Source organism: Nocardioides furvisabuli, from assembly GCF_021083185.1.
In the GTDB taxonomy this organism is placed as follows: domain Bacteria; phylum Actinomycetota; class Actinomycetes; order Propionibacteriales; family Nocardioidaceae; genus Nocardioides; species Nocardioides furvisabuli.
On the sequence record NZ_JAIGQB010000010.1, the window covers coordinates 56,391 to 113,087 of the forward strand.

Sequence of the window (56,697 nt, forward strand, 5' to 3'; positions counted from 1 at the left end):
GAGGGATCCCCGGATGGCCGGGGATCCCAAGAGCGGCCAAGCGGTGGCTCGTGCAGCGCGACGACGCCGCTCAGTCGACCGTACGGTTCTCGTACGGCGTCGAGAGCACGATCGTCGTCCGCGTCGAGACGCTGGCAGCGCCGCGGATGCGGGCGAGCAGCTCCTCGAGCGCGAGGGGCGTGGCGACGCGGATCTTGAGGATGTAGGACTCCTCCCCCGCGACCGACCAGCAGGACTCGATCTCCTTGATGCCCACCAGCCGCTCGGGGTAGTCGTCGGGCTGCGAGGGGTCGATCGGCGTGATCGAGATGAAGGCGGTGAGGGGGCGCCCGAGCTGGTCGTGGTCGACGGTCGCGCCGTAGCCCTTGATCAGCCCGCGCTGCTCGAGGCGCTTGACGCGCTGGTGCACCGCCGAGGTGGACAGGTCGGTCGCCTTGCCGAGGTCGGTGTACGACATGCGGCCGTCAGCGGCCAGCAGGGCCAGGATCTGACGGTCCTTGGACTCGACCTCAGGAGAGCTCACGCCGCTCACCCTAGTGCGAGCCGGACAGGGCCTCCACCAGGCGCACGGCTGACGAGCCGAGCCCCCAGCGCTCGTCCAGCGCCACCAGCGCTGCGTGGTCGACCGGGGTGCGCGGGCGGGTGAGGTCAGGCGACCCGAGGTCGAGGTCGCGGCGTACGGCGACCACCTCGGGTGCCACGGCCAGGTAGTCGGCGGCGGCCTTGATCTTGCCGCGCGGACCGGGGCCCATGTCGGAGTCGGGGTCGTGCGCGGCCGCGACGATCGACGCGACGTCGCCGAAGCGTCCCAGCAAGGTGGCAGCGGTCTTGTCCCCCACGCCGGCCACCCCCGGGAGCCCGTCGGAGGCATCGCCGCGCAGGGTGGCGAGGTCGGCGTACTGGTGGGCGTCGACGCCGTACTTGGCACGCACCCACGCGTTGTCGACGCGCTCGTGCTTGCTGACCCCGCGGGCGACGTAGAGCACGCGGACCCCGGCGTCGTCGTCGACGAGCTGGAAGAGGTCGCGGTCACCGGTGACGATGTCGACCGCCATCCCCGCGTCGGTGGCGAGGGTGCCGATCACGTCGTCGGCCTCCATCTCGGGGTGCCCCACGACCGGGATGCCGTAGGCCTCCAGGACCGAGATGATGATCGGGATCTGCGTCTCGAGGGGGTCGGGCACCTCCTCGACGTCGGGCCTCGGACCGGGCACCTCGGCCACGACGCGGTGGGCCTTGTAGGACGGGATGAGGTCGACGCGCCACTGCGGGCGCCAGTCGTCGTCCCAGCAGCACGCCAGGTGCGTGGGGTCGTACTCCCCCACCAGCCGGCTGATGAAGTCCATCAGGCCGCGCACGGCGTTCACCGGCGTGCCGTCAGGCGCCTTCACCGAGTCCGGCACCCCGAAGAACGCTCGGAAGTAGAGCGAGGCGGTGTCGAGGAGCAGGAGGCGGTCGGTCATGGGATCACCCTGTCACTCCGCGAGGACCGAGTAGGCGATGACGCCGCGCTTGAGCAGCCTCGCCGTCGCCCGGGCCGTGGCGCGCAGGTCGGTGTCCCCGGCCGCGTCGGCGACCTGGCCGCAGAGGTCGAGCAGCTGCTTCATCCATCGGACGAAGTCGCCCGCAGAGAGGCCGGTGACCTTCAGGACGTCGTCGAGGTCGTCGCCCTCGGCCCACCGCCACGCCGCCCACGCGAACCCGATGTCGGGCTCGCGGAGGAAGTCGAGCTTGTGGTCGCGCTCGAGTGCGTCGAGCTGGCCCCAGAGCCGTACGACCTCGGCCAGCACCGGACGCACCTGGCCGCCCGGCATCTTCGGCGACGTGGCGTCGTCGGCCCGGCGTGCCTCGAAGACCAGTGACGACAGCACCGCGGCGAGCTCGGAGGGCGCGAGCTCGTCGAGCACCCCCGCCCGGATGGCCTCGGCGGCGACGAGGTCCATGTCGGTGTAGATCCGGCGCAGGTGCGAGCCCCGCTCGGTCACCTTGTCGCCGTCGAGGTAGCCCAGTGCGGTGAGCACGTCGCAGACGCGGTCGAAGGTCCGCGCGACGGTGTTGGTGCGGTTGTCCACGCGGCGCTTGAGGGTCTCGGTGTCGCGCTCGAGCTTGAAGTAGCGCTCGGCCCACCGCGAGTGGTCCTCGCGCTCAGGGCACTGGTGGCACGGGTGTGACTTCAGCTCGGCGCGCAGCCGTCCGATCTCGCGGTCGGTGGGGGTGTCGCTGAAGGAGTCCTGCTTCGGACGCCTCGGGCCGGGCGCGTCGAAGGAGTCGGCGCGCGAGCGCAGCGCGTTGGCGAGCTCGCGACGCTGGCCAGGGTTGCGGCCGTTGAACGACTTGGGGATCCGGAGCCGGCCGATCGACTGCACCGGAACCGGGAAGTCCATCATCGCCAGCCGACGCGCCTGCCGGTCGGCGGTGACGACGTAGGGCCGCGGCTCGTCGCCGGAGGTCCCGGGGTCGACCACGACGGCGAGCCCGCTGAACTTGCCGGCGGGCACCTGGATCACGTCGCCGGGCCGCAGCTTGCCCAGGGACGCGGCCGCCTCGCCGCGGCGGTCCTGCCGGCGCTCGCGGGAGGCTCCCTTCTCGAGCTCGGAGATGCGGCGGCGCAGGTCGGCGTACTCCATGAAGTCGCCGACGTGGCACGTCGCCGCCTCGCGATAGCCCTCGAGCGCCTCCTCCGCCTTGTGCACCTGCCGCGCCAGCCCGACGACCGCCTTGTCGGCCTGGAACTGGGCGAAGGACTGCTCCAGCAGCTCGCGCGAGCGCGCCCGGCCGAACTGGTGCACGAGGTTGACGGCCATGTTATAGGACGGCCGGAACGACGAGCGGAGCGGATACGTACGTGTGGAGGCGAGGCCGGCGACCTCGCCCGGGTTCATGCCGGGCTGGTAGAGCACGACGCCGTGGCCCTCGATGTCGAGTCCGCGCCGCCCGGCACGCCCGGTGAGCTGCGTGTACTCCCCCGGAGTCAGGTTGGCGTGGCTCTCGCCGTTCCATTTCGACAGCTTCTCGATGACGACCGTGCGGGCGGGCATGTTGATGCCGAGCGCGAGGGTCTCGGTGGCGAACACCACCTTGACCAGGCCCTCCTGGAACAGCTCCTCCACCACCTGCTTGAAGGCCGGCAACAGGCCGGCATGGTGGGCGGCGATGCCGCGCGTGAGGCCGTCGAGGAACTCGTGGTAGCCCAGGACGTGGAGGTCCTCCTCGGGCAGCGAGCGCGAGGCCTCCTCCACCCGGGCGAAGATCTCGTCGCGCTCGGCGGCCGTGGTGAGCCGTGTGTTGGCCTGCACGAGCTGGCTCACCGATGCGTCGCACCCGGCTCGGCTGAAGATGAACACGATCGCCGGGAGCAGCCCCTCGCGGTCGAGCCGCTCGACGACGTCCACCCGGCTCGGGATCCACACCCGACGGCCGTTGCCGACCGACCGCGGGTTCTTCGACGAGCCCGGCTTGCCCTTGCGCGGCGAGCGGCGATCGCGCATGAGGCGGGTGCTGGCCCAGTCGTCACGCGCGATGCGGGTGAGCTCCTCGTTGACCGGGGCGCCCTCCTTGACGAAGCCGGCGCTCGCGTCGACGTCGGAGGAGGCGAAGAGGTCGAGCAGCCGACGTCCCACCATGACGTGCTGGAACAGCGGCACCGGCCGCTTCTCCTCCAGGATCGTCGTGGTCTCGCCGCGCACGGTGGCCAGCCACTCGCCGAACTCCTCGGCGTTGGACACCGTCGCCGACAGCGACACCAGGGTCACCGACTCCGGGAGGTGGATGATGACCTCCTCCCAGACCGCGCCGCGCATGCGGTCGGCGAGGTAGTGCACCTCGTCCATCACGACGTAGCCCAGGCCCAGCAGGGTGCGGGAGCTCGCGTAGAGCATGTTGCGCAGCACCTCGGTGGTCATCACGACCACGGGCGCCTCGCCGTTGATGACGTTGTCGCCGGTCAGCAGGCCCACGTTGTCGGCGCCGTAGCGCTTGACCAGGTCGTGGTACTTCTGGTTGGACAGCGCCTTGATCGGGGTGGTGTAGAACGCCTTGCGGCCGGTCTGCAGGGCGAGGTGGATGGCGAACTCGCCGACGATGGTCTTGCCGGAGCCGGTGGGTGCCGCGACCAGCACCCCGCGGCCCTGCTCGATCTCCTGGCAGGCCCGCACCTGGAAGTCGTCGAGCTCGAAGCCGTAGAGGCCGGAGAAGTCCTTCACCATCGGGAAGGACTGCTCGCGCCGGAACGCTGCGTAGCGCTCGGCGGGCGTCTGCTCGTCCTCGGGCGGGGTGCTCATGCGATGACCTCCAGGGCGCCGGGGACGCACTCGACGGTGAGGGGCAGCGGGCCGAAGCGCTCGCCGTCGGCGTACGACACGATGCCGGGCGCGGCGACGGTGACCGAGCGGACCCGCCGGTGGACGTACTCCGCGACGCCGTCGATGCGACCGGTGAACAGGCGCGGATAGGACCTGACCAGCTTGGACTTGCTCATCTGGGTGATGACCACGACGTCCAGCATGCCGTCGTCGAGCAACGCGCCCTCTGTGATCCGCAGGCCGCCGCCGAAGGACGGGCCGTTGCCGACCGCCACGAGCATGGCGTCGTGCTCGACGGTCTCGCCGTCGAGCTGGAGGACGTAGTGGATCGGTCGGAAGGTGCGCAGCTCGGCCAGCGTGGCGAGGTTGTAGCGCATCTGGCCGTGCGGCCACGTCATGGCGTTGGCGCGCTCGTTGACGATGGCGTCGAAGCCCGCTGCCAGCACGGTGACGAACCAGCGGTCACCGCTGCGGGCGAGGTCGATGGTGCGCGTGCGCGACGCGATGACCCGGTCGGCGGCGGCCACGGGGTCGGTGCGCGGGAGGTCGAGGTAGCGCGCGACGTCGTTGCCGGTGCCGCTGGGGATCAGACCGAGGGGTACGCCGGTCCCGGCGACCGCCTGGACGCCGAGGTGCACCAGCCCGTCGCCGCCGCACACCACGAGCGCCTCGACCCCGTCGGCCACGCAGCCGGCCGCAAGGTCGGCCGCTTCGTCGGCGTCGCGGCCCTGGAGGTTGCGCACGACGAACCCGCTCTCCCGCAGGCGGGCGAGCGCGACGTCACGGTGCCGGGCGCCCCTGCCCCGACCCGACGTGGGGTTCGTCAGCAACGCGATCTCGCGGCCCCGGACCGAGTCGGGTGCTGAGGGGTCGTGCATGAGCGCGACCCTATCCCCCGGTGCTAGGCGCCGAGCCGCAGCAGGGCTGCGTAGCGCTCGGCGTGTGCGCCCACGGCGCGGGCCAGGCGCCCGAGTGCGTCCAGGACCAGCTCGGGCCCGAAGCGGGTCCCGGGGACCGCGAGGACGAGCCGGGCGTCGACCTCACCGATGACGACCTGTCCGTGCCGCCAGGCCTGGTGCACGCGCAGCCGGCCCGCGTCGTCGACCACGGGCTCGGGGTAGGCCTCGTCGACCGCCAGCAGGTCGCAGGTGATCCCGAGCGCGTCGTCGCCCTCGGCCGTCAGGCGGCCGCGGACCAGGTGACCGGTGCGCAGGCCCTGGTCGGCGCGCCACACCACGTCATGGGTGCCCAGCCAGTCGGGCAGGTCGAACGGGTCGACGTCGGTGATCACGGCCTGCATGGGTCCAGCCTCTCAGAGCCGGATCAGATGGCAGACAGCTCGTCGGGGCCGAGCCCGGCGTTGGGGGCCTTGCGGGCGCGCCGACGGTCGTTGAACCGGGCGATCGCTTCAGAGAGGAAGAACAGCAGCACCATCGGCACGGCCATCAGGGTCATCGTGAACGGATCCGCGGACGGCGTCGCCACCGCAGCGAAGATGAAGGTGCCGATGATGATCCAGGGCCTGTACGCCTTGAGCGACGCGCCCCTCACCACCCCGGCGAAGTTGAGCAGCACGACGAAGACCGGGATGTTGAAGGCCAGGCCGAAGACGAACAACGTCCGGGTGAAGAACTGCAGGTAGTCGTTGAAGTCGATGAGGTTGGTGACGTTGTCCGGGTTGAACCCGATCAGCACCTCCAGCGCGACCTGCAGCGTGACGTAGCCGAGGACCACGCCCGAGATGAAGAGCGGGCCGGCGACTCCCGCGAAGATGCGGCTCATCCGGCGCTCCTGGGCGTACAGCCCGGGCAGCACGAACGCCCAGATCTGGTAGAGCCAGTAGGGCGCTGTCACGATGCCGGCGGCGAAGCCGCACAGCGTGAGCCAGAGCAACAGCCCGCCTCCCGCTCCACGGGTGGTGGCATTGGTGGTGCCCTCCGGGAGGGTGGCCTGCGCCGCCTCGTAGGGGCCGACCACGAGGTCGAGCAGGGCGTTGCGGAACACGAGGGCGACCACGAGCGCGACCACGAAGACCAGCAGGACCCGCAGCAGGCGCGCGCGGAACTCGCGGAAGTGGTCCGAGAGCGCCATCCGACCGTCGGGGCCGACGGCCTCTGGCGACGGTCCCTTGAAGAGACCGAGGAGGCCGGAGATCCTCACCCGGGTCAGGCGGTCGTGTCGTCGCGCCGCTCGCGCAGCACCTCGCCCGAGGCCTCGTTGTGCGCCGGGGCCTGCGTCTGGTCACGGCTGTCGATCTCGAGCTGCTCGGGCGTCTTCTGCTCGTCGACGTCGTCCTCGTCGTCGCGCAGGCCCTTGGTCTCGGTCTTGAAGATGCGCAGCGCCTGACCGGAGCTGCGGGCGAGGTCGGGAAGCTTCGCCGCGCCGAAGACGAGCACGACGATCGCGAGGATCACCAGCCACTCCAGACCCTGCGGCATGCCGACCATGGGGTTCATCATGAGGTCACTCCGTCGTTCTCGGGGTCGTTCTCGGTCTCGTGCGGACGCATCGTAGCCACGTCAGGAGAAGTCTACGCCGTCCGCCTGATAGTGACGGAGCGCCGCACGCGCGGACGCCGAGAATGCTTCCGCGTGCTCGGTGGGGGCCAGCACGGTGGCGTGGGGAGCCAGGCGCAGGAGCAGCGACCGCACCCACTGCTCGCTCGCGACCTCGAGGTCGACGTCGACCGTGTCGTCGGGACCGGGGCGCTGCGCGCGCACCTGGTGGTACTCCATGACCCACCGCGCGGGCGGGGCCAGGCGCAGCGTGACCGTCGTGGTCTCGGCGTCGCTGAACCAGCCGCCGGTCAGGTCCCGCGGGCGGGCGCCGGGGTCGGCGACAGGAGTGTCGAGCTCGGTGGCGGCGAGGATCCGGTCGACCCGGAAGGCTCGGTCCCCCTGCGCGGTGTGGCACCACGCGTCGAGGTAGAGCAGGTCCTCGACGCGGGCGAGCCCGCGGGGGTCGACGACGCGCCGTGACTCCTCGTCGCGGGAGGGGACGTGGTAGGTGATCTCGACCTGTCGGCCGTGGCGCACGGCGGACTCGAGCACCGGCACGACCGCGCTGGTCTCCAGCGGTGTCGGGGCGACGTGGAGCCGGAGCAGCTCCTCACCGTCCTGGCCCGCGGCCTGCTCGAGCTTGGCGAGCGTGCGCTCGATGACGTCGCGGGCCTCGTCGGGTGCCGCCTCGACCATCGTGCGCAGCGCCACCACGAGTGCGGTGGCCTCGGCCGGCGAGAACCGCACCGGACGAGCGAGGTAGTCGGCGTTGTCGACACGGATGACCCGGTCGCCCTCCAGCGCATCGAGGTCGACCTCGATGAGGTCGCCGGGAAGCCCCGGCGAGAGGCCGGTCATGAAGAGCAGCCGCAGGTCGCGCTCGATCTGGTCGGCGTCGGTGCCGAAGTGGGCGGCGGCGTCGTCGAGGCGCACCTCGCCGCGCGCGAGCAGGTAGGGCACCAGGGCGAGCAGGCGGGCGACCTGGTCGGGCGCGGTGTCGCCGGGCTGGAGGGTCACCGGACCTCCCCCGCGACGGCGCGCAGGCGGGCCACGACGTCGTCGCGCAGCGCCTCGGGAGATTCGACCACGACGTCGGCACCGTAGGTCAGCACCTCGTCCGAGAGCTCGTGCACCGGACCCTCCACCACCAGCAGGTCCCACCCGGGACGGTCGGCCATCGCCGTCGCGCTCTCCGCGCGCCGCCGCAGGCCCACCCCGGTGCCCTGCCGGACCCGGACCTGGGCCCGCACGGAGGGGAACGACGGTGAGAGCCGCCGCGCGAGGGCGCGTACGTCGGTGCCGGCGGGGACGTCGTACGCCCCGGACTTGCCGGTGGCGCGGACCGGACCCACGATGCGCGAGAGGCGGAAGACCCGCTCGGCCCCGCGGTCGACGTCGAGGCCGACGACGTACCAGCGTCCCGAGGAGCGCGCGAGTCCCCACGGCTGGATCCGGCGGGTGGTCGGCTCGGTCTCGTCGGCGCGCTGGTAGGGGAAGCTGACCTGGCGGCGCTTGCCGACCGCGTCCCACAGCGGCTCGAACGCCGGCTCGTCGGCGGTGATCGCCGGAGCCACCACCTCGAGACGGGACGGATCGATCTCCACGCCCTGACCCTTGAGCTTGGCCAGCGCGCGCCCCGTCGCCTTGGCGAGGGTGGCCTGCTGCCAGACCTGCGCCGCCAGCCCCAGCACGGCGGCCTCGTCGGACTCGAAGCGGATCTCGGGCAGCGAGGTCTGCTCGGTCGGGATGCGGTAGCCGATCTCGTCGTCGAAGAAGGCGTCGGCACTGCCGACCTCGATCACCGCCCCGATCTGCCGCAGGGCGTCCTTGTCGCGCTCGAAGGCCCGCTCGAACGCCTCGTCACCGGCCGGTCCGCGGGCGTGCTCGGGATAGCACGCCTCGCGGATCGCGTCCTTGCTGATGAACCGTCGAGCGCCCAGCAGCAGGATGTGCAGGTTCATCAAGCGCTCGGCTCGAGGCTGCGCCATCCGCTGCTCCCCCTCTGTCCGCTGGCGGTGTGTCGACCCGGAGTCGGGTCAGGAGACGCCGAGGATGTCGACGACGAAGAACAACGTGTCGGTCTTCTCGATGCCCGCGTCGGGGTTGCCCTCGGGGTAGCCCTTGGCCGGCGGGATCTCGAGGATCACCCGTGAGCCGACGGTGCGCCCGACCAGCCGCTCGTCCCAGCCGGCGATCACCTGGCCGACCCCGATCGGGAACTCGGCGGGCTGGGCGCTGTAGGACTCGTCGAAGGGCTCGTCGGCGTTGTAGACCTGGCCGAGGTAGTCGACGGTGAGGGTGTCGCCGGACTTGACCTTGGCGCCGTCGCCCTTGACGAGGGTGGTGGCGATGAGCTCGCCGGTCGGCTTGTGTGCGGTGCTGAAGTCGAGGCCGGTGACGACACCGTCCTCCTCGATGAGCGTGGGCGCCCACCCGGCGGGCTTCTTCTCCTCGCCCTGCGGGCCGTCGAGCGCCGGCTCGGGCGGCACGGTCTTGGAGCGACCGAGGATGTCGACCACGGCGAGGACGGAGTCCTTGTTGCCGATGCCGATGCTGGGGTTGCCGAGCTCGCCGAACGCCTGCTCGGCGGAGGTGAGCAGCACGATGCGGTCACCGACGGTGCTGCCGATCATCGTCTCGCGCAGGAAGGGCAGCACGTCCTCGGAGAGCTCGACCTCCTGGGTGCCCTGCTCGAAGGTGTTCTGCGCCTCCTCCTCGGTGAAGCCGTTGCCGACCCACCAGTTGGCCTCGACGGTGTCGCCGTCGGCCACGGTCTCGCCGTCGCCCTGGATGAGGACGTCCTTCTCCTCCTCGGAGCCGTCGAGGCGTCCGTCGAAGGTCACCTTCGGGGCCTCTCCCTGCTTGCCCTCGATGGTCACCGAGCTCAGCGGGGCGCCTCCCTCCTCGGCGTCGCTGGAGTCGGAGCCGCACGCGGCGAGGCCGAGCATGCTGAGGACGAGGACACCGTTGACGGCAGCGGAACGTACACGAGACACAGGTTCACCTAATCGATCGGTCGGCGTTGCCCGGACACCCTATCCAGCAGGTCCCACGCGCGACGTCGCCGCACCGCGCCTGTGCACGACGGGTGCAGGTCACATCCCGTCGATGAGCCTCTGGACCCGCTCGTCGTACGCCTTGAAAGGGTCCTTGCACAGGACGGTGCGCTGCGCCTGGTCGTTGAGCTTGAGGTGCACCCAGTCGACGGTGAAGTCGCGACGGCGCTCCTGCGCCTTGCGGATGAACTCGCCGCGCAGACGGGCGCGAGTGTTCTGCGGCGGCACGCTCTTGGCCTCGAAGACCTTGAGGTCGGTGGTCACCCGGGCGACCGCCCCACGCTTCTCGAGCAGGTAGTAGAGGCCCCGCCCGCGGTGGATGTCGTGGTAGGCGAGGTCGAGCTGCGCGATCCGCGCGTCACCGAGCGACAGCCCGTGCTTGGCGCGGTAGCGCTCGATCAGCTTGTACTTGATCACCCAGTCGATCTCGCGGTCCACCAGACCGAGGTCGTCGGACTCCACGGCCTTGAGCCCGCGCTCCCACAGGTCGAGGGCCCGCTCGATGGTGGGCGTGGAGATCTGGCGCCGGTCGACGAAGTCGCGCGCCTTGCCGAGGTACTCGGCCTGGATCTCGAGGGCACTCGCCTCGCGACCGTTGGCCAGGCGCACCTTGCGCCGCCCGGTCGGGTCGTGGCTGATCTCGCGGATGGCGCGAATCGGGTTCTCCATCGTGAGGTCGCGCATCACCACGCCCTCCTCGATCATCCGCAGCACCAGGTCGCACGAGGCGACCTTGAGCATCGTGGTCGTCTCGCTCATGTTCGAGTCGCCGACGATCACGTGGAGCCGGCGGAACCGTTCGGCATCGGCGTGCGGCTCGTCGCGGGTGTTGATGATGGGCCGGCTGCGCGTGGTGGCGCTGCTGACGCCCTCCCAGATGTGCTCGGCGCGCTGGCTCACGCTGTACGACGCCCCGCGCGGGGTCATCACGACCTTGCCCGCCCCGACGACGATCTGCCGGGTGACGAGGAACGGGATGAGGATGTCGGCGAGGCGGCTGAACTCCCCCGCGCGGCCGACGAGGTAGTTCTCGTGGCAGCCGTAGGAGTTGCCGGCGGAGTCGGTGTTGTTCTTGAACAGGTAGATGTCGCCGGCGATGCCTTCCTCGTGCAGCCGGTTCTCGGCGTCGAGCAGCAGGCCCTCGAGGATGCGCTCCCCGGCCTTGTCGTGGGTGACGAGGTCGACGATGTCGTCGCACTCGGGGGTGGCGTACTCGGGGTGGCTGCCGACGTCGAGGTAGAGCCGTGCCCCGTTGCGCAGGAAGACGTTGGACGAGCGGCCCCAGCTGACGACCTTGCGGAAGAGGTAGCGCGCGACCTCGTCGGGGCTCAGCCGGCGCTGCCCCTTGAACGTGCACGTGACGCCGTACTCGTTCTCGATGCCGAAGATGCGCCGGTCCATGGGCCCACCCTAGGACCGCGCACCACGTCCGGTGCGGCATCCGGCGCCGAATCCCACCCGGCGAGCCGCCGTGGCGCCGACCGCCCAGGTCGCGGGCAGGGGCCAGGGACCTTGACTCGGCGGCCCCGACCGGGTGAGCGTTCCCCCATGGGACCCCGCCACCTCGTCGCGACCGTCCTGGTCGAACCGGGCACGGTCGCGGACCTCGAGCTCCGGGTCATGACCGACGACCTGTGGCTGTGGCCGGTGCGGACCGCGCCGGTGGTCGTCGACGGTGCGAGGCTGGAGAGCCAGGTCCGTCGCCGCATGGTCGAGCAGCGCCGCGGGGAGTGGGACGACGCAGCCGGCTGGACCCCGGCGTGGGTCGGCTTCGGTCCCGCGTGGCACGAGTTCGGACCGCACGGCGACGTACGTCCGCCGGGCCCGCTCCCCTGGGCGGCGCACCAGCGGTTGTGGAGCGCCCTGGAGGAGTTCGGGTCGCTCGTGCGCTACCGGCGACGGCTCAGCGGGATCCCGACCGTCGCGACGACCGAGTGGCCGGGGCTCTACCTGCGTTGAGACGAGCCCCGGCTCGGGTGGGTCCCGGTCAGACCTGGCCCGGCCCCGTCGGCGGGGTGCCCGTCGAGGGCGGCGTGCCCGGACCGTCGGGCGGGACCCCCGGCGGCGCCACGGGAGGCGCCACCGGGGGCTCGCCGGTCACCGGGTCCTCGAGCGGCGGTGTCGCCCCCGAGACCTGGTCGGTCGGGTCGGCGGGGTCGTCGTGTCCGGAGTGGCGCGGTCCGGACCCGGCCAGCGCGTCCTCGGGCGCGGCCGCGTCGGGCTCCTCGACGCCGCGACGTCCGAGGACCTCGACGAGACGGGTCTCGCGCAGCCGCAGGAACTTGCGCGGCTGGGTGCGGGTGCGGTCGAGGACGGCCACCTCGAGGTCGCCGGTCGGGATCACGCGATCGTCGCTCTCGCTGTGGCCGAGGGCGGCCACGGCGACCCGGATGGCGTCGTCGAGCGAGGCGCCGGCGGAGTAGTGCTCCTCCAGGTGGTCGGCGACCACGTCGGCCGCACCGCCCATCACCGCGAAGCCGTGCTCGTCGGCGACCTGGCCGTCGTAGGTGAGGCGGTAGAGCTGGTCGTCGGCCGCGGTGTCACCGATCTCGGCGACGAAGATCTCCACCTCGTAGGGCTTCTCCCCGCCGGAGGAGAAGATCGTGCCGAGCGTCTGGGCGTAGGCGTTGGCCAGGCCGCGCCCGGTCACGTCACGCCGGTCGTAGGCGTAGCCGCGCATGTCGGCGAGGCGGACACCGGCGATGCGGAGGTTCTCGAACTCGTTGTAGCGACCGACCGCCGCGAAGGCGATGCGGTCGTAGATCTCGCTGACCTTGTGCAGCGCCTGCGACGGGTTCTCCGAGACGAACAGCACGCCGTCGGCGTACTGGAGGGCGACGACCGAGCGCCCGCGGGCGATGCCCTTGCGGGCGAAGTCGGCGCGGTCCTTCATCATCTGCTCGGGCGAGACGTAGAACGGCATGCTCATGAAGGGTGACTCCTACGTCGTCTCAGGTCAGCGCCGCGGCGGGGCCGTCGGGGCGCTGCATGCGGGAGGCCAGGATGCGATCGGCGATCACGGACACCTCGTCGTCGGGCATCCGGCGCCCGCCGTCGGGGGTGATCACGTGGACGACCGGGAAGATCCGGCGCGTGATGTCGGGTCCGCCGGTGGCGGAGTCGTCGTCGGCGGCGTCGTAGAGCGCCTGGATGACCGCGGTCACGGCCTCCTCGGCGTCGAAGTCGTCGCGGTAGAGCTTCTTGAGCGAGCCGCGCGCGAACAGCGATCCCGAGCCGACGGAGTGGAAGGCGGTCTCCTCGTAGCGGCCGCCGGTCACGTCGTAGCTGAAGATGCGGCCCTGGTCGGCGGCGAGGTCGTAGCCGGCGAAGAGCGGCACGACGGCGAGGCCCTGCATCGCCATGCCGAGGTTGGCCCGGATGAGGGCGGCCAGACGGTTGGCCTTGCCGTCCATCGACAGCGTGCTGCCCTCGATCTTCTCGTAGTGCTCGAGCTCGGTCTGGAACAGCCGCACCATCTCGACCGCGAGCCCGGCCGTGCCCGCGATGCCGACCACGGAGTACTCGTCGGCGGGGAAGACCTTCTGGATGTCGCGCTGGGCGATGATGTTGCCCATCGTGGCCCGGCGGTCGCCCGCCATCACCACGCCGTCGTCGAAGGTCGCGGCCACGATCGTGGTGCCGTGGGGGGCCAGGTCGGCGGCGTTGCCGGCCGGGACGGCGCGGCGTGACGGCAGGAGGTCGGGGGCCTCGACGCCGAGGAAGTCGGCGAAGCTCGAGGTGCCCGGGGTCATGAAGGACGCGGGCAGGCGGGAGTCGCTCACTGGCCGCCCTTCTGGATGAACGACTTCACGAAGTCCTCGGCGTTGGACTCCAGGACCTCGTCGATCTCGTCGAGGATCGCGTCGACGTCCTCGTCGATCATCTCCTTGCGCTCGGCGACGTCCGTCTCGGCGACCTCCTCGGTGGTCGTCTCGTCCTGGGAGGACCTGCGCGGTTGCTTCTGCTCCTGGGCCATGGCTCGACCCTATCCACTCGCACCGACGCCACAAGGACGTTCGCCCTCGGCGGACCTGCGCGAGTCGCTCGCGCCGTCCCGGCAGCCCTCAGCGGGTGATCGCCGCGACCAGCGCCTGCGCGGAGTCGCTGCGGTCGATCAGCTCGCCGACGTGGGCGCGGGTACCGCGGAGCGGGTCGATGGTCGGCACCCGCTGGAGCGACTCGCGCCCCGGGAGGTCGAAGATGACCGAGTCCCACGACGCCGCGGCCACCGAGTCGGCGTACTTGTCCAGGCAGCGGCCACGGAAGTAGGCGCGGGTGTCGACCGGCGGGTCGTGCATGGCGGCCTCGATCGTCGCGTCGTCGAGCAGGCGCCGGATGCGCCCCGAGGCCGCGAGGCGGTGGTAGAGCCCCTTGTCGGGACGTACGTCGGCGTACTGCAGGTCGATGAGGTGCAGCTTGGCGTCGTCCCAGTCGAGGTGGTCGCGGTCGCGGTACTGCTGGAGCAGCTTGAGCTTGGCCACCCAGTCGAGCTCCTCCGCGCACTCCATCGGGTCGCGCTCGAGGCGGTCCAGCACCGACTCCCAGCGCGCCAGCACGTCGACGGTCTGGTCGTCGGCGTCCACGCCGTAGCGGTCCTCGACGTACTTGCGGGCCAGCTCGAGGTACTCCATCTGCAGCTGCACGGCGGTGAGTCGCCGACCGTCGCGCAGCGTGAGGAGGTGCTTCAGCGTCGGGTCGTGGGACACCTCCCGCAGGGAGCGGACCGCGCCCTCGACGCTGAGGTCGCGGTCGATGAACCCGTCCTCGATCATCGCCAGGACCAGCGAGGTGGTGCCGACCTTGAGGTAGATCGAGATCTCGGCGAGGTTGGCATCACCGAGGATGACGTGCAGCCGACGGTAGACCGCGGGGTCGGCGTGGGGCTCGTCGCGGGTGTTGATGATGGGCCGCTTCAGCGTGGTCTCGAGCCCGACCTCGACCTCGAAGTAGTCCGAGCGCTGGCTGATCTGGAAGCCGTGCTCCGGCGTCGCGTCGCGGCCGTCCTGTCCGATGCCGACGCGGCCCGCTCCGGTCACGACCTGGCGGGTGACGAAGAAGGGCGTCAGGTGCCGCACGATCTCGGCGAAGTGCGTCGAGCGCCGCATGAGGTAGTTCTCGTGGGCACCGTAGGAGGCGCCCTTGTTGTCGGTGTTGTTCTTGTAGAGCAGGATCGGCGCGGTGCCGGGGACCTGGGCCGCCATCCGGGAGGCGTCCAGCATCACCTGCTCCCCCGCCTTCTCCCAGCGCACCACGTCGAGCGGCGTGGTCACCTCGGGCGAGGAGTACTCGGGGTGCGCGTGGTCGACGTAGAGGCGCGCACCGTTGGTCAGGATGACGTTGGCCAGCCCGAGGTCCTCGTCGGTCAGCTGCGTGGGGTCGGCGACCTGGCGGGCCATGTCGAAGCCGCGGGCGTCGCGCAGCGGCGACTCCTCCTCGAAGTCCCAGCGGGCCCGGCGCGCCTTCGCCGTCGAGCTGGCGTAGGCGTTGACGACCTGCGAGGAGGCCACCATCGGATTGGCCGTAGGCTGGCCCTGGACCGAGATGCCGTACTCGACCTCCGTGCCCATCACGCGTCGTACGCTCATGACATGAGCCTACGGGTCTGGGACGAGCGTGTGGTGCCGCGGCTGACCGACTGGAGCCTGCGCGGCCACGAGGTCGGCGAGCTTCGCGAGGTCGCCTGCGCGGGCCTGTCGGGGCGTGTCCTGGAGCTCGGCTTCGGGAGCGGTCTCAACATCCGGTACTACCCGCCGGAGGTCACGTCGGTCACGGCCGTCGAGCCGTCCGACGTGGGCTGGGAGATCTCCGCGCGACGACGCGGCCGCACGGACGTGCGGATCGAGCGTGGCGGCCTCGACGGGCAGCACCTCGACCTCGCGGACGACTCGCACGACGACGCGCTCGTCACGTTCAGCCTGTGCACGATCCCGGACCCGCTGCTCGCCCTGCGGGAAGCGCGTCGAGTCGTGCGACCCGGTGGCCGGCTCCACGCGCTCGAGCACGGCCTGGCTCCGGAGGGGTCCGTACGCCGCTGGCAGCGCCGGCTGGAACCGTTGCAGCGTGCGGTGGCCGGTGGATGCCACCTGACGCGCGACATCCCGGCCCTCGTGGAGGATGCTGGCTGGCGCGTGGAAGAGGTGGACCAGGCGTACCTGCCCGGACCGGGCGTGTCCCGGCCGTGGGCCTACGGCTACCGGCTGCTCGCGGGCTGAGCCCGGCCCGGGCCCGGTGGTGCCGGGTGGTCAGCGACCGCGTCGCAGGTAGCCGGCGAGGAAGAGGACGATGAGGACGACGACGACGATGATCAGAATGGTTCGCATCCGGCCAACCTAGCGCCAGGGCAGCCTGCGGCACCCCCTCCCGAGGGGTGTCGGCGCGGCGTGTCGCGGCGTCAGTGGCGCTCCGGTCGCCGGCCGGTCACGGCCGATGCGTGCGCGGCGTTGACCGCAGCGATGCCCAGCCACGCGACCACGACGGCGGGAAGGCCGTTGTCGGTCGCGACCATCGGCACGATCGTCACCGGCACGCCGACCCCGAGCGAGATGACCCCGAGGACGAACTGCCGCAGCCGGCCGCCCTCCGCACCCACCGTGTGCCGCTGGCGCAGCGCGACCTCCTCGGACACGCGCCGCTCGACCGCCCGCTCGATGCGCTCGGCGAAGCCGTCGACGAGCTCGGCGTCGTAGCGGGCGCCGAGCTCGCGGCGGGTGGCCAGGGCTGCCTCGATGTCGCGGTGGCCGAGGTCGTCCTCGCGGTTCACCGAGAACTCACAGGTACTGGCCGGTGTTGGCGACCGTGTCGATCGACCGCCCCGGCTCGGTGCCCTGCTTGCCGGTGATCAGCGTGCGGATGAAGACGATGCGCTCGCCCTTCTTGCCCGAGATCCGCGCCCAGTCGTCGGGGTTGGTCGTGTTCGGGAGGTCCTCGTTTTCCTTGAACTCGTCCACGCACGCCTGGAGCATGTGCTGGACCCGCAGGCCCCGCTGGGCGGGGTTGAGGTCGCTGTCGAGGAAGTCCTTGATCGCCATCTTCTTGGCGCGGTCGACGATGTTCTGGATCATCGCGCCCGAGTTGAAGTCCTTGAAGTAGAGGACCTCCTTGTCGCCGTTGGCGTAGGTGACCTCGAGGAAGCGGTTCTCGTCGGTCTCGGTGTACATGCGCTCCACCGTCGCGCGGATCATCGCATTGACGGTGGCGCTGCGGTCCTGGCCGAACTCCGCGAGGTCGTCGGCGTGCAGCGGCAGCGTCGGGGTGAGGTACTTGGAGAAGATGTCGCGCGCCGACTCGGCGTCCGGACGCTCGATCTTGATCTTCACGTCGAGCCGGCCCGGGCGCAGGATCGCGGGGTCGATCATGTCCTCACGGTTGGAGGCCCCGATCACCAGCACGTTCTCCAGCGCCTCGACACCGTCGATCTCGCTCAGCAGCTGCGGGACGATCGTGTTCTCCACGTCGGAGGACACGCCCGAGCCGCGGGTGCGGAAGAGCGAGTCCATCTCGTCGAAGAACACGATCACCGGCGTGCCGAGCGACGCCTTCTCACGCGCCCGCTGGAACACCAGCCGGATGTGACGCTCGGTCTCGCCGACGTACTTGTTGAGCAGCTCGGGGCCCTTGATGTTGAGGAAGTAGGACTTGCCCGACGCTCCCGTGCGCTCGGCGACCTTCTTGGCCAGCGAGTTGGCCACCGCCTTGGCGATCAGCGTCTTGCCGCAGCCGGGCGGGCCGTAGAGCAGCACGCCCTTCGGCGGCTTCAGCTCATGGTCCTTGAAGAGCTCGGGGTGCAGGTAGGGCAGCTCGACGGCGTCGCGGATCGCGTCGATCTGGGCGGTGAGGCCACCGATCTGGGTGTAGTCGATGTCGGGCACCTCCTCGAGCACCAGCTCCTCGACCTCCGACTTCGGCACGACCTCGTAGACGTAGCCCGCACGGGTGTCGAGCAGCAGCGAGTCGCCGGCCCGGATGGTGACGTCCTCGGCGCGCAGCGGCTCGGCGAGGCGGACGACCCGCTCCTCGTCAGCGTTGGCGATGACCAGCGCACGCTCGCCGTCGGCGAGGATCTCCTTGAGCATCACGACCTCGCCGACCTGCTCGAAGTCGAGCGCGGCGACGACGTTGAGCGCCTCGTTGAGCATGACCTCCTGGCCACGCACGAGGCCGTCGAGCTCCACGGCCGGGCTGACGCTGACGCGCAGCTTGCGGCCACCGGTGAAGACGTCGACGGAGTCGTCGTCGTTGCGGCCGAGGAAGGTGCCGAAGCCCGCCGGCGGCTGCGCCAGGCGGTCGACCTCCTCCTTCAGCGTGGTGATCTGGTCACGGGCGTCGCGCAGCGTCTGCGCGAGGCGCTCGTTCTGGCCGGACACCGCGGCGAGGGACCGTTGCGCGTCGGCCAGGCGGCTCTCGAGGCCGCGCGACTGCCCTGGTGCGTCCTCGACGCGACGGCGCAGGTCCATGACCTCGGCCTCCAGGTATCGCACCTGCGTGGCCAGCTGCTCTCGGGTGGGCTCGGACATCTCGCACCTCCTGTCCAGTGACACTACCCACTGACCGGAGGGACGGAAGTGAATGTCTCGCCGTGTTGTCCGCCGGTTTGCCAGGGAAGGCCAGGCCACCGCGGCTCAAGCCCCGTTGAGCCGCCGGATCGCGAGGAGCTCCTCGTCGCTGAAGCGCCCCGAGGCGGCGAGCACCTGCTGCAGGACGGCCGACTTGCCGGCGATGTAGGTGTCGATGTCGATGTCCGGGTCCGCGGCCAGCGCGAGCTTCACGGCGGCGTACGCCTCCCGCAGGTCTGGCCGCGAGCGCAGCACGTCGCGCACGGCGAGGTGGTTGCGCACGTTCGCCGAGCCGGCGGTGCAGACGTAGACGTTGCGTCGCGGCGGTCCCGGGGCGTGGAACGCCTCGCGGCCGGACACGCCGAGGTCACCGCGGTGGACGTAGCCGACGGACCCCAGGGCGACGACGGCGCCATCCACGTCGGTCGGGTCCACGATCACGTCGACGTCGAGGACCGGCTTGGCAGCCAGGCCCGGGACCGACGTCGACCCGACGTGCTCGACGACGGCGGACCGGACGTCGGTCAGCGCCTCGCGCAGGACGGCGGCGACCTCCTCGAAGTCCTCCGCCCACCGGAGCGAGTGCTCGACGACCTCGACCCCGCTCACGCGTCGGTGGCGGGGCTGACCTCGACCGGCGGGATGTCGGCCGGGCGCGGGCCGGTGTAGTCAGGGCCGTACGCCCCGGGCGCGGGCCGGCGGGTCTTGCGCGGGGGGCGCTCCCCCGGCGCCATCCGCCGCGCGGTGACCAGGAAGGCGGTGTGGCCGATCATCTTGTGGCCCGGTCGCACCGCGAGGCCCTCGACGTGCCAGTCGCGCACGAGCGACTCCCACGGTTGCGGCTCGGTGAAGCCGCCGTGCACCCGCAGGGTCTCGACCACCCGGGAGAGCTGGGTGGTGGTGGCGACGTAGGCGCACACGATTCCGCCCGGCACGAGGGCGTCGGCCACGGCGTCGACGCAGTTCCACGGGTCGAGCATGTCCAGGATGATCCGGTCGACCTGGGTGCCGAGCGCGGGGAGGCCCTCCTTGAGGTCCCCGAGGCGCAGGTCCCACGCAGGGTGGCTCTGGCCGTCCGGGGCGGAGAAGAACTGGTCGACGTTGCGCCGGGCGACGTCGGCGAACTCCTCGCGCAGCTCGAAGGACGTCACCCGCCCCCAGGGGCCGACGGCACGCAGGAGCGAGCAGGTGAGGGCGCCCGACCCGGCACCGGCCTCGACGACGCGCGCACCGGGGTAGATGTCGGCGAGCGCGATGATCTGCGCGGCGTCCTTGGGGTAGACCACGGCTGCACCGCGCGGCATGGAGACGACGAACTCGTTGAGGAGCGGGCGGAAGACGAGGTACTGCCCTCCGGCCGACGACGTGAGGGTGAAGCCCTCGTCGCGCCCGATCATCTCGTCGTGGTCGAGGTGGCCCTTGTTGGAGAAGAAGCGCTTGCCGGCGACCAGCTCGAAGTTGTGCTTGCGCCCCTTCTGGTCGGTCAGCCGCACCCACTCCCCCTCGCGCAGGGGGCCGCGGTGGACGCCGGACCAGGCCTCGGCGGGGACGTCGGGAGAGGTCTCGGGCATGGCGCGCAGACTAGTGCGCCCCGGCCCGATCCACCCACCCGGCGGCGTCGTGCACGTCCCGGGCTCAGCGGCGGGCGTTCTCGCGGAAGGCACGGTCCACGTCGGCGGTCGAGAGCACGCCGTAGATGTGCCCGTCCTCCTCGACGAGGAGGTACTCCTCGGCCGGACGCCGACTGATGGCGAGGATCAGGTCCTCGCCCGCGACGGTGGCGGGGAGCGCGAGTCCGTCCTCGAGGGCCCGCGCGACGGTCGAGACCGGGACCCACGGCCGGCGGTCCTCCGGCATGGCCGTCACGGCGGCCTCGCTCACGATGCCGATCGGGCTCCCGTCGGTGCCGACCGTGACGATGCTGCCGGCCTGCGCGTCCTGCGCGCGGCGCACGGCCTCGGCGAGCGGGAGGTCGGCGGGGACGGTGAGCGTGCGCCGGGCGAGCGGGCGCGCGACGAGGGCCGGCAGGCGCTCGCGGAGCCGGGCGTGCGCCATGGCGGCGGTGGCGCCGGTCCAGAGGAAGAGGCCGAGGATGAAGACCAGGACGACGTCGAGGATGGTGGGCTGCTCGCCGGTGAGCGGCTCCATCACGACCGGCCAGGCGAGCAGGGCCAGCGCGGTGAGGCGACCGCCCCAACCGGCGACGATCGTGGCGCGGTGCTGGTTGCCCGACGCACCCCAGACCGCCGCCTTCAGGACCCGGCCACCGTCGAGCGGGAGCCCGGGGACGAGGTTGAGGACGCCGATGATCAGGTTGGCGCCGGCCAGGCCCTGCACCGCGGCGCGGACCAGTCCGTCAGGGACCACGAACCACAGGGCCGCGGCGGCGATCCCGACCCCGATGGACGTGAGCGGGCCCACCACGGCGATCCAGAACTCATGGCGGGGCCGGCGCGACTGCCCGTCGATCTCGGTCATGCCGCCGAGGAAGTGCAGGGTGATGGAGTTGACGCCGTAGCCCAGCCGCTTGGCGACGACCGCGTGGGAGGCCTCGTGGAGCAGGACGGAGAGATAGAGCACGACGGCGAAGACGAAGCCGGCGACGTACTTCCAGAAGCCCAGGCCCGGCTGCACCTGCTCGATGCGTGGGGCGAAGGCCAGCGAGATCAGCAGCCCGACGACGAGCCACGACCTCGTGATGAGCACGTCGATGCCCACGATCGACCCGATCCGCCACGTGCCCGGAGGGCGCGGTGCGGGGCGGGACGGCCCCTGGGTCGGGGCCTGATCAGTCGGTTCGGGCACACCACGACCCTAGCCAACGCCGCCCACGGCGGTACGCGCGGCGGCAGGGGTGTCGTACGCCTCGCCTAGGGTGAGCCGCGCCATGACGATCCCCGCCGCAGACTCCCCCGCCGAGCGCGTCTCCACCCCCGTGGACGGCGTCGAGGTCCTCGGGGCGCTGTCGCCCAGCAGGGCCGGCGACTTCATGGCCTGCCCCCTGATGTACCGCTTCCGCACCATCGACCGCCTCCCCGAGGAGCCCTCGCCGGACGCGGTGCGCGGCACGGTGGTCCACAAGGTGCTCGAGGACCTCTTCGACCTGCCGGCTGCCGGCCGGACCCCCGAGGCGGCCGCCGACATGCTCGAGCCGACGTGGGAGGCGGTGCTCGAGGCGGAGCCGGCGCTCGCGGGGATGTTCGGTGACGACGGCCCGGAGCTCGCGGCGTGGATCGCGTCGTGCCGCACCGTCCTCGGCCGCTACTTCGACCTCGAGGACCCACGACGGCTGGAGCCGGCCGATCGCGAGCTCTACGTCGAGGCGCTCCTCGACTCGCGGCTGCTGCTGCGCGGGTTCGTCGACCGGGTCGACGTCGCGCCCGACGGCCGGATCCGCATCACCGACTACAAGTCGGGACGCTCCCCGGGGGTGGGCTACGAGGCCAGGGCCCTGTTCCAGATGAAGTTCTACGCCCTGGTCATCTGGCGCCTGCGCGGCGTCGTGCCGTCGGTGCTCCAGCTGGTCTATCTCGGCAACGGCGAGATCCTGCGCTACGAGCCCGACGAGGACGACCTGCGCGCCACCGAGCGCAAGGTCGAGGCGCTGTGGACCGCGATCCAGCTCGCCCACGAGACCGGCGACTGGCGGCCCAGCCCGTCACGACTGTGCGACTGGTGCTCCTTCCACCAGTTCTGCCCGACCAAGGGCGGCACCATCCCGCCGCTGCCCGAGCGCGTGAACGGGCTCGCGGACGCCTCGACGGACGAGTCGGCCGACTGACGCGGCCGGGTCAGGGCACCGGCGGACCGTCCGGCGCCAGGAAGGGCGAGCCGTCGTCGCGCGGCCCGCCCCACGACGGCTCCTCCGCCGTCTGCGGTGCCACTTCGTGAGGCTCGATCTCGCCGGACGCGATCTGCTCGGCGAAGTGGCACGCGACCCGGTGTCCCTCCGACGCGCCGTCGACCTCCACCACCCTCAGCTCGGGCCGCTCGGTGTCGCACCGCGTCTCCTGGCGCCAGGGGCAGCGGGTGTGGAAGCGGCACCCGGTGGGCGGGTTCGCCGGCGAGGGCAGGTCGCCGGTGAGCAGGATCTGCTGGCGGGTGTCCTCGAGGGTCGGGTCGGGCACCGGGACCGCGGACATGAGGGCGCGCGTGTAGGGATGGAGCGGCACGTCGTAGAGCTCGCCCGCCTCGGACTCCTCGACCAGGCCGCCGAGGTACATCACGCCGATCCGGTCGCTGATGTGGCGCACCACGGCGAGGTCGTGGGCGACGACGAGATAGGTGAGCCCGAGCTCGTCCTGCAGGTCCTGCAGCAGGTTGATCACCTGCGCCTGGATCGAGACGTCGAGGGCGCTGACGGGCTCGTCAGCGACGATCAGGTCGGGACCGACGGAGAGTGCGCGTGCGATGCCGATGCGTTGACGCTGGCCGCCGGAGAACTCGTGCGGGTACTTCTTCAGGCCCGCAGGAGGGAGCCCGACCGCCGACATGAGCTCGCGGAGCCGGGCGTGCGTGGCGGACTTGTCGGTGTCGAGGCCGTGGGCGCGCATGCCCTCCAGGAGGAGCGCCTCCACCGTCTGCCGGGGGTCCAGGCTCGACATCGGGTCCTGGAAGACCATCTGGAACCGCTTGCGCTCGGTGCGGAGGTCCTCGCCCCTGAGGGAGGCGATGTCCACCCCGTCGAAGACCACCGAGCCCGCCGTCGGCGGCTCGAGGTTGAGGATCGCCTTGCCCAGCGTGGACTTGCCGCAGCCGGACTCCCCCACCAGTCCGTAGGTCTCGCCGCGCCGGATGGTGAGGTCGACACCGTCCACGGCGCGGACGTGGCCCACTGTGCGGTCGAAGATGATGCCGCTCTTGATCGGGAAGTGGACCTCGAGACCGCTCACCTCGACCAGCACCTCGCCGGGGGCGGCCGTACGCCGTGCCCGGGCCGTGTCGACACCTGTCGAGCCGGTCATCGAGACACCCCCATCGGGTTGAAGCAGCGCAGGCCGACCACGTCGTCCCCTTCCCACGCGGGTGTCTTCTCGACGCACACGTCGAGCGCGTTGGAGCAGCGTGGGGCGAACGCGCACGCGGAGTCCCACGGCAGGTTGTCGGCCACGGACCCGGGGATGGGCGAGAGCGCCTCGCCACGCGGCGCGTCCAGGCGCGGGATGGAGTCGAGCAGGCCGACTGTGTAGGGGTGGCGCGGTCGTGCGAACAACCCGTGGCGGGTGCCGCGCTCGACGATCTTCCCGCCGTAGAGCACGTTGACCTCGTCGCAGAGGCCGGCCACGACGCCCAGGTCGTGGGTGATCATCACCATGGCCGTGCCGGTCTCGACCACGAGGTCCTTGAGCAGGGCGAGGATCTGCGCCTGGATGGTCACGTCGAGGGCGGTGGTGGGCTCGTCGGCGATCAGCAGCCGCGGCTGGCAGGCCAGCGCCATGGCGATGAGAGCTCGCTGGCGCATCCCGCCGCTGAGCTGGTGGGGGTAGTTGGCCAGCCGGGCCCGTGGGTCCGGGATGCCGACCCGCTCCAGGAGCTCGGCGGCCTTGGGCATCGCCTCCTTGCGGCTGAGGCCCTGGTGGCGCTCCATCACCTCGGTGACCTGCCGACCGATTTGGATGACCGGGTTCAGCGAGGACAGCGGGTCCTGGAAGATCATCGCGATGTCGGCGCCTCGCCGGTCGCGCATCTGCTGGGCCGACAGCGACAGCAGGTCCTCGCCGTCGAAGACAGCGGTGCCCTCGACGGTGTTGCCCCGCGTCGGCAGCAGGCCCATGATCGCGAGCGAGGTCACGGACTTGCCGCACCCCGACTCCCCCACCAGGCCGACGGTCTGCCCGGGACGGACGTCGAAGCTGACGCCGTCGACGGCGCGGAAGGGTTCCTCGCCACGACGGCCGAACGTGACGCGCAGGTCGCGCACCGCGAGCAGCGGCTCGCCGTGTCGCACGGCGGGCTGGATCGGTTGCGTGCTCACCGCACTCACCTCCGGGTCTTGGGGTCGAGGGCTTCGCGCAGCGACTCGCCCATCAGCGTGAACCCCAGCGCCACCACGATGATGCAGGCGGCCGGGTAGAAGGCCAGGTGCGGCTCCTGGCCGAGGTAGGGCTGCGCTGCTCCCAGCATCTGGCCCCACTCCGGTCGGCGGTCGTCGGGGTTGCCCAGTCCGAGGAAGGACAGGGCGGCCGCGTCGATGATGGCCACCGCGAGCACCAGCGTGGCCTGCACGATGACCGGGCCGAGGGCGTTGGGGAGCATGTGGCGGAAGACGATCGCGTGCGGCTTCACCCCGAGCGACCTGGCCGCGAGGACGTGGTCGCTGGCGCGCTGGCCCAGCATCGAGCCGCGCAGCAGGCGGGCGAAGATCGGCACCTGGACGGTCGCGATGGCGATGATCAGCGTCCACTGGCTCGGTCTGCTCGCCAGCGCGGCGATCGTGAACGCGAGCAGCAGGGACGGGATGGACAGCATCACGTCGACCACGCGCATCACCAACGAGTCGACCCAGCCGGCGAACGCGCCCGCGACGGTGCCGAGCGTGACGCCGCCGAGGAGGCCGAAGAGGGTCGCGAGGACTCCCACCATCAGGGTCTGCTGGCTGCCCACGAGGAGCCGCGAGAGGAGGTCGCGACCCTTGTCGTCGCCGCCGAGCGGGTGGCCGGGCTCAGGCCCGGGCACGGGGTTGGTCTGGGGCCGGATGTCGTCCAGGAGCGGACGTGCCGCCGGGTCGTAGGGCGCGAGCCAGGGGGCGATGACGGCCAGCACCACGAAGGTGATCGTGATCGCCAGGCCCACGAGGAAGACCGGGTTGCGACGCAACCTCCGCCAGGCGCTGACGATGAGGGAGACACCGCCCTCCTCGTCCGCCGACGCGCGGGCCAGGGCGTCTAGGCGCTGCTTGCGCCGGTCGGCGTACGACGTGCGCGCGGGAGTCTGCTGCGGGGACTGGTCACTCATGGCGTCACCTCGTCCTGATCCGGGGGTCGATGAGCGCGTAGGTGATGTCCACGAGCAGGTTGACGAGCACGTAGATCGCGGCGGCGGCCATGATGAGGACCTGCAGCACCGGGTAGTCCTTCTGCAGGAAGCCCTCGGCCAGGGCTTGCCCGACACCGCGCCAGGAGAACACCGTCTCGGTGAGGACCGCCCCGGACAGAAGCGCGCCGACCTGTAGGCCCACGGTGGTGACCACCGGGAGCATCGCGTTGCGCAGGACGTGCCGCCCGCGGATCACCTTCGCGGTGAGGCCCTTGGCCTCCGCGGTGCGGACGTAGTCCTCGTCCAGCACGTCGAGCACCGACGCCCGCGTGATGCGGAAGACCACGGCGAACGGGATGGTGGCCAGGGCCAGCGAGGGCAGCACCAGGTGCTTGAGGGCGTCCCACGCCGCGTCCCACTCCCGCGTCAGGATCCCGTCGAGGACGAAGAGCCCGGTCACGCGGGTGGCGTCCAGCCCGATGCTCTGCCGGCCGGAGACGGGGAGCAGGTTCCACTCCACCGCGAAGAAGTACTTCAGCAGGAACGCCGTGAAGAACACCGGGACGGCCACCCCGACGAGCGAGAAGATCACCGACGTGGTGTCGAGCGCGGTGCCCTTGCGGCGGGCAGCGAGGTAGCCGAGGGGGATGCCGAGGGCGATCGCGATCACGAGGGCGAAGAACGACAGCTCGAGCGTCGCCGGGAGGCGGCTCAGGAAGATGTCCAGCGCGTCCTCGCCGGGGAGCACCTGCGTGGACACCCCGAAGTCCCCCTGGAACGCGCGCTGCATGAACCGCACGTATTGCACGGGAAGGGGCTGGTCGAGGCCGAGCGCGCGCTCCAGCGCCTCGCGACGCGCCTCGGTCTGGCGCTCGCCCAGCAGGGCGGACACCGGACCGCCCGGCAGGGAGCGCAGCCAGACGAAGACGAGCAGCGACAGGACCAGCAGGACGCCCACCATCTGCAGCAGACGTCGTACGACGAAACGAAGCATGGTTCTCCTCAGCCACCGGCGTTCAGGGGGTCGTCCGGACCGGACGACCCCCTGACTCACACCTCATGTCTCACAGGGCGATGAGTGCCTCACTCACCGCCGACGGTGACGGTGTCGAACTCCTCGGCCGTCAGCGGGCTGGGGACCAGGCCGTCCACGCCGGGGCCGACCACGAGAGCAGGCGGCGAGTGGCTGATCGGCAGGCCCGGGAGGTACTCCTCCATGATCTGCCTGTTGATCTCCTCGAAGGCTGCGCCGCGCTCGTCCTCGTCCACGACGGCGTCGGCGGCCTTGAGGTCGTCGGCCAGCTGCTTGCCCCACGGCATGACGTCGGTGGCGAAGTCGTTGTCCTTCAGGTTGCCGAAGAACGTGCCGATGAAGTTGTAGGCCGAGTCGTAGTCACCGGTCCAGCCGAGGATGTAGGCGTCGTACTTGCCCGGCTCACCGGACACGTTGTCGAGGTAGCCGCCGTTCCAGGCCGCCGTCGACACCTTCACGTTGATCCCCACGGCCTCGAGGTCGGTGCGCAGGGCCTCGTAGATCTTCTGCGGGTCCGGCATGTAGGGGCGCGAGACCTCGGTCGGGTAGGCGAAGTTGAGCGTCATGCCCTCGGCGCCGGCCTCGGCCAGCAGTCGCTTGGCCTCGTCCGGGTCGTAGGCGTACGGCTCGAGCTCGGTGTTGTAGCCGCTGACCGTGTCGGGCATGAACTGCGTGGCGACCGCGGCGCCCTCGGGCAGCTGCGTCTGCACGAGCTGCTCACGGTTGAGCGCGTGGTAGATCGCCTGCCGGACCTTGAGGTCCTTGAGCTTCGGGTTCGCCTCGGGGTTCAGCCCGAGGTAGAGGATGTTGAACGCGTCGCGGATCTCGACGGTGTTGCCGTCGTCGGTCAGACCGGCCCAGTCGACGGGGTTGGGGAAGTCGTAGCCGTTGATGCTGCCGGCCTCGAGCTCCTGGCGTCGGGTGCTCTCGTCCGGGATCACGCGGAAGACGAGCTCGCTGACGCCGGCCTGCTCGCCGTAGTAGTCGTCGTAGCGCTCGAGGGTGATCGAGCCGTTGGCCTCGTCGTACTCGCCAAAGGCGAACGGACCGGTTCCGACCGGGTTGTCGGCGTAGGCCGGGAAGCTGAAGCCCTCCCCCTCGGCGGCGATGCCGTTGGCGTCACCCTCCTCCATCGCGGTGGGCGACTGCATCGCCAGCGAGGCCAGCGAGAGCATGGTGGGGAAGCCCGAGGTCGGACCGCTGATCGAGATGACCGCCTCGAACTCGTCAGTCGCCTCGCAGCCCTGGTAGAGCGAGTTCTCGGCGTCGTTGGAGAACGCGCCCATCACGTAGCCCCAGTACTCGCCGGCGGTCTGGCCGGCCTCGTTCTGGTCGAACATCCGCTCGAAGTTGTAGCAGACGGCGTCGGCGTTGAAGGGTTCACCGTCGTGGAACGTGACGTCGTCGCGCAGCGCGAAGGTCCACTCCGTGCCGTCGTCGTTGGGAGTCCACTCCGTGGCCAGCTCCGGCACGACCTCGGCGGTGCCGGGCTCGATGCCGATGAGCCCCTCGAACATCTGGCGAGTGATGCGGAACGTCTCGCCGTCGGTGGCGTAGAAGGGGTCGAACATCTCGGGAGCACCGGCGGCGCCGAAGACGAAGGTCCCGTCGTCACCGCCTCCTCCGCTGCCCTCGTCGCGGTCGCTCTCCGCACAGCTCGCGAGGGTGGCGGCTGCGACGAGCGCAGCGGTGAGTGATGCCACGGTGCGTTTCGGGGACATCCGAGATCCTTCCGTCCGATATGCGTTCTGGGGATGCCCCGCACCCTAGACCGCCGGACGTGACCCGGGCCACACCGCCACGGTCACGGTCGTGTCACGGACGCCTTCACGCGCTGGCGGGCCACGGCGGCGAGCGAGTCGGTGTCCAGCCCGCTGAGCGTCTCGACGAAGACCCGGCGGTCCCCCTCCTGGATCGGGACGTGGTTGGGCACGCACACGACGGTGCATCCGGCCGCCGCAGCGGACGTGGCACCGGTGTTGGAGTCCTCGATCGCCAGGCAGTCGCCGGGATCCAGGCCCAGATCGGCCGCAGCCGTGAGGTAGGGCTCGGGGTGCGGCTTGCCGTGCTCCACCCGGTCGCCCGTCACCACGCTGGCGAAGGTGTCCGCGGGAAGCTGCGCCAGGATCGGGTCGACGAAGCGCTGCCACGACATCGTGACGAGAGCGCACGGGACGCCGCGTCGGACGAGGTCGGCGAGCAGCTCCTGGCCCCCGGGACGCCACGGCACGCTCTCCTCGACCCGCGCGACGACGCCGTCGAGGAGCTCCTCGACGATCTGCTCGCGGGTCCGGTCGATGCCCATGTGCTCACGGATGTAGTCCGCCGAGTCGAGCAGGGCGTTGCCGACGAGGTTCATCGCGTGCTCGTGCGACCAGGTGCCGCCGTACTTCTCGGCCATCGCGAACTCGGTCGCGACCCAGTAGGGCTCGGTGTCGACGAGGGTCCCGTCCATGTCCCAGAGCACGGCTGCGGGCGGGTGCACGTCCCCGTAGGGACGCTCGTCCGACGGCGAGGGTGACTTGGCGGTGCTCAGGATGTCCTCCGAGGAAGTGCGTGGCGGTCGTGCCGGGAGTCACTCTAGATCGCGGCGGCGGACCTCGGGGCGTCGCCGGCCCGACGTGGGCCCGCTCGGGGCGCTCGACCCGCTGCGCAGGGGCACTCGCCATGGAAACGTTGCTGTGGGACCGTGGATCGATCGGCGGTGCGCCCCGGGGTCGCCGTCCGGTCGCGACGGAGAGGTAGGACCATGCCAGTCTTCATGGTGGAACGTCAGTTCGCCGGACAGCTCGACGTCCCTCCCGAGACGGCGCGGGAGGTCAATGCGATCAACGACGACGCCGGTGTGCGTTGGCTCTCCTCGTTCCTCTCGGCCGATAAGCGCAAGACCTTCTGCCTCTACGAGGCTGACGACATGGACGCGATCCGGACTGCTGCGGTCCGGGCCGGGCTCCCGGCGGACGCGATCGTGGAGCTGTCCGGCACCGTCGCGTCAGACGGAACGTTCACACCGCTCTGACCGGTCGTCCGGGTCCGGTTCACCCGCCGGACCGGAGCAGGCCGTGCTCGGTTGCGAAGACAGCCGCCTTGGTGCGGTTCGGCGCGCCTGTCTTGAGGAGGATGCTCCGCACGTGGTTTGCGGCCGTGTTCGCGCTGAGGAACAGGCGCTCGCCGATCTCCCGGTTCGACAGACCTTCGCCGACGAGCCGGAGAACGTCGACCTCACGCTCCGTCAGCCCGTTGGGCAGGGGCGGATGCACTGCCTCCGGCGCCGGGACCGCGTCGAGGTCGCGAAGGACGCCCCGATGACCGATCCGTCGTGCCAGTGCGCCGGCTTCGTCCGCCAGTCCTGCGGCGGAGGGTCCGGCCGACGTGGCCGGGGCTCGCGCCCGATGGCGGGCCCAGGCTGCCAACGTCTCTGCCTGGTGGGTGACCGCACCCATCTGCCGGTCCATGGCCAGGGCACGCTCGAAGTGGACGTCAGCACTCGGCGCACCCAGCACCGAGTCCAGCTGGGCCAATCGGCGATCGGCGCTCCCGAAGACGCCCACGAACTGCCCGGCCATCAGGTTGCCACCGGCGTGCGTGGCCACGAGCGGCCGCAGCAGCCTCGCCGTGGGTGCGTCGTCGAGCCGTACCGCCGCCTCGGTCATGAAAGCAAGGACTCCTCCCCACTGGGCCCCGGTCCGGTGGTCGTCGATGCGCCCGCACAGGTGCGACAGCAGACGGGCGGCCGAGGGCCACATCTCCAGCTCGGTGTAGAGCGCCAGCAGGCCCGGGAGCCAGTATCCGTCGAGCTGCTCGTCTCCTGTGATGAAGCGCCGCACCTCCTCCAGCCCTCCCGTGACCCGTCGTAGCATGAACTGCTGGACGCCCCACGATCCTTCGGTGGCGCCGTCGAACTCCTGGTTGAACTGCGCCAGCCACGCCACGATCCGCTCGGCCGCTGCGTAGTCCCCCACGGCGTACCTGTGGGCGTACCGGCTGCACCCGGCGACGTAGCGGAAGAACGGCTGGCCGCGGGACAGGGCCAGGTCGGTGAGGTCACGCTGAGCGCTCGTCCACGCTGCGTGGTCACCCACCATGTAGGCGAAGACGGAGCGGTAGAAGGCCGCCGGACCGAGGTGGTCGTCGTCGGAAAGGCGTGAGCCGATCTCTTGGAGCTCGACCGCCCTGGCAAGGAGCACGGGCGCCAGCTGGGGGGTCATCCCTTGCCACAGTGCCCGACCGAGTGCGTGGGCCAACAGCTCCTCGTCGCCGTCGGCACGGGCGAGGGCAAGCGCGTCCTCCCCCCACTCACGCGCCCGCCCAGTGTCCCCGGTGAAAGCCGACGCCCGGCCCATGCTGGCCATGGCACGGACGTACAGCGGGTCTCCCCGTTCGAGGGCGGCGCCCTCGAGAGCCGCACCGAGCATCCTGAGCGCGGACTGCCCGTTGACCCCGGGTCTGGCCGATGCGTCCTCGTGACCGATCGCCGCGAGGAGTCGGGTCCGAGGGCTCGTGCTCGAGCCGAGCTCGGCGTACAGCCGCCGCGCGGTCGTGAAGTCGCCGGCGTGCATGTAGCAGCGCGCGGCGGTGAGGAGCAGCTCGGCGCGGGGAGGTCCCTGGGTCGTGTGCAGCTGCGCCGCACGCTCGTACAGCACGGCAGCCTCGCCGGGCGCGAGGGTGCGCACCGCCTGCTGGGCGGCCAGCACCAGGTAGTGAGCCGCCTTCTCCTCGTGCCCGAGAGGACTGGCCTGGACGTAGTGGTGCGCCAGCTGTGCGACCAGCGCCGGGTCATCCTCACTCAGACGCTCTTCCAGGACCTCGGCCACCCGTAGGTGGGCCGCCGCTCGAGCGGTGGACGACATGCGACCGAGCACGGCCTGCCGCGCCAACGCATGTGCGAACCGATGACCAGTGCCGTCCGCGTCGGCGGCCAGCAGCCCGGCGCGGGCGCCGAAGTCGACCCCTGCGAGGACCACCGATGAGTCGAGCTCGCCGGCCGCGACCAGGACCGAGAGGTCGACGACGTCGCCTGCGACGGCCGCGAGCTCGATGACTCCCGCATGGTCGGCGGAGAAGGCCGTCAGTCGGCGGTCGAGCGCGTCCTGGACCGAGCGCGGTGCCTGCGCGGTCCCCGAGCGCATGGCTGCGAGGCCTCCGCGGGTCTCGAGGTCGTACCAGTACTCCTGCAGGAAGAACGGGTTCCCCCCCGTCTGGTCCCTGAGCACTGGTGCCGCCGCCCGGGCGGCTGCTGCAGACACACCGCCCTGGCGGATCAGGTACTCCGCCACGTCCTCCGTCGAGAGTCCGGTCAGGTCGATCCGTTCCACCCCGTCGAGGCGGTGCAGGTCAGCGAGCGCGTAGGTGACGGCGTCGGTGCGATCCGGCGCCGTGGTCCGACGCGTGACGAGCACCAACAGCTTCTCCCCGGCCGTGGACTCAGCCAGGTGCGAGAGCAGCGCCAACGTCGGCTCCTGCGCCCAGTGCAGGTCCTCGAGGACCAGCACCAGCGGCCCGCGGTCAGCCAGTGCGAGCAGGACACGCAGCACGGCGTCGAAGAGGACCGGCCGCGACTCTCGATCGCCACCGGGGCCGTCGTCCGGGCCCGGCCAGTGCCGCGACGCGCTGGTGGTGAGTCGCCGGAGCGGAGACGCTGCTGCGCGGGGGATCGCCGCGAGGTCCTCGGGGGCGAGGTGCTCGAGCGCCTGCTCGAGGATCGCGACGAAGGGACGGTAAGGGATGTCGAGGTCCTGGTGGCACGAGCCCCACAGCACCGTGCAGCCGTGCTCCCGCAGGGCTGCGGCGGCTTCGGCGACCAGCCTGGTCTTGCCGACTCCGGGTTCACCGCCGACGAAGACCAGCTGGCGTCGATCGTCCCCGACCGCTGTCCAGACCGCTTCGAGACGCTCGACCTCGGCCCGACGGCCGACGAAGGCTGTGGCGCCTCGCACCGGTGCCGTCGCTGGGCGCAGCGAGGCAGTCTCGAACACCTCTCGACGATACCCGCTGCCGACGCCGTCGAGGATGGTCAGATCTGACCCCCCGCTCCACACCGGCCGGTCAGATCAGGTCAGGTGCCGGGTCCAGAACCTGCGTAGCGTCGAGAGCCACAGCAACCAGCGAAGAGGAGCAGTTGTCATGGCCACACGGATTGCCGACATGCCGGTCGAGGTCGCCCAGGGTGACCTGGAGACGAGGTACCTCGAGCTGGGTGACATGGCCATTCGCCATGCGCGCGTCCCTGCCGGGACCGATTTCGGCCCCGTCCTGCAGGGTCTCCCCGGCGACCGATGCCCCAGTCCGCACTGGGGCATCGTGCTGGACGGTTCGATCCGCCTCGAGCACGCAGACGGGACCATCGAGACGGCAGTTGCAGGTGAGGTCTACCACTGGCCGGCGGGACACACCGCCACCTCGGTCGACGGGGCCGTCTTCCTCGAGGTCGGCCCGGTATCGCCGATGCGTGACTTCCACGACCACGCCCGCCGGATCTTCGGCTGACGACCGCCACCACCGGAACGGACGAGACATGAACGGCACACCGGCACTCAGCATGCTCGAGGGAGCGCGAGGGCACGTCGTCACCGCGCACTCCACCGACTACGACACCGCTCGCGCGGTGTACAACGCGATGATCGACCGCCACCCGCTCGCGATCGTCCGCGCCCAGGACGTCGCCGACGTACAGATCGCCGTCACTGCCGCTCGGGAGAGCGGCCTCGACCTCGCGGTCCGCGCCGGGGGGCACAGCGTCCCGGGGTTCGGGACCGTGGACGACGGCATCGTCGTGGACCTCAGCGCGATGAAGGGGATCCGCATCGACCCGGTGAACCGGACCGCCCGGGTCCAGGGAGGCTGCACCTGGGGGGACTTCGACCACGCGGCACACGCCTTCGGGCTGGCCACCACGGGAGGGATCATCTCGACCACGGGGGTCGCCGGCCTCACGCTCGGTGGCGGCATCGGCTACCTCGCCCGGGCGCACGGGCTCTCCATCGACAACCTTCGATCAGTGGACGTGGTCCTCGCTGACGGCACCTTCGTGACCGCGAGCGCGGAGGAGCACCCGGACCTGTTCTGGGCACTCCGCGGCGGAGGCGGGAACTTCGGTGTCGTCACCGACCTCGAGTTCGACCTCCACCCGGTCGACACCGTCTACGGCGGGCCCATGTTCTTCGAGCTGGACGTCGCGGACGCGCTGCTCACGACCTACCGGGAGTGGATCGCCGCAGCGCCGCGCGCCATGGGAGCCTTCCCTGCGTTCCAGATCGCCCCGCCGCTCCCCTTCGTCCCCGAGGACCGGGTCGGCGAGCCGTTCATGCTCCTCGTGTCGTGCTTCGACGGCAGTGACGACGAGGCCGAGGCCCTGCTGCGGGACCTGCGTGCCTGCGGGACCCCCGTCGCCGAGCACGTCGGCCGGATGCCGTACCCGGCGCTCAACAGCGCCTTCGACGGACTGCTCCCTGCCGGACTCCAGCACTACTGGAAGGCCGCGTTCCTGCCCGAGCTCACCGACGGTGCCATCGCGGCTCATCTCGAGCACGGTCCCAAGGTGCCGACCGTGCAGTCGACCATGCACCTGTACCCGATCGACGGCGCGGTGCAGGACGTCGACACGGACGCGACCGCGTTCGCCTATCGGGGCGCGAACTTCGCCCCTGTCATCGCCGGCATGTGGCCTGACCCGGCAGACAACGATGCCAACACCGCGTGGGTCCGCGACTACCACGCGGCCCTCGAGCCCCACACCAGCGCTGGGGGCTACGTCAACTTCATGGCAGCCGACGACCAGGACCGCGTCCGGGCCAACTTCGGCTCGAACTACGAGCGCCTGGTCGCGGTCAAGAGCGCCTACGACCCGGCGAACCTGTTCCACCTCAACCAGAACATCGCGCCTGCCCCATGAGTCGCAGGGTGGGCGCTCAGTCCTCCGGGTCGTAGCCGAGGTTGGGCGAGAGCCACCGCTCCGCCTCGGCGAGGGTCCAGCCCTTGCGCTCGGCGTAGTCGGCGACCTGGTCGCGGCCGATCCGGCCCACGACGAAGTACTGCGACTGCGGGTGGGAGTAGTAGAAGCCGCTCACCGACGCGCCTGGCCACATCGCCATCGACTCGGTGAGCTCGATGCCGGTGTGCTCCTCGACGTCGAGCAGCTCCCACAGGGTCTGCTTCTCGGTGTGCTCGGGGCACGCCGGGTAGCCGGGCGCCGGGCGGATGCCTTCGTAGTGCTCCTTGATGAGCCCGACGTTGTCGAGCTGCTCGTCGGGCGCGTAGCCCCACATCTCCTTGCGCACCCGCTCGTGCAGGCGCTCGGCGAACGCCTCGGCGAGCCGGTCGGCGAGCGACTCCAGCAGGATCGCGTTGTAGTCGTCGAGCTCGGCGCGCAACGCCTCCACCCGCTGGGTCACGCCGTCGCCGGCGGTCACCGCGAAGGCACCGACGTGGTCAGGCAGCCCGCTCTCCTTCGGCGCGACGAAGTCGGCCAGGGACCGGTTGGGTACGCCGTCGCGGTGCTGGCCCTGCTGGCGCAGGTGGTGCAGCCGGGCGTGCACCTGGCTCCGGTCGTCGTCGAGGTAGAGCTCGACGTCGTCGCCCACCGAGCTGGCCGGGAAGAAGCCGACCACGCCGTGGGCGCGGATCCACCTCTCCTCGATCATCTGGTCGAGCATCGCCTGCGCGTCGTCGTACAGCTTGCGCGCGGCGGGCCCCGAGCTCGGGTTGTTGAGGATGTCGGGGAAGGCGCCCTTCATCTCCCAGGCGTTGAAGAACGGCTGCCAGTCGATGTAGGGGCGCAGCTCGGACAGGTCGTAGTCGCGCAGCACCCGGACGTGCCGGCCCTCCTGCGTCAGCTGGGTCGGCTGCGGGGGCTGGTGGTCGGTCCAGTCGATCGGCGTCGCGTTGGCGCGGGCCTCCTCGAGGGTGACCAGCGGCCGGTCGTTCTTGGCGGAGTGGCGCGTGCGCAGGGAGTCGAAGTCGGACTTCACGTCGGCCATCAGCTTCGCCCGGCCGGTCTCGTGCAGCAGCGCGGCGGCGGTGGGCACCGAGCGCGAGGCGTCCTTCACCCAGACGACCGGTCCGTCGTACTTCGGGTCGACCTTGACCGCGGTGTGGGCGCGCGAGGTGGTCGCACCGCCGATGAGCAGCGGGATCGTGAGGCCCTGGCGCTGCATCTCGGTGGCGAAGTTGACCATCTCGTCGAGCGAGGGCGTGATCAGGCCGGAGAGGCCGATGATGTCGGCACCGACCTCGGTTGCGGTGTCGAGGATCTTCTGTGCCGGCACCATCACCCCGAGGTCGATCACCTCGTAGTTGTTGCACTGGAGCACCACGCCGACGATGTTCTTGCCGATGTCGTGCACGTCGCCCTTGACCGTCGCCATGACGATCGTGCCGTTGGTGTCCTTGGCGGTGGCGAGCTCGGGGTTGTCGAGCTTCTCCTGCTCGATGAAGGGGATGAGGTAGGCCACGGCCTTCTTCATCACCCGGGCGCTCTTGACCACCTGGGGCAGGAACATCTTTCCGGCACCGAACAGGTCGCCGACGACGTTCATGCCGTCCATGAGCGGTCCCTCGATCACCTCGATCGGGCGGCCGCCGCGCTCCGCGATCTCCTTGCGCAGGATCTCGGTGTCGGACTCGACGTGCGCGTCGATGCCCTTCACGAGGGCGTGCGTGATCCGCTCGCCGATCGGCAGCGCGCGCCACTCGTCCTCGGCGACCTCCTCGGCCTCCGCCGAGCGGTTGTGGGCCTCGGCGATCTCGAGGAGCCGCTCGGCCGCGTCCGGGCGACGGTTGAGCACGACGTCCTCGATGCGCTCGCGCAGCTCGGGGTCGACCTCGTCGTAGACCACGAGGGCGCCCGCGTTGACGATGCCCATGTCGAGACCGGCCCGGATCGCGTGGAACAGGAAGACCGCGTGGATCGCCTCGCGGACGGGGTTGTTGCCGCGGAAGGAGAAGGACACGTTGGAGATGCCGCCGCTGACCTTGGCGCCGGGCAGGTTCTGCTTGATCCAGCGCGTGGCCTCGATGAAGTCCTGGCCGTAGGTCGCGTGCTCCTCGATGCCCGTCGCGACCGCGAAGACGTTGGGGTCGAAGATGATGTCCTCGGGCGGGAAGCCGACCTCGTCGACGAGGATCCGGTAGGCCCGCTGGCAGATCGCCTTGCGGCGCTCGAGGTTGTCGGCCTGGCCGTCCTCGTCGAAGGCCATGACCACGACCGCGGCGCCGTACTTGCGGCACAGGCGGGCCTGGCGGCGGAACGCCTCCTCGCCCTCCTTCATCGAGATCGAGTTGACGATGGCCTTGCCCTGCACGCACTTCAGCCCGGCCTCGATGACCTCCCACTTCGAGGAGTCGACCATCACCGGGACGCGGCTGATGTCGGGCTCGGAGGCGACCAGCTTGAGGAAGCGGTCCATCGCGGCGACGCCGTCGATCATCCCCTCGTCCATGTTGACGTCGATCACCTGCGCGCCGGCCTCGACCTGCTGCGCCGCGACGCTGACGGCGGTGTCGTAGTCGCCGTCCTTGATGAGCTTGCGGAAGCGCGCCGAACCGGTGATGTTGGTGCGCTCACCGACGTTGACGAAGAGGCTCTCGTCGGTGATGGTCAGCGGCTCGAGGCCCGACAGGCGCATCAGCGGTTCGTGCGGCACCGGCTCGCGCCGCTCCTTGCCGTCCACCGCGCCCGAGATGGCCGCGATGTGGTCCGGCGTCGTGCCGCAGCAGCCGCCGACGAGGTTGAGGAAGCCGGCCTCGGCGAACTCGGCGAGGACCGACGCCGTCTGGTCGGGCGTCTCGTCGTACTCACCGAACGCGTTGGGCAGCCCGGCGTTGGGGTAGACCGAGACGAAGGAGTCCGCGAGGCGCGAGAGCTCCGCGACGTAGGGGCGCATGTCGCGCGCACCGAGGGCGCAGTTGAGGCCGACGGCCAGCGGACGCGCGTGGCGTACGGAGTCCCAGAACGCCTCGGTGACCTGACCCGAGAGCGTGCGACCGGACGCGTCGGTGATCGTGCCGGAGATGATCACCGGCCAGCGGCGCTCCTGCTCCTCGAACAGCGTCTCGACGGCGAAGATCGCCGCCTTGGCGTTGAGGGTGTCGAAGATCGTCTCGATCATCAACAGGTCCGAGCCACCGTCGACGAGGCCACGAGCAGCGACGAGGTAGGCCTCGGCGAGCTGGTCGAAGCTGACGTTGCGCGCCCCCGGGTCGTTGACGTCGGGAGAGATCGAGGCCGTGCGGGTCGTGGGGCCGAGCGCGCCGGCGACCCAGCGCGGACGGTCGTCGGTGGCGACCGCGTCGGCTGCCGCGCGGGCCAGGCGCGCGGACTCGAGGTTGAGCTCGTAGGCCAGGTCCTCGAGGCCGTAGTCGGCGAGCGAGACCGCGTTGGCGTTGAAGGTGTTGGTCTCGATGATGTCCGCGCCCGCGCGGAGGTACTCCTCGTGGATCGTCCGGATGATGTGCGGCTGCGTGATCGTCAGCAGGTCGTTGTTGCCGACCAGGTCACTGGGGTGGTCGGCGAAGCGCTCGCCGCGGTAGCCGGCCTCGTCGGGCCGGTCGCGCTGGATGGCCGTTCCCATCGCACCGTCCAGCACCATGATCCGCTCGCTGAGGATCGCCGTCAGGGCGTCGGTGGCGTCGGGGCGGTGCTGCGGGTTCACGTGGAGCCTTCCTCTTGCCGGCGAACGACCAGCCTAGGAACGTCGTCCGACACGCGGACCGGGTTCCCACATGGTGGCACCCGCCGACACGGCCGACGAAATCACGACGGCAGGCTGGGCGGCGCGCCCTAGGCTGGGGCGGTGATCGAGTTCGACGACGTGCAGGACCTGGTGTCTCCCGTGGTGATCGCCGCCTTCGAGGGGTGGAACGACGCGGCCGACGCGGCGTCCGGCCTGGTCGACCACCTGATCGAGGAGTGGAAGGCCGAGGTCATCGGCGCCATCGACCCCGAGGAGTTCTACGACTTCCAGGTCAATCGCCCGATCATCGCCACCGACCACAACGGGCACCGCCGGCTCACCTGGCCCACGACCCGCATCGCGGTCGCGCGCCCCGCCGAGCTGGACCGCGACGTGATCCTCGTGCGCGGGATCGAGCCCAACATGAAGTGGCGCCAGTTCTGCGCCGAGCTGCTCGCCGCCTGCGACGACCTCGGTGCCGAGCTCGTGGTCACGCTCGGCGCGCTGCTCGCCGACAGCCCCCACACCCGTCCGATCCCCGTCAGCGGCTCCGCGACCGAGCCCGAGCTCGTCGACCGCCTCAACGTCGAGCAGTCGAGCTACGAGGGCCCCACCGGGATCGTCGGCGTCTTCAACGACGCGTGCACCCAGCTCGACATCCCGGCCGTGTCCTACTGGGCAGCGGTCCCCCACTACGTCGCCCAGCCGCCCTGCCCCAAGGCCACCCTCGCGCTGCTCGGCCAGCTCGAGGAGCTGCTGGAGGCGCCGATGCCGCTCGGCGACCTCGTCGAGGACGCCAAGGCGTGGGAGCGCGGCGTCGACGAGCTCGCGGCAGAGGACGAGGACGTGGCCGACTACGTGCGCGCGCTGGAGGAGACGCGCGACACCGCCGACCTCCCCGAGGCCAGCGGCGAGGCGATCGCGCGGGAGTTCGAGCGCTACCTCAAGCGCCGCGACACCGACTGAGAGCATCTCGCCGGCCGGCCAGCGGTGAGCAGGACACGTCCTGCCGCGTCAGGACGTGTCTCACGCACCGCCCGTCGCCGGCGTACGTCAGAGCGAGAGGCCCAGCGTCGCGTCGAGCAGGCGGTGGATGGTCCCCGCCGCCTCACGGTCGGCAATCTCGGCGAGCCCGGTCGTGCCGAGGGTGGCCTCGACCCACTCCTGCACGGCGGCCACCGCGGTCGGGGCGTCGAGGTCGTCGGCCAGGGCGGCCAGGACGCGCTCCACGACAGGAGCGGAGTCCGCACCGGCACCGAGGGCCAGCGCGCGGCGCCAGGTGGCGAGGGTGTCGACGGCGTCCCAGAGCTGGTCGTCGGTCCACTCCCAGTCGCTGCGGTAGTGGTGGCGCAGCAGCACCAGCCGGATCGCCATCGGGTCGACCTCGCTCATCCGCAGCGCGGACACGAAGACGAGGTTGCCCTTGGACTTCGACATCTTCTCGCCGTCGTAGGCGACCATCCCGGCGTGGGAGTACGCGCGGGCGAATCGCTCACCGGGGTGGGCCACCTGGGCGTGGCCGGCCGACATCTCGTGGTGCGGGAAGACCAGGTCGCTGCCGCCGCCCTGGACGTCGAAGGCGGTGCCGAGGTGGTCGAGGGCGATCGCGGTGCACTCGACGTGCCAGCCGGGGCGTCCCGGGCCCCACGGGCTCTCCCAGGCGGGCTCGCCCGGCCGCTCCGCGCGCCACAGCAGGCAGTCGAGCGGGTCCTTCTTCCCCGCGCGGTCGGGGTCGCCGCCGCGCTCGGGGAAGATCGCGACCATCGCGTCGCGGTCGAGTCCGGAGACCGAGCCGTAGGCGTCGTCGGCGGTCACGGAGAAGTAGAGGTCGTCGTCGACGCGGTAGACCGCGCCCGCCTCGTCGAGGCGCTCGATGAGCGTGATGACCTGCGGGATCGACTCGACGGCGCCGATGTAGTGCGCCGGGGGGAGGACCCGCAGCGCCTCCATGTCGTCGCGGAAGAGCTGCGTCTCGCGCTCGGCCAGCTCGACCCAGTCGACGTTGACCTTCGCGGCGCGCTCGAGGAGCGGGTCGTCGACGTCGGTGACGTTCTGGACGTAGGTGACGTCGTGGCCTGCGTTGCGCCACGCCCGGTGGAGCAGGTCGAAGCCGACGTAGGTCGCGGCGTGGCCCATGTGGGTGGCGTCGTAGGGCGTGATGCCGCAGACGTAGAGGCGGGCCGGACCCTCGGGACGGGTCTCGACGAGGGCGCCGGTGGCGGTGTCGTGCACGCGCACCACCGGGCCCGTCACGGGCAGTCGGGGAACGTCGGGGGACGACCAGGCACGCATGTCATGACCCTAGCGGGGCGCGAGGAACGAGCGCACAGCGTGGGTCAGGAGGTTGAGCAAGCGCGCGGGCGAGCCTGCGAGCTCGCGACCGCGCGTCGAAACCCGGGAAGATCTCAAAACGGCGGCCAGGGGATGACGGGGTACGACGACGTGGCCGGGCCCGGGAACTCGCCGCGGGCCAGCAGCCGCTCGACGCGGCTCACGGTCATCGCCACCTCGGCCTCGGCCAGCAGGTCGGAGAGCGTGACGCCGAGCGGCCCGGCGAGGGCGGCGGCGAGGCGCCGCAGCCCGGATGCCTCGTCGTCGGTGATCGGCTCGCCCACCCAGCCCCACAGGACCGTGCGGAGCTTGTGCTCGAGGTGGAAGGTCAGCCCGTGGTCCACGCCGTGGCGGTGGCCGTCGGGCATCGGCAGGACGTGGCCGCCCTTGCGGTCGGCGTTGTTGACCACCACGTCGAGGAGCGCCATCCGCCGCAGCGCGGGGGTGTCCTCGTGGACCAGCGCGACGGGCTGGTCGTGGGCGTCGAGGCCGTCGAAGACGTGGCGGTAGCCGTCGGGCAGCTCGCCCTCGGCGACGATGTCGACCGGCGCCTGCTCCTCGTCCTCCTCGCGCCACAGCTGCACCATGCCCGGGCCGTGCGGTCCGTCGCCGAGGACGGTCGGCGGCACGATGTCCCAGCCGAGCGCCTCCGAGACGGCGTACGACGCGACCTCGCGCGCTGCGAGCGTGTGGTCGGGGAAGTCCCACAGCGGGCGCTCCCCCGCAACCGGCTTGTAGACCACGCGCACCCCGCCGAGCTCACCGACGAAGGTGGCGTTGGAGGCGGGCAGGACGCGCCCGTGCAGCGTCAGCTCCCCCGTGGGGAAGCCCTCGGGCAGGTCAGGGGTCACGGCGCCGGAAGCCGTTGGCGCGCACGCACAGGTGACCGTCGGGGTCGACGGGCTCACCGCAGAACGGGCAGTCCGGCCGGCCCGCGCCGATCACCGAGCGGGACCGCTCGACGAACGAGCGAGCGGCGGCGGCGGTGATGCGGACGAGGAAGATCTCCTCGGGCTCCGGCTCCAGCAGGTCCTCGAGGTCCTCCTGGAGCTGCTCGGGCGACACGACGGCCGCCTCGGTGAAGGGGAACACCTCGATCACCACGCGCTCGTCGGTGCCGTCCCACGACAGCGTCATGGTGCCGGCGCGGAACTCCTCCTGGATCGGCTGCTCGAGCGGCCGGCCGTCGACCATGTCCCGCGGAGCGATCGCGGGGATCAGGAGCTCGCCGCCGGCCGCGCGCATGAGCTCGTCGAGGAGCTCGTCGATGCGCTCGGCGAGGGCCGCCACCTGCTGCTTCTCCAACGACACGCTGACCAGCCGGGTGCCTTCGCGGGCCTGGAGGAAGAAGGTGCGCTGGCCGGGTTCGCCAACGGTGCCGGCGACGAAGCGCTCGGGCGGGTCGAAGCGGTGCACGACAGGCATGTCACTCACCCTAGGACGTCGCTGTCTGGGCCTCGGGGGTGGCCTGCGGGCCCGCGCCGCCTCCGACCGCAGCGTCGCTGCTGCGGCGTCGACGGGACTTCCTCGGCGGCGTCAGCCACGACAGGTCCCCGGCGTGGGTGTTCGTGCCGAGGACGAAGGGGCGCGCATCGGTGTAGCGCACGATCGAGACCGACGCGGGGTCGACGTGGATGCGCTGGAAGAGGTCGAGGTGGGTGCCGAGGGCGTCGGCGAGGATCGACTTGATGACGTCACCGTGGCTCACGGCCAGCCAGACGGCGTCGTCGCCGTGCTCGGCCGAGACCCGCGCGTCGTGGCGTCGGATCGCCGCGACCGCCCGGTCCTGCATGGCGCGCATCGACTCCCCGCCGGGGAAGGTCGCGGCTGACGGCTGCGTCTGGACGGTCCTCCAGAGCTTCTCCTTGGTCAGGTCCTTCAGCGCCCGGCCCTGCCACTCGCCGTAGTCGCACTCGGAGAGCTGCTTGTCGGTGCTGGCCCGCAGCGGCGTGGCCTGGGGGCGGGTGACCTCGCGGCACGTCTCGCGGCAGCGCTCGAGCGGGCTCGTGACGGCTGCGGCGAGGCGTACGCCCGCCAGCCGCTCCCCCACCGCGACGGCCTGTTCCACGCCGGCGTCGTCGAGGTGCACGCCGGGCAGGCGCCCGGCCAGGACGCCGGTCGCGTTGGCGGTCGAACGACCGTGTCGGACGAGGATGACGGTGGCCACGCCAGCGACCCTAGCCAAGACGGGGTAGGACTAGCCTGACCGCGTGATCGTGGACAACGCCCTCTACCACCGGGGCAGGCGGGTGCCCCTCGGCGAGGGCGACCAGAGCCTGGGCCACGCACGCGTTCCGTGTGCGCCGGGCGACTTCCAGTGGATCGGCATCCACGACCCCAGCCCCGACGAGCTCGAGCTCATCGCCGACACCTTCGACCTGCACCCGCTGGCGGTCGAGGACGCGGGCGACTCCCACCAGCGCCCGAAGGTCGAGCACTACGGCGACACGCTCTTCCTGGTCCTCAAGACGCTCTGGTACGTCGACGAGGAGGACGCGGTCGAGACCGGTGAGATCAACATGTTCGTCGGCGCCGACTTCGTGGTGACCGTCCGCCACGGCGAGGGGATCGACCTCGCGGACTCCCGCAAGGACCTCGAGGAACGGGCGCAGGTGCTCGAGCACGGTCCGATGGGCGTCATGTACGCCGTCTGCGACCGGGTGGTCGACGAGTACGAGCGGGTCGGCGCGGCGCTGGAGGAGGACGTCGACGAGGTGGAGGAGTCGGTCTTCTCCCCCGCCCGCACCGACGACGCGAACCGCATCTACGTCCTGAAGCGCGAGATCGCCGAGGTGCGCCGCGCGGTGATGCCGCTGCGCGAGCCGATGCGCAAGTTCTCGATGCACTCCGACACCGTCCCGACGATCCGCACCCCCGTCCCGATCACGGCCGAGACCGCGACCTACTTCCGCGACGTCTCCGACCACCTCCAGCGGGTCTCGGAGGTGATCGACAGCCTCGACATCCTGCTGTCGACGGCCTTCGACGGCCACCTGGCACGCATCTCGGTGCAGCAGAACGAAGACATGCGCAAGATCTCCGCCGGCGCCGCCCTCGTCGTCGTGCCGACCCTGATCGCCGGGATCTACGGCATGAACTTCGACCACATGCCCGAGCTGCACTGGACCTACGGCTACCCGTTCGCGATGGCACTGATGGCCGGGGTCGCGGCGGGGTTGTTCGCCCTGTTCAAGAAGTCCGGGTGGCTGTGACGCCTCCGTCCCCGACGGCTTGGCGGGTGGTGTGGTGGTTCGGCTTCGTCAGCCTGACCGCCGACATGGTCTACGAGGGTGCCCGCTCGGTCTACGGACCGCTGCTGGCCGCGCTGGGGGCCTCGGCGGTCGTCGTCGGCCTCGTCACGGGAGCCGGCGAGGCGGTCGCGCTCGTGCTGCGGCTGGCCTTCGGCCCGATCGCGGACCGCACCGGGCGCTACTGGACGCTGACGATCGTCGGCTACGGGCTGACCGCGATCTGCGTTCCGCTGCTCGCGATCGCTCCACGACTCGGCGTCGCGGGGCTCGGCTTCGCCACGACGATGATCCTGCTCGAGCGGCTCGGCAAGGCGGTCCGCTCGCCCTCGAAGTCGGCGCTGCTGGCGCAGGCGGCGAGCGGGGTCGGGCGCGGGCGCGGGTTCGGCGTCCACAAGGCCCTCGACCAGGTCGGCGCGTTCGCCGGCCCGCTGGTGGTCGCGGGTGCGGTGGCGATCAGCTCGCTCTGGGCCGGGATGGCGGTGCTGGCCGTGCCGGGGGCGATCGCGATGGTCCTGCTCCTCGCGCTGCGGCGTCGGGTGCCCGACCCGGGCGTGTACGACGTCGCGCCCGCCCCGGCGGCGCGTCCGGGTGTCGGCGAGCGACGGGGCTGGTGGGCCGAGGCCGTCGGAGCCGGGCTGTCCGGCGACTTCTTCCGCTACGCGGTCGCCGCGTCGCTGACGACCGGTGCGCTCGTCACCTTCGGCATCATCGGCTACCACCTGACGGTGGAGGGGCTGGTGCCGGTTGCTGCCGTCCCGGTGCTCTACGCCGCCGCGATGGGGGTGGAAGCCGTGGCAGCCCTGGTCGTCGGCGCCGTGTACGACCGCGCCGGCCCCCGCGTGCTGCTGCTCGTCCCGTTCCTCGTGGCCCTGGTCCCCGCCCTGGCGCTCGGCTCGGCGCTGGTGGCGGTGCTCGCCGGCGTCCTCGCCTGGGGAGTCGCCCAGGGCGTGCAGGACTCGACGGTCAAGGCCGTGGTGGCAGACCTCGTCGAGGCGCCGCGCCGCGCGACGGCGTACGGAGTCTTCGCGGGGATCCAGGGGCTGCTCGCCATCGTCGGCGGCGTGGGTGCCGGTTGGCTCTACGAGCGCTCGCTGGTCGCGCTGGTGGTCGTCGTGGCGCTCACCCAGCTGGTGGCGCTGGGACTGCTGGTCGAGACGTTCAGGCGCTCAGCACGCCTGCACCGAGCAGGATGAGCGTGCCGGCGCCCAACAGGATCCGGTAGATGACGAACGGCGTGTAGGACCGCGTGCTGACGTAGCGCAGCAGCCAGGCGATGGCGGCGTACCCGACGACGAAGGAGACGACGGTCGCGGTGATCGTCGGGCCCCAGCCGTAGGTGTTGTCGCCGTCGGGGATCTCCTGGAGCTCGAAGAGGCCCGCACCGACGACCGCCGGGATCGCCAGCAGGAAGGCGAAGCGCGTGGCGGCCTCGCGCTCGAAGCCGAGGAAGCGGCCCATCGAGATCGTGGCGCCCGAGCGCGACACTCCGGGGATGAGGGCCATGGCCTGCGCCGCCCCCATCAGCACCGCGTCCTTCATGGTGAGCTTGCCCAGCGGGCGGTCGGTGCGACCGATGCGGTCGGCGATGCCGAGCACGACGCCCAGCACGATCAGGGTGGTGCCGATGATCCAGAGGTTGCGGAAGTCGTCCTCGATGATGTCCTTCAGCAGCACGCCGAGCACCACGATCGGCAGCGAGCCGACGATGATGTACCACCCCATCCGGGCATCGATCGTGCCGCGGTACTCGGGCTGGAAGAGCGAGCGCACCCATGCGCTGCCGATGCGCCAGATGTCCTTGCGGAAGTAGATGAGCACCGCGAGCTCGGTGCCGATCTGGATCACGGCCGTGAAGGCGGCTCCCGGGTCGCCCCAGCCGAAGAGCTCGGGGAAGATCCGCAGGTGGGCGCTGCTCGAGATCGGCAGGAACTCCGTCAGCCCCTGGATGACGCCGAGGACCACGGCCTTGAGGAGATCGATCACAGGGGGTGAGCCTACGGGCGAGTCACTGCCCGCCGGTGCACGCCCCGTGGCTACTCTCACCTCCATGCAGCAGCGATCCGTCGGCGCCACCGGGCTCAAGGTCTCCCGTCTCGGCCTCGGCACCATGACCTGGGGTCGCGACACCGACGAGCACGAGGCGCGCGACCAGCTCATCGCCTTCACCGCGGCCGGCGGGACCCTGCTCGACACCGCGGCCGGCTACGGCGACGGCGCCAGCGAGGAGCTGATCGGCACCCTCATCGGCGACGTGGTCTCCCGCGACGAGGTCGTGCTGGCCACGAAGGCCGGCATCTCGCGGCGTACGGGTGAGCGGGTGACCGACACCTCGCGCGGCACCCTGCTGACCACGCTCGACGCCTCGCTCGCGCGCCTGCGGGTCGACCACGTCGACCTGTGGCAGGTGCACGTGTGGACCGACGAGACTCCGGTCGAGGAGACCCTCTCCGCGCTGGAGCTGGCCGTGTCGTCCGGCCGGGCGTCCTATGTCGGCATCTCCAACTACACCGGGTGGCAGACGGCGCAGGCCGCCACCTGGCAGCGCGCCTTCCCCGGACGTACGCCGCTCGCGTCGACCCAGGTCGAGTACTCCCTGCTGAACCGGCACGTCGAGCACGAGGTGCTGCCCGCCGCGCAGGCGCTCGGTCTCGGCGTGCTGCCGTGGTCGCCCCTCGGCCGTGGAGTGCTCACCGGCAAGTACCGCACCGGGACGCCCTCGGACTCCCGCGCAGCCACCGAGCACTTCGCGAGGTTCGTCGGCGCCTACCTCGACGACCGCGGTCGCGGCATCGTCGAAGCCGTCGCCCGCGCGGCGGACGGCCTCGGGTGGTCGCCGCTCGAGGTGTCGCTGGCGTGGGTGCGCGACCGTCCCGGCGTCACCGCGCCGATCGTCGGCGCCCGCACCGCTGCCCAGCTCGACGGCGTGCTCGGGGTCGAGGAGCTGACGCTGCCCCCCGAGATCGTCGCCGCCCTCGACGACGTGTCCGCCGACTGACCGATCCCCCGAGCAGACGGGAGAAGACCACATGGCCAGGATCCAGCGCCGTCCCCCCGGTCGGGGCATCGAGTGGGAGTACGAGACGCTCGTGCTCCCGAAGGACTTCTCGCGCAACGTCGTGACGCGCCTGCTCGTCGATCGGGCCGAGCATGGCGGGTGGGAGCTCGACCGCCTGCGGATCGGCCACGACGGCAAGCGCCGCGTGGTGCTGCGCCGCAAGATCATCCGCCAGCGGCTGACGCTGTTCGCCGGCTGACCGCAGCGCCGGCCAGGGACGGAGCCATGGCCATCGCTCCCGACGTGTGGTCGACTGGACGGGACGGGAGCGGACGGGCCGGTCCCGGTGGAGGGAGCGCCATGGCAGCCGGACGACGGCACCACACGGACCTGAGGATCCTCGAGCTGGCGGTCGACCCGGCCGACGTCGACCGCGAGACCTATCCGGTCAGGATCCGCCTGACCCGCCCGCTGACGACGTACGAGGTGTCGGGGCTCGCCGCCATGGAGCCCGGGCTCAGCACCGACGGAGACGCGATCGTCGTCCCTGCCGCGCGGCTCGACGACGTGGCGCGGGAGTGCGACACCTGGGCGCGCCGGCTCGAGCGGGTGCAGTCACGCGCCGAGGAGCTCGAGGGCGAGGCGTGGGTCGCGGACAGCCGGCGGGTCGACGAGCAGGCGCGCCACGGTTCGCACCTGCGCAGCCAGCAGTCCGACGACCGCGGCCTGCACTGAGCCCCCAGCCCCGCTCACCAGCCAGACGTACCGGGCGCTCCCTTGAAGGGACCGGTCACCCGTGAGGTGATCCAGCCGCCGTAGAAGTGGCCAGGTTGCGGCTCGACGACCTCGCCGTCGACCGTGCACCGGTCGACGCGTCCGGGGTAGAGCGCGACGTGGTCGACGAGCTGCTCGAAGCCCTTCGACGGCGTCGGGTAGGTCCAGGCGATCGCGGGCAGCACCTCGTCGCCGGCGACGACGTCGAGGTAGGCGGCCTGCCCCTTCCACTCGCACCAGGAGGCGCCCTCGCCCGGGCGCAGCACGCCGTCGGCGAACGCCTCGCGCGGGAGGTAGTAGGTCGGCGGGTGGCTGGTCTCCAGCACCCGCAGGCTGGTGCGGGTGTCGGCGATCACGACGCCGCCGTGGGTGACGACGACGTGCTCGCCGCTCGGGTCGACGCGGGGCGGGCGGGGATAGTCCCAGACGGACTCGGTCATGCCGCCAATCTACGGGCGGGCCCTGACGGCCTCGGCCCGCTCGCGCAGCGCGACCACCATCGCGTCCGGGTCGTCGGCGGAGTAGACGGCAGATCCCGCGACGAACACGTCGGCGCCGGCCTCCGCGCAGCGTTCGATGGTCTCCAGCGAGACCCCGCCGTCGACCTGGAGCCAGGTCTCGACGCCGTGCTTGCGCACCATCTCGCGGGCGGTCCGGATCTTCGGCAGGCACAGGTCGAGGAACTTCTGGCCGCCGAAGCCGGGCTCCACGGTCATGATCAGCACCGTGTCGAGCTCGGGCAGCAGCGCCTCGTAGGGCTCGATCGCGGTCGCGGGCTTGAGCGCCATCGACGCCCGGGCGCCCTGCGCCCGGATCTCGCGGGCCAGCCGCACCGGTGCCTTGGCTGCCTCGGCGTGGAAGGTGACCGAACCGCAGCCCGCCTCCGCGTACGCCGGCGCCCACCGGTCGGCGTCCTCGATCATCAGGTGCGCGTCCAGCGGCTGGGTGGCGTGCTTGCTGAGCGCCTCGATCACCGGCAGCCCGAGAGTGAGGTTGGGGACGAAGTGGTTGTCCATGACGTCGACGTGCACCCAGTCGGCGCTCGGGATCCGCGCGACCTCGTCGGCCAGGCGCGAGAGGTCGGCGTTGAGGATGCTGGGAGTGATCTGGATGCCCACGGTCACGATCCTAGGGACTCGGTGCTTCGACCACCCGGGCGGCTCGGGCTCAGGTGGCGTCGGGCTGTGCCTCGTCCGGCTCCGGCGGCGCAGCAGCACCCTCGGCCTCGTCGCGGTCGGCCCACTCGAGCAGCGGCCCGATGTCGAAGGGGTGGGCGTCGATGTCGGCGTGCAGGTCGCCGATCTGCGCAAAGCGCGCCGGCATCGTGAAGATCGTGAAGTCGTCGGGCTCGCAGTCGTCGACCTCGTCCCAGCGGATCGGCGCCGAGACGCGCGCCTCGGGCACCCCACGCACCGAGTAGGCCGCGGCGATCGTGTGGTCGCGGGCGTTCTGGTTGTAGTCGACGAAGAGCTGCGCGGGGTCGCGGTCCTTGCGCCACCACGCCGTGGTCACCTCTCCCCCGGCGCGCCGCTCGACCTCGCGCGCGAACGCCAGTGCCCCTCGGCGTACGTCCTGGAAGCCGTGGTCGGGCGGGATCCGCACGTAGACGTGCAGCCCCGACCCGCCGCTGGTCTTGGGGAATCCGGTGGCGCCGAGCTCGTCGAGCACCTCGTGGGCGAGGTGCGCCACGCGCCGGACCGTCGCCCAGTCACAGTCGGGGCCCGGATCGAGGTCGATGCGCCACTCGTCGGGCTTCTCGGTGTCGGCGCGTCGGCTGTTCCACGGGTGGAACTCGACCGTGGACATCTGCACCGCCCAGATGACGCTTCCGAGCTCGGTCACGCACAGCTCGTCGGCGGTGCGCTTCCAGCGTGGGAAGAACAGCTCGACGGTCTCCACCCAGTCAGGCGCCCCGGCGGGCAGCCGCTTCTGGTGGACCTTGTCGCCGGCGAGACCCTTGGGGAAGCGGTGCAGCATGCACGGGCGCTCGAAGAGCGCGTTGACGATCCCGTCGCCGACGGCGAGGTAGTAGTCGACGAGGTCGAGCTTGGTCGCCCCGCGCCCCCCGTCGATCGGCGGGAAGTAGGCCCGGTCGGGGTTGGTGACCTTGACGACGCGACCGTCGACCTCGACCTCGGTGAACGGCGACGGCATGTCGAGGAGCCTAGCCGCGCGGCCGCACTACTGCTTCGCGCCCTCCGCGGGCGTGGGGGTGGGCGTTGGCGTGGCCGGCTCCGCGACGGTGACGGTCACCGGCTCGGACCAGCCCTCGTCGGCGTACTGGCTCTCCGGGCGGTGCCAGCGCAGCTCGGTGGTCTCGGTGAGGGGTACGTCGACCCGGGCGATGCCGTCGGGGCCGGAGAGGACGGGATCGCCGACCGGCGCCCACGCACCGCCGGGCTGGCGCGACTCCAGGACGAGCGTGTCTCCGGTGTCGCGGCCACCGGTCTCGGTGACCCGGCCGGTCACGGTCACGCTGTCGCCAGCAGGGACCTGGCGGCGGTCGACCGCGAGCGTGGTGGTGAGCGTGATGCCCTCGAAGTCGAGGGTGCGGCCGGACGCCCTCACGGCGTCGAGGTTGAAGGCCCGGCCGTCGCAGCCGAAGCCCGTCACCACGAAGCCCGGCCCGTCGCCGTGCCGGGCGGCGAGCTCGCCGGTCGTGGCGCTGCCCTCCTGCGCCAGGGGTGCCTGCGTGGTGAGGTCGACCAGGGTCCAGTCGTAGACCAGCGACGAGGCGGCCACCGTCGTCCAGGAGCCTGCCGCGACGTCGACGTCGGCGCGCCCGCTCCAGACCGTGCCGCGCGGGCTGTCGGGAGTCACGGCGATCACGTGGGACACGCCGCGGGTGCCACCGGTCGCCGCCACGGAGACCGACGCCTCGATCCCTGCGAGGGAGCCGAACGCGGCGTAGGGACCTGAGGCAGTGCCGGGACCGGCCGGCACGATCCCGAGGGACCGACGCCCGAGAGGTGCGGAGTACGGGCCCAGGTTCAGGCGGGAGCCCGGCGCAGCGGTGGTGCCGCGGAGCGAGTCGCAGCCGACGTAGGTGATGAAGACGTCCGCGTCGCCGGTGACCGGACCGGTCACGGTGCGCGACCCGTCGGCGTACGCCGGCCCCGTCCCGACGGCAGCCAGCGCCACCATCGTCACGACGGTCGTCGCCCTGCTCTGCACTCGCATCGGTTCCTGCTCCCCGTCGTCCGTCGCACCCCTCCGGTGCGACGCACTGGGTCCATCATGGTCGGGTCGACCAAGGATGTGAACAGGTGCCTCGAAGATGTCCCCCGAATGTCACCCGCGGCCCACCTGTCGGGGTGGCTGTCGGGGTGGCTGTCGGCACGGCCGGCCACGACGTTGCGCCGGACCACTACCCGGCCGCCATCACCGCCCTCGCCCAGGTCCTCACTGACGGGCTGGACCTCGCCCCGCTCTTTCACGAGCTCAGCCACGGCGAGTCCTTTCGACGAGCCGCGCTCCTACCTGCGGCACCTCGAGGACGAGTGAGGCGCGAGCCGTCGGCTCAGCGGCGTCGCAGCGTCGCCGCGAACATGGCGTCCGTGCCGTCGCGGTGCGGCCACAGCTGGAAGCGGTCGACCTCGTCGGTGTCGTCGCGACGTCCGAGCACTGCCGTCACGACGTCGGTCGTCTCGGCGAGCACGGGCGAGCAGGTCGCGTAGACCACGACCCCACCCGGGCGCACCGACTCCAGCGCCACGTCGAGCAGCACCTGCTGAAGGGACGTCAGCAGGTGGAGGTCCTCGGGTGCACGTCTCCAGCGCGACTCGGGACGGCGCCGCAACGCGCCGAGGCCTGTGCACGGTGCGTCGACCAGGACGCGGTCGAAGGTGCCGGGCAGCCACGCGGGGCGAGCACCGTCGCCGGCCAGCACGTCGAACGACCCGGTCGGAAGGGCGCGCATGGCCGAGGCGACCAGCGCGGCACGGTGGGGTTGGCGCTCGTGCGCCACCAGCCGGGCGCCACGGCCGGCCGCGAGCGCACCGAGCAGCGCCGCCTTGCCGCCCGGACCGGCGCACAGGTCGAGCCAGCGCTCGTCACGCCCCTCGAGCGGCGCGTCGGCCACCGCCAGGGCGACGAGCTGGGAGCCCTCGTCCTGGACCCCAGCGCGACCCTCCGCCACGGCCGCGACGCCCGACGGGTCGCCCCCCTCGAGCACGACGCCGTACGGCGAGAGGCGGGTGCGGCTGCCACCCGATGCCTCGAGCTCCTCCACCGTCGCCAGACCGGGGCGTGCGGCCAGGGTGACCCGAGGTGCCGCGTTGTCGGCAGCGAGCAGGTCCGCGAGCTCGTCGTCGTCACCGAGTGCCTCGGCAAGCGTGTCGACCACCCAGCGCGGGTGCGACTGCGCGACCGCGAGATGGCCACGACGGTCGGTCGCGGCGTCGGGTGCGACCTGGCTGACCCAGTCGGCGAGGTCGCGCCGGCTGATGGCGCGCAGCACTGCGTTGACGAGGCCGGCGGGACCCTGGCCGACGCTCGTGCGGACCAGGTCGACGCTGGTGGAGATCGCCGCGTGGTCGGGCACCCGCATGGACAGGAGCTGGTGGGCGCCCAGGCGCAGCACGTCACGCACCTCGGGCTGCAGCTTCGGTCGCGTCAGGCACGCGTCGATGATCGGGTCGTACAGGCCCTGCATGCGGATGGCGCCGGAGGCGAGCTCGGTGACGAGACCGGCATCGCGACCCTCGAGCCGGTGCTTGCGCAGGACCTGCGGGAGCACGAGGTTGGCGTAGGCGTCGTCGACCCGCACGGCGGTGAGCACGTCGAGCGCTGCCCGGCGCGGCCGGTCGACCGGACGTCGGCGGCGCTCACTCACCGAGGTGCTCCCGGACCAGCGCGCGCGGGGCCTTCGCCGACCACGCGTCGGTGATCACCTCGGCGAGCTCGGCGCGACCGATCTCGTCGAGGCGGGACTGCTGGACCAGGACGGCGTTGTAGCCCTTGAAGTGGTCGATGGTGAAGAACGGCGTGGACGCGTCCTCGACGAGGGCGTGCTTCTCGACCTCCGTCGGCGTCATGATCACCACGAGGTCGTCGTACATCTCCCCGGTCTCCGGGTCGATCGCCGTCCTGCCCGGGGCGCGGTAGAGCACGAAGCCCTTGCCCTTGTCCCCGCGCGGCACCTTCCACGTGGGTCGGTCGCCCCACGAGGTGCCGAGCTCGGTCTCGGGCAGCGACGCGCAGATCTCGTCGATGTCCTCCGGGCGCGCGGGCCGGTCCTCGGGGGTGCTCACCCCGTCGGCTCCTCGGCGCCGAGCCGCACTCCGGACTCCAGGCGTACGCCACGGGCCCAGTCGGCGGCTGCCATCTCCTTCTTGCCGAAGGCCTTGACCTGTCCCAGCCGCACGGGCGTGGTGCCGGTGCCGACGTGGACCGCGTTCTTGGTGACCTCGATGATGCCGGGCTCGAGCGGCGGGTGATCGGTGGGCGTGACGGGACCGAGCTTCATCCGCTCCCCGGCGTACGTCGTCCAGGCGCCGGGCGCGGGCGTGCAGGCCCGGACCTGCCGGTCGATGCCGACCGCCGGGTGGGTCCAGTCGACGCGGGCGTCGTCGACCAGGATCTTCGGGGCGAAGGACACCCCCTCGGCCTGCTGCTCGCGCGCCTCGAGGCTGCCGTCCTCGATGCCGTCGAGGGTCTGCACGAGCAGGCCGGCGCCGCCCTCGGCGAGCCGCTCGAGCAGGTCGCCCGCCGTGTCACCTGGACGGATCCGCTCGGTCATGACCCCGAAGACCGGGCCGGCGTCGAGGGCCTTGACGATGCGGAAGGTCGTGGCGCCGGTGACCTCGTCGCCGGCCCACAGCGAGTGCTGGACCGGCGCGGCGCCCCGCCACGACGGCAGGACCGAGAAGTGCAGGTTGATCCAGCCGTGCGGCACCAGGTCGAGAGCCGACTGCGGCAGCAGCGCGCCGTAGGCGACGACGGGGCACGCGTCGGGACGCAGGTCGGCGAGGGCTGCCTGGAAGTCGGGGTCGCGCGGGTGCTCGGGCTTGAGGACCGGTACGCCGAGCGCCTCGGCACGCTGGGCGACCGGGCTGGCGACCAGCCTGCGCCCGCGACCGCTGGGGGCGTCCGGGCGGGTGACCACCCCGACCAGCTCGTGGCGGCTCGCGGCGACGGCCTCGAGCGCGGGGACGGCGACCTCGGGAGTGCCGGCGAAGACGACGCGCATCAGTCCTGCTTCCTGGTGGGGCTCGACGGGAGGGTTCGGGGCACGGGGCCGGGGGTGCTCACCGCGCGAACCCGTGGGTCGCGTGCGGGCTGACGCGGACTGTCGGCCGCTCGAGGCCGAACCACTCGGACTCGCGGATCTCCTTCATCGCCGCCTTGCGGGCGTCGGTGTCGAGCTTGTCGATGAAGAGGATGCCGTCGAGGTGGTCGGTCTCGTGCTGCATGGCGCGAGCGAGCAGCTCCGATGCCTCGATGCGGACCGGCTCCCCGTGCACGTCGAAGCCCGTGGCCACGACCGACAGCGCGCGCAGGCAGTCGTAGGTCAGCTCCGGCAGGGACAGGCACCCCTCGGCGCCGTCCTGCGTCTGGTCAGAGAGCTCGAGGGTCGGGTTCACCAGGTGGCCGACCTCACCGTGCACGTTCCAGGTGAAGACCCTCAGCCCGACGCCGATCTGCGGCGCAGCGAGGCCCGCGCCCGGTGCGGCCAGCATCGTGTCGGTGAGGTCGGTGACGAGCTGGCGCAGCTCGCGGTCGAAGCTGTCGACCTCGATCGCGCGCTGACGCAGCACGGGATCGCCGAAGAGGCGGATGGGCTGGACGGCCACGGAACTCCTTGGGACCTGGGACTGCTGGGCTCGGAAGGCACCCAAGTCTAGGGACGGACCCGCACAGGGTCCCATCGGCGCTAGAGGCTGAGCGGATCGACCTGGATCCGCACCGCCTCCAGCTTGCGGGCCGAGCGCAGCCGCTGCAGGTCGCCGAGCGCCTCCGACAGTGCCGTCCCCCGCGACCGTGGCACCCGCAGCACCACGCGGTGCTCCCCGGGGTCGTGCTCGAGCGGCACCGGGCCCAGCACCTCGGCGCCGTCGGGGAGGTCGAGCAGGTGGAGCACGTCGTCGAGGGCTCCCAGCTCGCCGGTGACGGTCGCGATCCTCGCCGCTGGCGGCAGGTGGGCGGCGGCGCGCTCCTCGCTCTCGCGTCGCGCGAACCCGGCCGGGTCCCAGCGCACGAGCGCCTGGAGCGCCGGATGGGCCGGGTCGCCGACCGCCACCACGTGACCGCCCGGGCGCACGAGGGCTGCGGCGTTGAGCCAGCGACGCAGGGCCTCCTCGCCCGCCCTCAGGTCGTCGCGGGTCAGCGTCAGCCAGGTGTCGAGCAGCAGCACGGCGGCGAAGCCCTCCTCCGCCACCGGTTCCGCGCCGACGGTGGCCACGACGATGTCGTGCGTCCCTCCGACGTGGTCGAGCACCCGCTCGCCGCTGGAGCTGCGCACGGTCGTGCCGGGGAACATCCGGCCCAGCTCCTCGGCCGTACGCGCCTCTCCGCGCACCGGGGCCCGGAGGCCCCGGCCGCGGCAGGTCGGGCACGTCCACGCGGACTCGACGCGGCCGCACCACCGGCACTGCGGCGGCGCCGCCGGTCCGGGGATCGTCAGCGGTCCCGTGCACGCCGTGCAACGCGCCGGTGCCCGGCAGGTGTCGCACGCCAGCGACGCGGCGTAGCCGGCACGCGGGGTCTGCACCAGCACCGGGCCCGACTCCAGCCCGGCGCGCAGGGCGTCGTAGGCGGCGCGCGGGACGCGGGTGCCGATCGAGCGGTCCTCGCCCGGCACCGCCTCGACGCGGACCCGGCGGCGGAGCTCAGCGCGCGGCACGGAGAGCTCGTGGACCCACCCGGACGCCACCAGCTGCTGCACCTCGGGGGTGCGGGCCACCCCGGCGAGCAGGACGGCCGTCGACTGCTGGGCGGCGCGGGTCAGCAGCACGTCGCGGGTGTGGGGGTAGGGGGCGCGCGGCTCGGCGTGGAGGTCGTCACCGTCGTCCCACACCACAACCAGGCCGAGGTCGTGGACGGGCGCGAAGGCCGCAGCGCGGGTGCCGACGATGACGCGGCGGGCCCCACGCGAGACGGCGAGGAACTCGCGGTAGCGCGCGGACGGACCGACGTCGGCGGTGAGGCACACGTGGTGGCCCTGACCGAGCTGCGCGTCGAGCGCGGCGGCGACCCTGGCGACGTCGCGGGCGTCGGGCACGCACACCAGCGCGCCCTGCCCCGCGGCGTACGCCGTCGCGACGACCTCGGCCAGCATCGCGGGCCAGTCGTCCGCCGGCGCGGCCGACCACGCAGCGCGGGGTGACTCCCCCGCAGCCAGGCGGCGCAGGAAGGCGTCGGCGTGCTCGACCCCTGACCATCGGGACGGACCGGTCGGGGCGACGGGCGGCGGAGCCGCCACGGAGGCGGCCTTCTCCGCGGTCGCGTGCCGTGGCGGCACGGCGAGCCGGAGCACGTCGGAGCGGGCCCCGGCGTAGCGGTGGGCGAGCGTCCGGCTCAGCTCCGCGACCTCGGGGGCGAGGACGGGCTCGGGGCTGACCACGCGCCGCAGCGGCTGGAGGGTGCCGGTGTGGTCGGTCTGGCTGGTGCGCTCGACGACGAAGCCGTCGACGTCCTGGCCGGCGAACCGCACCTTCACCCGCGCCCCGGGGACGGCCGTGTCGGCCATCGCGCGCGGCACGGCGTAGTCGAAGGGGCGGTCGAGGTGGGCCAGCGCGATGTCGACGAGCACCCGCGCCACCGGGTCGGTCTCGGCCGGCTCCCACGACGCGGCCCTCCGCCGGCGCGTGGCGGCCGCCTTGGCGCGGGCGTCGTCCACGGCGGCACGAAGCCCCGGGAGCATGTCTGCTTCCGGGGCCTCGTGATCGCTCATGCGGTGGATTGTGTCAGCGACGTACGACGGTCCGACGCCCACCGCCTCGCCTGCTCGGGGTTGTCAGGCTCCCGCTGAGGTTGTCGGCTGCTGCACGGCCTGACATCCTCAGGGATCCCCGGTCAGCCGGGGATCCCGAGCAGGGCCTCAGATCCCCGCAGCAGCCTTCAGCTTCTCGGCGCGGTCGGTCGACTCCCAGGTGAACTCCGGCAGCTCGCGGCCGAAGTGGCCGTAGGCCGAGGTCTGGGCGTAGATCGGGCGGAGCAGGTCGAGGTCGCGGATGATCGCGGCCGGGCGCAGGTCGAACACCTCGAGGACCGCGTCCTGGATCTGCTCGTCGCTGACGACACCGGTGCCGAAGGTCTCGAT

At 71.6% G+C, this 56,697-nt stretch carries 55 protein-coding genes (1 of these 55 cut by a window edge); 12 read left to right on the forward strand and 43 right to left on the reverse strand.

Features of this window, described 5'->3' with window-relative positions; all coding sequences use genetic code 11:
* Positions 1-70: 70 nt before the first annotated feature.
* The 11 genes from K4G59_RS17080 to pafA form a co-directional block, all read right to left on the reverse strand.
* Positions 71-523, reverse strand: a complete 453-nt coding sequence (locus tag K4G59_RS17080; RefSeq protein ID WP_308189424.1) for an Lrp/AsnC family transcriptional regulator — start codon at positions 521-523, stop codon at positions 71-73.
* 10 nt (positions 524-533) lie between these two features.
* A complete protein-coding gene (locus K4G59_RS17085; protein ID WP_231252263.1) occupies positions 534-1,463 on the reverse strand; it encodes a 5'-3' exonuclease in 930 nt (309 codons plus the stop codon).
* A gap of 12 nt (positions 1,464-1,475) precedes the next feature.
* Positions 1,476-4,280: a DEAD/DEAH box helicase gene (locus K4G59_RS17090; protein ID WP_231252264.1), complete on the reverse strand. Its 2,805-nt coding sequence runs from the start codon at positions 4,278-4,280 to the stop codon at positions 1,476-1,478.
* On the reverse strand, positions 4,277-5,179 hold the full coding sequence (locus K4G59_RS17095) for a diacylglycerol kinase (RefSeq protein ID WP_231252265.1): 903 nt from the start codon (positions 5,177-5,179) through the stop codon (positions 4,277-4,279). Before K4G59_RS17095 ends, K4G59_RS17090 begins: the two co-directional genes overlap by 4 nt.
* 23 nt (positions 5,180-5,202) lie before the next feature.
* A complete protein-coding gene (locus K4G59_RS17100; RefSeq protein ID WP_231252266.1) occupies positions 5,203-5,601 on the reverse strand; it encodes a hypothetical protein in 399 nt (132 codons plus the stop codon).
* A 23-nt stretch (positions 5,602-5,624) separates the two neighbouring features.
* Positions 5,625-6,461 carry a twin-arginine translocase subunit TatC gene (gene tatC, locus K4G59_RS17105; RefSeq protein ID WP_231252267.1) on the reverse strand — a complete coding sequence of 279 codons (837 nt, stop codon included), beginning with the start codon at positions 6,459-6,461 and terminating at the stop codon, positions 5,625-5,627.
* A gap of 5 nt (positions 6,462-6,466) precedes the next feature.
* Positions 6,467-6,760, reverse strand: a complete 294-nt coding sequence (tatA, locus tag K4G59_RS20240; RefSeq protein WP_269210329.1) for a twin-arginine translocase TatA/TatE family subunit — start codon at positions 6,758-6,760, stop codon at positions 6,467-6,469.
* 60 nt (positions 6,761-6,820) lie between these two features.
* Complete coding sequence (locus K4G59_RS20590; RefSeq protein ID WP_231252268.1) at positions 6,821-7,816, reverse strand: helix-turn-helix transcriptional regulator; 996 nt, start codon at positions 7,814-7,816, stop codon at positions 6,821-6,823.
* Positions 7,813-8,787 carry a helix-turn-helix transcriptional regulator gene (locus K4G59_RS17120; protein WP_231252269.1) on the reverse strand — a complete coding sequence of 325 codons (975 nt, stop codon included), beginning with the start codon at positions 8,785-8,787 and terminating at the stop codon, positions 7,813-7,815. Before K4G59_RS17120 ends, K4G59_RS20590 begins: the two co-directional genes overlap by 4 nt.
* Before the next feature lie 48 nt (positions 8,788-8,835).
* A complete protein-coding gene (locus K4G59_RS20595) occupies positions 8,836-9,795 on the reverse strand; it encodes an FKBP-type peptidyl-prolyl cis-trans isomerase (protein WP_231252270.1) in 960 nt (319 codons plus the stop codon).
* Positions 9,796-9,894: 99 nt separating this feature from the next.
* Complete coding sequence (gene pafA, locus K4G59_RS17130) at positions 9,895-11,256, reverse strand: Pup--protein ligase (protein WP_231252271.1); 1,362 nt, start codon at positions 11,254-11,256, stop codon at positions 9,895-9,897.
* A gap of 147 nt (positions 11,257-11,403) precedes the next feature.
* Between pafA and K4G59_RS17135 the strand changes: the two genes are divergently transcribed.
* Positions 11,404-11,814 (forward strand): hypothetical protein, encoded by a 411-nt coding sequence (locus K4G59_RS17135; protein ID WP_231252272.1) that lies wholly within the window; start codon positions 11,404-11,406, stop codon positions 11,812-11,814.
* Positions 11,815-11,842: 28 nt separating this feature from the next.
* Here K4G59_RS17135 and prcA read toward each other — a convergent pair whose 3' ends face one another.
* From prcA to dop, 4 genes are all read right to left on the reverse strand, one after another.
* The gene (prcA, locus tag K4G59_RS17140) at positions 11,843-12,784 is read right to left on the reverse strand and encodes a proteasome subunit alpha (RefSeq protein WP_231252273.1); all 942 of its coding nucleotides are present in this window, start codon (positions 12,782-12,784) and stop codon (positions 11,843-11,845) included.
* Positions 12,785-12,806: 22 nt separating this feature from the next.
* Positions 12,807-13,607, reverse strand: coding sequence for a proteasome subunit beta (prcB, locus tag K4G59_RS17145; RefSeq protein WP_269210353.1), 801 nt, complete (start codon positions 13,605-13,607; stop codon positions 12,807-12,809).
* A gap of 26 nt (positions 13,608-13,633) precedes the next feature.
* Complete coding sequence (locus K4G59_RS17150) at positions 13,634-13,831, reverse strand: ubiquitin-like protein Pup (protein ID WP_207081378.1); 198 nt, start codon at positions 13,829-13,831, stop codon at positions 13,634-13,636.
* A gap of 88 nt (positions 13,832-13,919) precedes the next feature.
* Positions 13,920-15,440: a depupylase/deamidase Dop gene (gene dop, locus K4G59_RS17155; protein ID WP_231252275.1), complete on the reverse strand. Its 1,521-nt coding sequence runs from the start codon at positions 15,438-15,440 to the stop codon at positions 13,920-13,922.
* Positions 15,441-15,443: 3 nt separating this feature from the next.
* On the opposite strand from dop, the gene K4G59_RS17160 reads away from it, so the two are divergent.
* Positions 15,444-16,067, forward strand: coding sequence for a class I SAM-dependent methyltransferase (locus K4G59_RS17160; protein WP_231252276.1), 624 nt, complete (start codon positions 15,444-15,446; stop codon positions 16,065-16,067).
* A 179-nt stretch (positions 16,068-16,246) separates the two neighbouring features.
* On the opposite strand, the gene K4G59_RS17165 is transcribed toward K4G59_RS17160, so the two are convergent.
* The 5 genes from K4G59_RS17165 to K4G59_RS17185 all read right to left on the reverse strand — a co-directional run bounded on the left by K4G59_RS17165 (position 16,247) and on the right by K4G59_RS17185 (position 21,212).
* Positions 16,247-16,615 (reverse strand): hypothetical protein, encoded by a 369-nt coding sequence (locus tag K4G59_RS17165; protein ID WP_231252277.1) that lies wholly within the window; start codon positions 16,613-16,615, stop codon positions 16,247-16,249.
* A gap of 7 nt (positions 16,616-16,622) precedes the next feature.
* Positions 16,623-18,368, reverse strand: a complete 1,746-nt coding sequence (gene arc, locus K4G59_RS17170; protein ID WP_231252278.1) for a proteasome ATPase — start codon at positions 18,366-18,368, stop codon at positions 16,623-16,625.
* 105 nt (positions 18,369-18,473) lie between these two features.
* On the reverse strand, positions 18,474-19,016 hold the full coding sequence (locus K4G59_RS17175; protein ID WP_231252279.1) for a GrpB family protein: 543 nt from the start codon (positions 19,014-19,016) through the stop codon (positions 18,474-18,476).
* On the reverse strand, positions 19,013-19,978 hold the full coding sequence (locus K4G59_RS17180) for a tRNA (adenine-N1)-methyltransferase (protein WP_231252280.1): 966 nt from the start codon (positions 19,976-19,978) through the stop codon (positions 19,013-19,015). Before K4G59_RS17180 ends, K4G59_RS17175 begins: the two co-directional genes overlap by 4 nt.
* 64 nt (positions 19,979-20,042) lie before the next feature.
* Positions 20,043-21,212, reverse strand: coding sequence for a site-2 protease family protein (locus K4G59_RS17185; RefSeq protein ID WP_231252281.1), 1,170 nt, complete (start codon positions 21,210-21,212; stop codon positions 20,043-20,045).
* Between the two features lie 82 nt (positions 21,213-21,294).
* Here K4G59_RS17185 and K4G59_RS17190 point away from each other — a divergent pair, with 82 nt between their 5' ends.
* A complete protein-coding gene (locus K4G59_RS17190) occupies positions 21,295-22,188 on the forward strand; it encodes a RecB family exonuclease (protein ID WP_231252282.1) in 894 nt (297 codons plus the stop codon).
* Between the two features lie 10 nt (positions 22,189-22,198).
* Here K4G59_RS17190 and K4G59_RS17195 read toward each other — a convergent pair whose 3' ends face one another.
* From K4G59_RS17195 to K4G59_RS17220, 6 genes are all read right to left on the reverse strand, one after another.
* The gene (locus K4G59_RS17195) at positions 22,199-23,371 is read right to left on the reverse strand and encodes an ABC transporter ATP-binding protein (RefSeq protein ID WP_231252283.1); all 1,173 of its coding nucleotides are present in this window, start codon (positions 23,369-23,371) and stop codon (positions 22,199-22,201) included.
* Positions 23,368-24,381, reverse strand: coding sequence for an ABC transporter ATP-binding protein (locus K4G59_RS17200; RefSeq protein WP_231252284.1), 1,014 nt, complete (start codon positions 24,379-24,381; stop codon positions 23,368-23,370). Before K4G59_RS17200 ends, K4G59_RS17195 begins: the two co-directional genes overlap by 4 nt.
* A 5-nt stretch (positions 24,382-24,386) precedes the next feature.
* The gene (locus K4G59_RS17205) at positions 24,387-25,361 is read right to left on the reverse strand and encodes an ABC transporter permease (RefSeq protein WP_231252285.1); all 975 of its coding nucleotides are present in this window, start codon (positions 25,359-25,361) and stop codon (positions 24,387-24,389) included.
* Positions 25,362-25,365: 4 nt separating this feature from the next.
* Positions 25,366-26,376, reverse strand: a complete 1,011-nt coding sequence (locus K4G59_RS17210; RefSeq protein WP_231252286.1) for an ABC transporter permease — start codon at positions 26,374-26,376, stop codon at positions 25,366-25,368.
* A gap of 89 nt (positions 26,377-26,465) precedes the next feature.
* A complete protein-coding gene (locus tag K4G59_RS17215) occupies positions 26,466-28,136 on the reverse strand; it encodes an ABC transporter substrate-binding protein (protein ID WP_231252287.1) in 1,671 nt (556 codons plus the stop codon).
* Between the two features lie 83 nt (positions 28,137-28,219).
* Complete coding sequence (locus K4G59_RS17220) at positions 28,220-28,900, reverse strand: HAD family hydrolase (RefSeq protein WP_308189425.1); 681 nt, start codon at positions 28,898-28,900, stop codon at positions 28,220-28,222.
* Between the two features lie 264 nt (positions 28,901-29,164).
* On the opposite strand from K4G59_RS17220, the gene K4G59_RS17225 reads away from it, so the two are divergent.
* Positions 29,165-29,434 carry a DUF4242 domain-containing protein gene (locus tag K4G59_RS17225; RefSeq protein ID WP_231252289.1) on the forward strand — a complete coding sequence of 90 codons (270 nt, stop codon included), beginning with the start codon at positions 29,165-29,167 and terminating at the stop codon, positions 29,432-29,434.
* Between the two features lie 19 nt (positions 29,435-29,453).
* Here the strand turns inward: K4G59_RS17225 and K4G59_RS17230 are convergent, their stop codons facing one another.
* On the reverse strand, positions 29,454-32,390 hold the full coding sequence (locus K4G59_RS17230; RefSeq protein ID WP_231252290.1) for an ATP-binding protein: 2,937 nt from the start codon (positions 32,388-32,390) through the stop codon (positions 29,454-29,456).
* Positions 32,391-32,538: 148 nt separating this feature from the next.
* Here K4G59_RS17230 and K4G59_RS17235 point away from each other — a divergent pair, with 148 nt between their 5' ends.
* Complete coding sequence (locus tag K4G59_RS17235) at positions 32,539-32,901, forward strand: cupin domain-containing protein (RefSeq protein WP_231252291.1); 363 nt, start codon at positions 32,539-32,541, stop codon at positions 32,899-32,901.
* Between the two features lie 28 nt (positions 32,902-32,929).
* The gene (locus K4G59_RS17240; RefSeq protein WP_231252292.1) at positions 32,930-34,306 is read left to right on the forward strand and encodes an FAD-binding oxidoreductase; all 1,377 of its coding nucleotides are present in this window, start codon (positions 32,930-32,932) and stop codon (positions 34,304-34,306) included.
* Between the two features lie 16 nt (positions 34,307-34,322).
* Here the strand turns inward: K4G59_RS17240 and metH are convergent, their stop codons facing one another.
* Complete coding sequence (gene metH, locus K4G59_RS17245) at positions 34,323-38,000, reverse strand: methionine synthase (RefSeq protein ID WP_231252346.1); 3,678 nt, start codon at positions 37,998-38,000, stop codon at positions 34,323-34,325.
* Positions 38,001-38,204: 204 nt separating this feature from the next.
* Between metH and K4G59_RS17250 the strand changes: the two genes are divergently transcribed.
* Positions 38,205-39,050 (forward strand): PAC2 family protein, encoded by an 846-nt coding sequence (locus tag K4G59_RS17250; RefSeq protein ID WP_231252293.1) that lies wholly within the window; start codon positions 38,205-38,207, stop codon positions 39,048-39,050.
* An 87-nt stretch (positions 39,051-39,137) separates the two neighbouring features.
* On the opposite strand, the gene mshC is transcribed toward K4G59_RS17250, so the two are convergent.
* The 4 genes from mshC to K4G59_RS17270 form a co-directional block, all read right to left on the reverse strand.
* Entirely contained in the window at positions 39,138-40,376 is a 1,239-nt protein-coding gene (gene mshC / locus K4G59_RS17255; RefSeq protein ID WP_231252294.1) for a cysteine--1-D-myo-inosityl 2-amino-2-deoxy-alpha-D-glucopyranoside ligase, read from the reverse strand.
* A 113-nt stretch (positions 40,377-40,489) separates the two neighbouring features.
* Complete coding sequence (locus K4G59_RS17260; protein WP_231252295.1) at positions 40,490-41,266, reverse strand: SCO1664 family protein; 777 nt, start codon at positions 41,264-41,266, stop codon at positions 40,490-40,492.
* Positions 41,256-41,840: a DUF3090 domain-containing protein gene (locus tag K4G59_RS17265; RefSeq protein ID WP_231252296.1), complete on the reverse strand. Its 585-nt coding sequence runs from the start codon at positions 41,838-41,840 to the stop codon at positions 41,256-41,258. The genes K4G59_RS17260 and K4G59_RS17265 overlap by 11 nt, the downstream gene beginning before the upstream one ends.
* A 10-nt stretch (positions 41,841-41,850) precedes the next feature.
* Complete coding sequence (locus K4G59_RS17270) at positions 41,851-42,582, reverse strand: histidine phosphatase family protein (protein WP_231252297.1); 732 nt, start codon at positions 42,580-42,582, stop codon at positions 41,851-41,853.
* A 43-nt stretch (positions 42,583-42,625) separates the two neighbouring features.
* Here K4G59_RS17270 and corA point away from each other — a divergent pair, with 43 nt between their 5' ends.
* Both corA and K4G59_RS17280 read left to right on the forward strand, forming a co-directional pair.
* Positions 42,626-43,627 carry a magnesium/cobalt transporter CorA gene (gene corA, locus K4G59_RS17275; RefSeq protein WP_231252298.1) on the forward strand — a complete coding sequence of 334 codons (1,002 nt, stop codon included), beginning with the start codon at positions 42,626-42,628 and terminating at the stop codon, positions 43,625-43,627.
* Complete coding sequence (locus tag K4G59_RS17280) at positions 43,618-44,859, forward strand: MFS transporter (protein WP_231252299.1); 1,242 nt, start codon at positions 43,618-43,620, stop codon at positions 44,857-44,859. The genes corA and K4G59_RS17280 overlap by 10 nt, the downstream gene beginning before the upstream one ends.
* Here K4G59_RS17280 and K4G59_RS17285 read toward each other — a convergent pair.
* Positions 44,825-45,646 (reverse strand): undecaprenyl-diphosphate phosphatase, encoded by an 822-nt coding sequence (locus K4G59_RS17285; protein WP_372461832.1) that lies wholly within the window; start codon positions 45,644-45,646, stop codon positions 44,825-44,827. The two genes, K4G59_RS17280 and K4G59_RS17285, sit on opposite strands and share 35 nt — an antisense overlap.
* A gap of 67 nt (positions 45,647-45,713) precedes the next feature.
* Here K4G59_RS17285 and K4G59_RS17290 point away from each other — a divergent pair, with 67 nt between their 5' ends.
* The 3 genes from K4G59_RS17290 (at position 45,714) to K4G59_RS17300 (ending at position 47,396) form a co-directional block, all read left to right on the forward strand.
* A complete protein-coding gene (locus K4G59_RS17290) occupies positions 45,714-46,661 on the forward strand; it encodes an aldo/keto reductase (RefSeq protein WP_231252301.1) in 948 nt (315 codons plus the stop codon).
* A gap of 31 nt (positions 46,662-46,692) precedes the next feature.
* A complete protein-coding gene (locus K4G59_RS17295; protein ID WP_207081357.1) occupies positions 46,693-46,920 on the forward strand; it encodes a DUF5703 family protein in 228 nt (75 codons plus the stop codon).
* Between the two features lie 101 nt (positions 46,921-47,021).
* Complete coding sequence (locus K4G59_RS17300; RefSeq protein WP_231252302.1) at positions 47,022-47,396, forward strand: hypothetical protein; 375 nt, start codon at positions 47,022-47,024, stop codon at positions 47,394-47,396.
* Positions 47,397-47,410: 14 nt separating this feature from the next.
* Here the strand turns inward: K4G59_RS17300 and K4G59_RS17305 are convergent, their stop codons facing one another.
* From K4G59_RS17305 to metK, 10 genes are all read right to left on the reverse strand, one after another.
* Positions 47,411-47,875 (reverse strand): DUF427 domain-containing protein, encoded by a 465-nt coding sequence (locus tag K4G59_RS17305; RefSeq protein WP_231252303.1) that lies wholly within the window; start codon positions 47,873-47,875, stop codon positions 47,411-47,413.
* Between the two features lie 9 nt (positions 47,876-47,884).
* Positions 47,885-48,553, reverse strand: coding sequence for a ribulose-phosphate 3-epimerase (gene rpe, locus K4G59_RS17310; RefSeq protein ID WP_231252304.1), 669 nt, complete (start codon positions 48,551-48,553; stop codon positions 47,885-47,887).
* Positions 48,554-48,602: 49 nt separating this feature from the next.
* Positions 48,603-49,589, reverse strand: a complete 987-nt coding sequence (ligD, locus tag K4G59_RS17315) for a non-homologous end-joining DNA ligase (RefSeq protein WP_231252305.1) — start codon at positions 49,587-49,589, stop codon at positions 48,603-48,605.
* Between the two features lie 27 nt (positions 49,590-49,616).
* On the reverse strand, positions 49,617-50,615 hold the full coding sequence (locus K4G59_RS17320) for a hypothetical protein (protein WP_231252306.1): 999 nt from the start codon (positions 50,613-50,615) through the stop codon (positions 49,617-49,619).
* A gap of 340 nt (positions 50,616-50,955) precedes the next feature.
* Positions 50,956-52,269 (reverse strand): RsmB/NOP family class I SAM-dependent RNA methyltransferase, encoded by a 1,314-nt coding sequence (locus K4G59_RS17325; RefSeq protein ID WP_231252307.1) that lies wholly within the window; start codon positions 52,267-52,269, stop codon positions 50,956-50,958.
* Positions 52,262-52,687, reverse strand: a complete 426-nt coding sequence (locus K4G59_RS17330; RefSeq protein WP_231252308.1) for an MmcQ/YjbR family DNA-binding protein — start codon at positions 52,685-52,687, stop codon at positions 52,262-52,264. The genes K4G59_RS17325 and K4G59_RS17330 overlap by 8 nt, the downstream gene beginning before the upstream one ends.
* The gene (gene fmt / locus K4G59_RS17335; RefSeq protein ID WP_231252309.1) at positions 52,684-53,625 is read right to left on the reverse strand and encodes a methionyl-tRNA formyltransferase; all 942 of its coding nucleotides are present in this window, start codon (positions 53,623-53,625) and stop codon (positions 52,684-52,686) included. Before fmt ends, K4G59_RS17330 begins: the two co-directional genes overlap by 4 nt.
* A 58-nt stretch (positions 53,626-53,683) precedes the next feature.
* Positions 53,684-54,229, reverse strand: a complete 546-nt coding sequence (gene def / locus K4G59_RS17340) for a peptide deformylase (protein ID WP_231252310.1) — start codon at positions 54,227-54,229, stop codon at positions 53,684-53,686.
* Between the two features lie 80 nt (positions 54,230-54,309).
* Positions 54,310-56,328: a primosomal protein N' gene (locus K4G59_RS17345; RefSeq protein WP_231252311.1), complete on the reverse strand. Its 2,019-nt coding sequence runs from the start codon at positions 56,326-56,328 to the stop codon at positions 54,310-54,312.
* Positions 56,329-56,475: 147 nt separating this feature from the next.
* On the reverse strand, positions 56,476-56,697 hold the end of the coding sequence (gene metK / locus K4G59_RS17350) for a methionine adenosyltransferase (RefSeq protein ID WP_231252312.1). Its footprint extends 981 nt past the window's final position; the window shows 222 of its 1,203 coding nt (coding positions 982-1,203); its start codon lies beyond the right edge, outside the window; it ends in the stop codon at positions 56,476-56,478.

Coding starts and splice junctions, on each gene's coding strand:
- K4G59_RS17240 (WP_231252292.1), top strand. CDS start 32,930: ATGAACGGCACACCGGCACTCAGCATGCTCGAGGGAGCGCGAGGGCAC.
- K4G59_RS17305 (WP_231252303.1), bottom strand. CDS start 47,875: ATGACCGAGTCCGTCTGGGACTATCCCCGCCCGCCCCGCGTCGACCCG.
- K4G59_RS17215 (WP_231252287.1), bottom strand. CDS start 28,136: ATGTCCCCGAAACGCACCGTGGCATCACTCACCGCTGCGCTCGTCGCA.
- K4G59_RS17135 (WP_231252272.1), top strand. CDS start 11,404: ATGGGACCCCGCCACCTCGTCGCGACCGTCCTGGTCGAACCGGGCACG.
- metH (WP_231252346.1), bottom strand. CDS start 38,000: ATGGTGCTGGACGGTGCGATGGGAACGGCCATCCAGCGCGACCGGCCC.
- K4G59_RS17300 (WP_231252302.1), top strand. CDS start 47,022: ATGGCAGCCGGACGACGGCACCACACGGACCTGAGGATCCTCGAGCTG.
- K4G59_RS17295 (WP_207081357.1), top strand. CDS start 46,693: ATGGCCAGGATCCAGCGCCGTCCCCCCGGTCGGGGCATCGAGTGGGAG.
- K4G59_RS17345 (WP_231252311.1), bottom strand. CDS start 56,328: ATGAGCGATCACGAGGCCCCGGAAGCAGACATGCTCCCGGGGCTTCGT.
- K4G59_RS17210 (WP_231252286.1), bottom strand. CDS start 26,376: ATGCTTCGTTTCGTCGTACGACGTCTGCTGCAGATGGTGGGCGTCCTG.
- pafA (WP_231252271.1), bottom strand. CDS start 11,256: ATGGACCGGCGCATCTTCGGCATCGAGAACGAGTACGGCGTCACGTGC.
- K4G59_RS17205 (WP_231252285.1), bottom strand. CDS start 25,361: ATGAGTGACCAGTCCCCGCAGCAGACTCCCGCGCGCACGTCGTACGCC.
- dop (WP_231252275.1), bottom strand. CDS start 15,440: ATGAGCGTACGACGCGTGATGGGCACGGAGGTCGAGTACGGCATCTCG.
- ligD (WP_231252305.1), bottom strand. CDS start 49,589: ATGCCGTCGCCGTTCACCGAGGTCGAGGTCGACGGTCGCGTCGTCAAG.
- K4G59_RS17195 (WP_231252283.1), bottom strand. CDS start 23,371: ATGACCGGCTCGACAGGTGTCGACACGGCCCGGGCACGGCGTACGGCC.
- K4G59_RS17090 (WP_231252264.1), bottom strand. CDS start 4,280: ATGAGCACCCCGCCCGAGGACGAGCAGACGCCCGCCGAGCGCTACGCA.
- prcA (WP_231252273.1), bottom strand. CDS start 12,784: ATGAGCATGCCGTTCTACGTCTCGCCCGAGCAGATGATGAAGGACCGC.
- K4G59_RS17100 (WP_231252266.1), bottom strand. CDS start 5,601: ATGCAGGCCGTGATCACCGACGTCGACCCGTTCGACCTGCCCGACTGG.
- K4G59_RS17120 (WP_231252269.1), bottom strand. CDS start 8,787: ATGGCGCAGCCTCGAGCCGAGCGCTTGATGAACCTGCACATCCTGCTG.
- K4G59_RS17225 (WP_231252289.1), top strand. CDS start 29,165: ATGCCAGTCTTCATGGTGGAACGTCAGTTCGCCGGACAGCTCGACGTC.
- arc (WP_231252278.1), bottom strand. CDS start 18,368: ATGTCCGAGCCCACCCGAGAGCAGCTGGCCACGCAGGTGCGATACCTG.
- tatA (WP_269210329.1), bottom strand. CDS start 6,760: ATGATGAACCCCATGGTCGGCATGCCGCAGGGTCTGGAGTGGCTGGTG.
- K4G59_RS17095 (WP_231252265.1), bottom strand. CDS start 5,179: ATGCACGACCCCTCAGCACCCGACTCGGTCCGGGGCCGCGAGATCGCG.
- K4G59_RS17190 (WP_231252282.1), top strand. CDS start 21,295: ATGACGATCCCCGCCGCAGACTCCCCCGCCGAGCGCGTCTCCACCCCC.
- fmt (WP_231252309.1), bottom strand. CDS start 53,625: ATGCGCGTCGTCTTCGCCGGCACTCCCGAGGTCGCCGTCCCCGCGCTC.
- K4G59_RS17180 (WP_231252280.1), bottom strand. CDS start 19,978: ATGCCCGAGACCTCTCCCGACGTCCCCGCCGAGGCCTGGTCCGGCGTC.
- K4G59_RS17235 (WP_231252291.1), top strand. CDS start 32,539: ATGGCCACACGGATTGCCGACATGCCGGTCGAGGTCGCCCAGGGTGAC.
- K4G59_RS17160 (WP_231252276.1), top strand. CDS start 15,444: ATGAGCCTACGGGTCTGGGACGAGCGTGTGGTGCCGCGGCTGACCGAC.
- K4G59_RS17085 (WP_231252263.1), bottom strand. CDS start 1,463: ATGACCGACCGCCTCCTGCTCCTCGACACCGCCTCGCTCTACTTCCGA.
- prcB (WP_269210353.1), bottom strand. CDS start 13,607: ATGACCCCGGGCACCTCGAGCTTCGCCGACTTCCTCGGCGTCGAGGCC.
- mshC (WP_231252294.1), bottom strand. CDS start 40,376: ATGCGTGCCTGGTCGTCCCCCGACGTTCCCCGACTGCCCGTGACGGGC.
- K4G59_RS17320 (WP_231252306.1), bottom strand. CDS start 50,615: ATGCGAGTGCAGAGCAGGGCGACGACCGTCGTGACGATGGTGGCGCTG.
- K4G59_RS17265 (WP_231252296.1), bottom strand. CDS start 41,840: ATGCCTGTCGTGCACCGCTTCGACCCGCCCGAGCGCTTCGTCGCCGGC.
- K4G59_RS17150 (WP_207081378.1), bottom strand. CDS start 13,831: ATGGCCCAGGAGCAGAAGCAACCGCGCAGGTCCTCCCAGGACGAGACG.
- K4G59_RS17290 (WP_231252301.1), top strand. CDS start 45,714: ATGCAGCAGCGATCCGTCGGCGCCACCGGGCTCAAGGTCTCCCGTCTC.